At 70.8% G+C, this 56571-nt stretch carries 51 protein-coding genes and 1 tRNA gene (1 of these 52 only partly in view); 22 read left to right on the top strand and 30 right to left on the bottom strand.

What is annotated here, in order from left to right; translation table 11 throughout:
* Positions 1-88 precede the first annotated feature (88 nt).
* Both M2283_RS47960 and M2283_RS47965 read right to left on the bottom strand, forming a co-directional pair.
* On the bottom strand, positions 89-1045 hold the full coding sequence (locus tag M2283_RS47960; RefSeq protein WP_280882931.1) for an alpha/beta fold hydrolase: 957 nt from the start codon (positions 1043-1045) through the stop codon (positions 89-91).
* Positions 1042-2607, bottom strand: a complete 1566-nt coding sequence (locus tag M2283_RS47965) for a flavin-containing monooxygenase (protein WP_280882932.1) — start codon at positions 2605-2607, stop codon at positions 1042-1044. Before M2283_RS47965 ends, M2283_RS47960 begins: the two co-directional genes overlap by 4 nt.
* Positions 2608-2770: 163 nt before the next feature.
* Between M2283_RS47965 and M2283_RS47970 the strand changes: the two genes are divergently transcribed.
* Positions 2771-3391 carry a MerR family transcriptional regulator gene (locus tag M2283_RS47970; protein WP_280882933.1) on the top strand — a complete coding sequence of 207 codons (621 nt, stop codon included), beginning with the start codon at positions 2771-2773 and terminating at the stop codon, positions 3389-3391.
* Between the two features lie 10 nt (positions 3392-3401).
* On the opposite strand, the gene M2283_RS47975 is transcribed toward M2283_RS47970, so the two are convergent.
* Entirely contained in the window at positions 3402-4205 is an 804-nt protein-coding gene (locus M2283_RS47975) for an exodeoxyribonuclease III (protein ID WP_280882934.1), read from the bottom strand.
* A gap of 70 nt (positions 4206-4275) precedes the next feature.
* On the opposite strand from M2283_RS47975, the gene M2283_RS47980 reads away from it, so the two are divergent.
* A complete protein-coding gene (locus tag M2283_RS47980; protein ID WP_280882935.1) occupies positions 4276-4758 on the top strand; it encodes a GNAT family N-acetyltransferase in 483 nt (160 codons plus the stop codon).
* 12 nt (positions 4759-4770) lie between these two features.
* Here M2283_RS47980 and M2283_RS47985 read toward each other — a convergent pair whose 3' ends face one another.
* The gene (locus M2283_RS47985; RefSeq protein ID WP_280882936.1) at positions 4771-5439 is read right to left on the bottom strand and encodes a response regulator transcription factor; all 669 of its coding nucleotides are present in this window, start codon (positions 5437-5439) and stop codon (positions 4771-4773) included.
* Complete coding sequence (locus tag M2283_RS47990; protein ID WP_280882937.1) at positions 5412-6722, bottom strand: sensor histidine kinase; 1311 nt, start codon at positions 6720-6722, stop codon at positions 5412-5414. Before M2283_RS47990 ends, M2283_RS47985 begins: the two co-directional genes overlap by 28 nt.
* A gap of 220 nt (positions 6723-6942) precedes the next feature.
* On the opposite strand from M2283_RS47990, the gene M2283_RS47995 reads away from it, so the two are divergent.
* Positions 6943-7680, top strand: coding sequence for an ABC transporter ATP-binding protein (locus M2283_RS47995; protein WP_280882938.1), 738 nt, complete (start codon positions 6943-6945; stop codon positions 7678-7680).
* Positions 7674-10151, top strand: coding sequence for an ABC transporter permease (locus tag M2283_RS48000; protein ID WP_280882939.1), 2478 nt, complete (start codon positions 7674-7676; stop codon positions 10149-10151). The genes M2283_RS47995 and M2283_RS48000 overlap by 7 nt, the downstream gene beginning before the upstream one ends.
* 91 nt (positions 10152-10242) lie before the next feature.
* Here the strand turns inward: M2283_RS48000 and M2283_RS48005 are convergent.
* From M2283_RS48005 to galU, 7 genes are all read right to left on the bottom strand, one after another.
* Positions 10243-10316 (bottom strand) — tRNA-Ala (locus M2283_RS48005).
* Positions 10317-10442: 126 nt separating this feature from the next.
* Entirely contained in the window at positions 10443-11771 is a 1329-nt protein-coding gene (sepX, locus tag M2283_RS48010) for a divisome protein SepX/GlpR (protein ID WP_280882940.1), read from the bottom strand.
* A 185-nt stretch (positions 11772-11956) separates the two neighbouring features.
* A complete protein-coding gene (locus M2283_RS48015) occupies positions 11957-12613 on the bottom strand; it encodes a GNAT family N-acetyltransferase (protein WP_280882941.1) in 657 nt (218 codons plus the stop codon).
* Between the two features lie 20 nt (positions 12614-12633).
* Entirely contained in the window at positions 12634-13176 is a 543-nt protein-coding gene (locus M2283_RS48020; protein WP_280882942.1) for a MogA/MoaB family molybdenum cofactor biosynthesis protein, read from the bottom strand.
* The gene (moaC, locus tag M2283_RS48025; RefSeq protein WP_124003858.1) at positions 13173-13652 is read right to left on the bottom strand and encodes a cyclic pyranopterin monophosphate synthase MoaC; all 480 of its coding nucleotides are present in this window, start codon (positions 13650-13652) and stop codon (positions 13173-13175) included. The genes M2283_RS48020 and moaC overlap by 4 nt, the downstream gene beginning before the upstream one ends.
* A 130-nt stretch (positions 13653-13782) precedes the next feature.
* A complete protein-coding gene (gene glp / locus M2283_RS48030) occupies positions 13783-15105 on the bottom strand; it encodes a molybdotransferase-like divisome protein Glp (protein WP_280882943.1) in 1323 nt (440 codons plus the stop codon).
* Positions 15106-15110: 5 nt separating this feature from the next.
* Positions 15111-16013: a UTP--glucose-1-phosphate uridylyltransferase GalU gene (galU, locus tag M2283_RS48035; RefSeq protein ID WP_280882944.1), complete on the bottom strand. Its 903-nt coding sequence runs from the start codon at positions 16011-16013 to the stop codon at positions 15111-15113.
* Positions 16014-16107: 94 nt separating this feature from the next.
* Here galU and M2283_RS48040 point away from each other — a divergent pair, with 94 nt between their 5' ends.
* Positions 16108-16731 carry a 5-formyltetrahydrofolate cyclo-ligase gene (locus M2283_RS48040; protein WP_280882945.1) on the top strand — a complete coding sequence of 208 codons (624 nt, stop codon included), beginning with the start codon at positions 16108-16110 and terminating at the stop codon, positions 16729-16731.
* An 89-nt stretch (positions 16732-16820) separates the two neighbouring features.
* Here M2283_RS48040 and M2283_RS48045 read toward each other — a convergent pair whose 3' ends face one another.
* Positions 16821-19577, bottom strand: coding sequence for a penicillin acylase family protein (locus tag M2283_RS48045; RefSeq protein ID WP_280882946.1), 2757 nt, complete (start codon positions 19575-19577; stop codon positions 16821-16823).
* A 240-nt stretch (positions 19578-19817) separates the two neighbouring features.
* On the opposite strand from M2283_RS48045, the gene M2283_RS48050 reads away from it, so the two are divergent.
* The 6 genes from M2283_RS48050 (at position 19818) to mscL (ending at position 25748) form a co-directional block, all read left to right on the top strand.
* Positions 19818-21353: a potassium/proton antiporter gene (locus M2283_RS48050; protein ID WP_280882998.1), complete on the top strand. Its 1536-nt coding sequence runs from the start codon at positions 19818-19820 to the stop codon at positions 21351-21353.
* 309 nt (positions 21354-21662) lie between these two features.
* On the top strand, positions 21663-22955 hold the full coding sequence (locus tag M2283_RS48055) for an MFS transporter (RefSeq protein WP_280882947.1): 1293 nt from the start codon (positions 21663-21665) through the stop codon (positions 22953-22955).
* Between the two features lie 67 nt (positions 22956-23022).
* Positions 23023-23373, top strand: coding sequence for an FmdB family zinc ribbon protein (locus M2283_RS48060; protein ID WP_280882948.1), 351 nt, complete (start codon positions 23023-23025; stop codon positions 23371-23373).
* A gap of 110 nt (positions 23374-23483) precedes the next feature.
* A complete protein-coding gene (locus tag M2283_RS48065; RefSeq protein WP_280882949.1) occupies positions 23484-24317 on the top strand; it encodes an S-methyl-5'-thioadenosine phosphorylase in 834 nt (277 codons plus the stop codon).
* A gap of 165 nt (positions 24318-24482) precedes the next feature.
* On the top strand, positions 24483-25088 hold the full coding sequence (locus M2283_RS48070; protein WP_280882950.1) for a hypothetical protein: 606 nt from the start codon (positions 24483-24485) through the stop codon (positions 25086-25088).
* Between the two features lie 165 nt (positions 25089-25253).
* On the top strand, positions 25254-25748 hold the full coding sequence (mscL, locus tag M2283_RS48075) for a large conductance mechanosensitive channel protein MscL (protein WP_280882951.1): 495 nt from the start codon (positions 25254-25256) through the stop codon (positions 25746-25748).
* A gap of 118 nt (positions 25749-25866) precedes the next feature.
* On the opposite strand, the gene M2283_RS48080 is transcribed toward mscL, so the two are convergent.
* Positions 25867-26073 carry a hypothetical protein gene (locus M2283_RS48080; RefSeq protein ID WP_280882952.1) on the bottom strand — a complete coding sequence of 69 codons (207 nt, stop codon included), beginning with the start codon at positions 26071-26073 and terminating at the stop codon, positions 25867-25869.
* A gap of 77 nt (positions 26074-26150) precedes the next feature.
* Between M2283_RS48080 and M2283_RS48085 the strand changes: the two genes are divergently transcribed.
* The 4 genes from M2283_RS48085 to M2283_RS48100 all read left to right on the top strand — a co-directional run bounded on the left by M2283_RS48085 (position 26151) and on the right by M2283_RS48100 (position 30946).
* A complete protein-coding gene (locus tag M2283_RS48085; protein WP_280882953.1) occupies positions 26151-27434 on the top strand; it encodes a low temperature requirement protein A in 1284 nt (427 codons plus the stop codon).
* A 107-nt stretch (positions 27435-27541) separates the two neighbouring features.
* Positions 27542-28570 carry a P1 family peptidase gene (locus tag M2283_RS48090; protein WP_280882954.1) on the top strand — a complete coding sequence of 343 codons (1029 nt, stop codon included), beginning with the start codon at positions 27542-27544 and terminating at the stop codon, positions 28568-28570.
* Between the two features lie 233 nt (positions 28571-28803).
* On the top strand, positions 28804-30033 hold the full coding sequence (locus M2283_RS48095; protein ID WP_280882955.1) for a L,D-transpeptidase: 1230 nt from the start codon (positions 28804-28806) through the stop codon (positions 30031-30033).
* A gap of 157 nt (positions 30034-30190) precedes the next feature.
* Positions 30191-30946 (top strand): DUF6227 family protein, encoded by a 756-nt coding sequence (locus M2283_RS48100; protein ID WP_280882956.1) that lies wholly within the window; start codon positions 30191-30193, stop codon positions 30944-30946.
* A 66-nt stretch (positions 30947-31012) separates the two neighbouring features.
* On the opposite strand, the gene M2283_RS48105 is transcribed toward M2283_RS48100, so the two are convergent.
* The 7 genes from M2283_RS48105 to M2283_RS48135 all read right to left on the bottom strand — a co-directional run bounded on the left by M2283_RS48105 (position 31013) and on the right by M2283_RS48135 (position 39670).
* Entirely contained in the window at positions 31013-31270 is a 258-nt protein-coding gene (locus M2283_RS48105; protein WP_280882957.1) for a hypothetical protein, read from the bottom strand.
* Between the two features lie 78 nt (positions 31271-31348).
* The gene (locus M2283_RS48110) at positions 31349-33448 is read right to left on the bottom strand and encodes a PTS fructose transporter subunit IIABC (protein ID WP_280882958.1); all 2100 of its coding nucleotides are present in this window, start codon (positions 33446-33448) and stop codon (positions 31349-31351) included.
* Between the two features lie 238 nt (positions 33449-33686).
* Positions 33687-34634, bottom strand: coding sequence for a 1-phosphofructokinase (gene pfkB / locus M2283_RS48115; RefSeq protein WP_280882959.1), 948 nt, complete (start codon positions 34632-34634; stop codon positions 33687-33689).
* Positions 34631-35392: a DeoR/GlpR family DNA-binding transcription regulator gene (locus tag M2283_RS48120; RefSeq protein WP_280882960.1), complete on the bottom strand. Its 762-nt coding sequence runs from the start codon at positions 35390-35392 to the stop codon at positions 34631-34633. The genes pfkB and M2283_RS48120 overlap by 4 nt, the downstream gene beginning before the upstream one ends.
* A 169-nt stretch (positions 35393-35561) precedes the next feature.
* Positions 35562-36080 (bottom strand): hypothetical protein, encoded by a 519-nt coding sequence (locus M2283_RS48125; RefSeq protein WP_280882961.1) that lies wholly within the window; start codon positions 36078-36080, stop codon positions 35562-35564.
* Between the two features lie 7 nt (positions 36081-36087).
* Entirely contained in the window at positions 36088-36819 is a 732-nt protein-coding gene (locus tag M2283_RS48130) for a Crp/Fnr family transcriptional regulator (RefSeq protein ID WP_280882962.1), read from the bottom strand.
* 1327 nt (positions 36820-38146) lie between these two features.
* Positions 38147-39670 (bottom strand): MFS transporter, encoded by a 1524-nt coding sequence (locus tag M2283_RS48135; RefSeq protein ID WP_280882963.1) that lies wholly within the window; start codon positions 39668-39670, stop codon positions 38147-38149.
* Positions 39671-39732: 62 nt separating this feature from the next.
* Between M2283_RS48135 and M2283_RS48140 the strand changes: the two genes are divergently transcribed.
* Positions 39733-40698, top strand: coding sequence for a helix-turn-helix transcriptional regulator (locus M2283_RS48140; RefSeq protein WP_280882964.1), 966 nt, complete (start codon positions 39733-39735; stop codon positions 40696-40698).
* A gap of 56 nt (positions 40699-40754) precedes the next feature.
* On the opposite strand, the gene M2283_RS48145 is transcribed toward M2283_RS48140, so the two are convergent.
* On the bottom strand, positions 40755-41387 hold the full coding sequence (locus tag M2283_RS48145; RefSeq protein ID WP_280882999.1) for a TetR/AcrR family transcriptional regulator: 633 nt from the start codon (positions 41385-41387) through the stop codon (positions 40755-40757).
* A 550-nt stretch (positions 41388-41937) separates the two neighbouring features.
* A complete protein-coding gene (locus M2283_RS48150) occupies positions 41938-42936 on the bottom strand; it encodes a sigma-70 family RNA polymerase sigma factor (protein WP_280882966.1) in 999 nt (332 codons plus the stop codon).
* A gap of 193 nt (positions 42937-43129) precedes the next feature.
* Between M2283_RS48150 and M2283_RS48155 the strand changes: the two genes are divergently transcribed.
* On the top strand, positions 43130-43648 hold the full coding sequence (locus M2283_RS48155; protein WP_280882967.1) for a GNAT family N-acetyltransferase: 519 nt from the start codon (positions 43130-43132) through the stop codon (positions 43646-43648).
* Positions 43649-43674: 26 nt separating this feature from the next.
* Here the strand turns inward: M2283_RS48155 and M2283_RS48160 are convergent, their stop codons facing one another.
* Positions 43675-44466, bottom strand: coding sequence for a dioxygenase family protein (locus M2283_RS48160; protein WP_280882968.1), 792 nt, complete (start codon positions 44464-44466; stop codon positions 43675-43677).
* Between the two features lie 136 nt (positions 44467-44602).
* On the opposite strand from M2283_RS48160, the gene M2283_RS48165 reads away from it, so the two are divergent.
* The gene (locus M2283_RS48165; protein ID WP_280882969.1) at positions 44603-45097 is read left to right on the top strand and encodes a MarR family winged helix-turn-helix transcriptional regulator; all 495 of its coding nucleotides are present in this window, start codon (positions 44603-44605) and stop codon (positions 45095-45097) included.
* Positions 45098-45198: 101 nt separating this feature from the next.
* On the opposite strand, the gene M2283_RS48170 is transcribed toward M2283_RS48165, so the two are convergent.
* Together M2283_RS48170 and M2283_RS48175 are read right to left on the bottom strand one after the other, a co-directional pair.
* Positions 45199-46740 (bottom strand): MFS transporter, encoded by a 1542-nt coding sequence (locus M2283_RS48170; protein ID WP_280882970.1) that lies wholly within the window; start codon positions 46738-46740, stop codon positions 45199-45201.
* A 207-nt stretch (positions 46741-46947) separates the two neighbouring features.
* On the bottom strand, positions 46948-47592 hold the full coding sequence (locus tag M2283_RS48175) for a TetR/AcrR family transcriptional regulator (RefSeq protein WP_280883000.1): 645 nt from the start codon (positions 47590-47592) through the stop codon (positions 46948-46950).
* A gap of 291 nt (positions 47593-47883) precedes the next feature.
* Here M2283_RS48175 and M2283_RS48180 point away from each other — a divergent pair, with 291 nt between their 5' ends.
* The 3 genes from M2283_RS48180 to M2283_RS48190 all read left to right on the top strand — a co-directional run bounded on the left by M2283_RS48180 (position 47884) and on the right by M2283_RS48190 (position 51819).
* Positions 47884-49179, top strand: coding sequence for a M6 family metalloprotease domain-containing protein (locus tag M2283_RS48180; protein WP_280882971.1), 1296 nt, complete (start codon positions 47884-47886; stop codon positions 49177-49179).
* Between the two features lie 56 nt (positions 49180-49235).
* Complete coding sequence (locus M2283_RS48185; protein WP_280882972.1) at positions 49236-50897, top strand: IclR family transcriptional regulator domain-containing protein; 1662 nt, start codon at positions 49236-49238, stop codon at positions 50895-50897.
* A gap of 67 nt (positions 50898-50964) precedes the next feature.
* A complete protein-coding gene (locus M2283_RS48190; RefSeq protein ID WP_280882973.1) occupies positions 50965-51819 on the top strand; it encodes an HAD family hydrolase in 855 nt (284 codons plus the stop codon).
* Between the two features lie 276 nt (positions 51820-52095).
* Here M2283_RS48190 and M2283_RS48195 read toward each other — a convergent pair whose 3' ends face one another.
* The 4 genes from M2283_RS48195 to M2283_RS48210 all read right to left on the bottom strand — a co-directional run bounded on the left by M2283_RS48195 (position 52096) and on the right by M2283_RS48210 (position 55838).
* On the bottom strand, positions 52096-53178 hold the full coding sequence (locus M2283_RS48195; protein ID WP_280882974.1) for a 3-oxoacyl-ACP synthase III family protein: 1083 nt from the start codon (positions 53176-53178) through the stop codon (positions 52096-52098).
* 42 nt (positions 53179-53220) lie between these two features.
* Positions 53221-54144, bottom strand: coding sequence for a hypothetical protein (locus M2283_RS48200; RefSeq protein WP_280882975.1), 924 nt, complete (start codon positions 54142-54144; stop codon positions 53221-53223).
* Between the two features lie 135 nt (positions 54145-54279).
* Positions 54280-54906: a hypothetical protein gene (locus tag M2283_RS48205; RefSeq protein WP_280882976.1), complete on the bottom strand. Its 627-nt coding sequence runs from the start codon at positions 54904-54906 to the stop codon at positions 54280-54282.
* Between the two features lie 98 nt (positions 54907-55004).
* Positions 55005-55838: an AfsA-related hotdog domain-containing protein gene (locus M2283_RS48210; protein WP_280882977.1), complete on the bottom strand. Its 834-nt coding sequence runs from the start codon at positions 55836-55838 to the stop codon at positions 55005-55007.
* A gap of 253 nt (positions 55839-56091) precedes the next feature.
* On the opposite strand from M2283_RS48210, the gene M2283_RS48215 reads away from it, so the two are divergent.
* On the top strand, positions 56092-56571 hold the 5' portion of the coding sequence (locus tag M2283_RS48215; protein ID WP_280882978.1) for a TetR/AcrR family transcriptional regulator. 123 nt of this gene lie beyond the right edge of the window; only the first 480 of its 603 coding nucleotides appear in the window; the start codon lies at positions 56092-56094; its stop codon lies off the right edge, out of view.

A 56571-nucleotide genomic window follows, 5' to 3' on the forward strand; every position in this document is an offset into this window, starting at 1 on the left:
GCTACGACCCCTCCATCCACCAAGCCAACAACAAGGTCAGCACAGCCGCTGAAGAGCCCTTGGCGGCATAGAGGTTGACTCAGGAAACTCATGCGCTCTCCTTGGTGGTCGTGTCGGCCGTCACGGCCTGGTCGCCCGTCACGGCCGTCACGTACGTCGTCACGAGCTCCCGGATCCGCCCGCTGACCAACTCCGGTGCCTCGATGGGCGTCATGTGCCCGAGCCCCGCCAACTCCGTACTGCCCACGCAGTTCGGCAGCGCGGCGACCAGCGCCCGCGTGTGCACCGGTGGCGTCAGCCGGTCCGCCGTCCCGCACAGCACGGCCGTCGGTACGCCGATCTCCCGTACGCCGTGGTCGAGTTCGAGCAGATCCAGGACCCGCGACCACGCGTACCGCACCCTGGGCGGACACGCGTGCACGATCCGCGCGACCGCCTCCACCATGTGCGGCGCCGAACCCGGGCCCATCGTCCCGTACTTGACGATCCGGCGGGCCAGCGGCGTGACCGGCCCGAGCGGTCCCCGCACGCCGAGGATCTTCTTGGTCAGCCAGGTCCGCGACCGCCCCGCCCGGATCGGCAGGACGGTCGACTCGGCGACCAGCCGCGAGGAACCGGTGCTGCACAGCAGGACGGCGACGGCGTGCTCCCGGAAGGCGGCGCGCGTGGCCGCCGCCATCACCGTCATGCCGCCCATCGAGTGCCCGGCGATCACGGCCTGCTCGCCGGGCGCGAGGGCCGACTTCAGTACGGCTTCGAGGTCGTCCGCGAGGGCGTCCGTACTGCAGGCCGGGCTCGCCGGGCTGCGTCCGTGGCCGCGTTGGTCGTAGGCGATGACGCGGTGATCGGCGGCCAGGTCCCGGATCTGCGCTGCCCAGAAGGCGGTTGAGCAGCTCCAGCCGTGGGCGAGGACGACGGCCGGGGCACCCTCGGGGCCGTGGATCTCGACGTGCAGCCGGGAGCCGTCGGCGGAGACCGCGGTCAACTCCCGGGCGGGGGTGGGCGGGGCGTAGGGACCGGCGGCGACGTGCATGAGACGGCTCACGCGGAGACCTCCTTCTTGGGACCCATCTTGGCGGAGGTGGCCTTCTCGGCGGGGGCATTCTGCTCGGCGGAGCCGTCCGCGGAAGGGCTGACCGACGGCCGTACGACGTCGTACTCCGCCAGATCCACCCGCCGCGTGGCCCGCCGGAACTCGGTCGTCGTACCGGGCCAGATGGTGGTGTTGCGACCGTTCGCGTCGAGATACCAGCTGGTGCAGCCGCCGGTGTTCCACACGGTCCGCTTCATCCGCTCCTGCACGCGCCGGTTCCAGGCGTGCACCGCGCCGGGCCGGGCGTCGAGAGCCGCGCGGCCTCCGAGGACGTCCAACTGCCGCAGGAAGTCCGCCATGTAGTTCAGCTGGGACTCGATCATCAGGATCATGGACGAGTTCCCGAGCCCGGTGTTGGGCCCGATGACGGTCATCCAGTTCGGGAAGCCGGCCGCGGACGCGCCCCGCAGTGCCTCCATCCCGCCCGACCAGGCCTCGGCGAGGGTCTTGCCCTCGGCGCCCACCACCCGGTCGGCGATCGGCATGTCCGTGACGTGGAAGCCCGTACCGAAGACGATGGCGTCGACCTCGGCCTCGGTGCCGTCGGCGGCGACGACGGTGGAGCCGCGCACCTCGCTCAATCCACTGGTGACGACATCCACGTTGGGCCGGGCGAGCGCCGGATAGTAGGTGTTGCTCAGCAGGATCCGCTTGCAGCCGATGCGGTAGTCGGGGGTGAGTCTGGCGCGCAGGGCCGGGTCCTTGATCGCGCGGGCCATGTTCCGTTTCGCCAACTGCTCGACGAACCCGAGCTCGTCGGGGTGCTTGGTGAACGCCTGGACCTGCAACTCCCTTATCCCCCACAGCAGTCCGCGACGGGCCCGCGTGGTGAAGGGCAGCGCGCGGTGCAGCGCGCGTTCGGCGCCGCTGATGGCGCGGTCTGCGCGGGGCATGACCCAGGGCGGGGTGCGCTGGAAGAGGGTGAGGCGTTCGACCTGCGGCTGGATGCTCGGCACGATCTGGATGGCGGAGGCACCGGTGCCCACCATGGCGACGCGCTTGCCGCGCAGGTCGTAGTCGTGGTTCCAGCGCGCGGAGTGGAAGACCTCGCCGGGGAAGGAGTCGAGCCCGGGGATGTCGGGGGTCCTGGGATCGGACAACGGCCCGGTGGCGGACACGACGACGTCGGCGGACAACCGCCCCCCACTGGTCTCGATCTCCCAGCGCAGCTTCTCTCCGTCCCAGGTCATCTTCTTGACCTCGGAGTTGAAGCGGAGGTGGGGTCGCAGGTGGAAGACGTCGGTGACGTGCTCCAGATAGGCGCGGATGTGCTCCTGCCCGGAGAAGGTGCGCGGCCAGTCGGGATGCGGGGCGAAGGCGAAGGAGTACAGGTGGGAGGGCACGTCACAGGCGCACCCCGGATAGCTGTTGTCCCGCCAGGTGCCGCCGACGCTGTCGGCCCGCTCCAGCACGACGAAGTCGGTGATGCCCTCGCGCCGCAGCCGCACGGCGGCCCCGAGCCCTCCGAACCCGGACCCGACGACCACCACCCGCACATGTTCCTGTTCGGCCATGCCGATGCCCTTCCCTGTGCGACTCTGCCAGTGAACACTGGCGCAATCGGAGCGTAGAGCAGCTCCGTACTCATGGGTAGGGGTCGGCGGAAGGAAAGTTACCGCCAGTACGACATAGGCTCGCGACGTGACAGGGGACCACGGACGACGACACGAATACCGCATGGACGAGCTGGCCGCGAAGGCCGGCATCACGGTGCGCACCCTGCGCTTCTACCGCGAGCGCAAACTGATCCCGCCACCCCGCCGCGAGGGCCGCATCGCCTGGTACGACGACCACCACCTGTCCCGCCTGCGCACCATCTCGGCGCTGCTGGAACGCGGCCACACCCTCAACGGCATCGCGGAACTCGCCGACGCCCTCGACCACGGACGCGACGTCGCCGACCTCCTCGGCGTCGGCGCCCCCACCGAGGAGGAGCCGGTCCGCCTCACCCCCGAGGAACTCGCCGCCCGCTTCGAGGGCGAGGTCACCCCTGAGAACCTCGCCGCCGCCATGGACCTCGGCTACCTCGGCACCGACGGCGACGAGATCGTCCACATCAGCCGCCGCCTCCTGGACGTCTCCTCCGCCCTGGTCCGCGAGGGCATCCCCCTCGCCGACGTCCTCGCCGCCGGCAAACAGGTCCGCGAACACGTCGACACCCTCGCCGAAATGTTCGCCACCCTGGTCCTACGCCACGGCCCGGAGGAAAACCTCCAGCGACTACGGCCACTGGCACGGAGCGTGGTGGAGGCGGAACTGTCACTGGCGCTGGACCGACGGTTGCGGAAGCGGGACTAGAGCCGGGGATCTAGTGGTCGTACACGACCGTCACCGGCGCGTGGTCCGACCACCGCTCGGCGTGTGTGGCCGCGCGCTCGACGAACCCCTTGACCGCCTTGGCCGCGAGTCCCGGCGTAGCCACGGCGAGGTCGATGCGCCAACCTGTGTCGTTGTCAAAGGCCCGCCCCCGATAAGACCACCACGAATACGGCCCCTCCCCATCCGGATGTAGGGCGCGCACGACATCGACGTACCCCCCGTCCGTCGGGTCGAAGACCTGGGTCAGCCACGCGCGTTCCTCCGGCAGGAAGCCGGAGCTCTTCTGGTTGGCGCGCCAGTTCTTGAGGTCGGCGGGCTGGTGGGCGATGTTCCAGTCGCCGCAGACGACGACTTCGCGGCCGTCGGCGGCGGCGCGTTCGCGGAGTTCCTTGAGGTAGGCGAGGAACTCGCCCATGAAGCGGACCTTCTCGTCCTGGCGCTCGGTGCCGACCTCGCCGGAGGGGAGGTAGAGGGAGGCGACCGTGACACCGGGCAGGTCGGCCTCGACGTAGCGGCCGCTCGTGTCGAACTCGGCCGACCCGAAGCCGATCCGGACGCGGTCGGGCTCGCGCCGGGTGTAGAGGGAGACGCCGGCGCGGCCCTTGGCGGCGGCGGGCGCGTGCACGACGTGCCAGCCCTCGGGCTGCCGGACATGTTCGGGCAGCTGCGGCGGCTCGGCGCGCACCTCCTGCAGGCAGAGCACGTCGGCGGAGGTCTCGGCGAGCCACTCCACGAAGCCCTTCTTCGCGGCGGCACGCAACCCATTCACGTTGGCAGTGGTCACAGTGAGCACGCGGGAACGATACCGGCACACTGGTCGGAGTCCGATGCCCCACTCTATGCATAGGTGTACGATCTTCGACATGAATATACGCCGGGTCCCCTTCGACCACCCCGACGCCGTGAAGCTGAACGACCAGGTCCAGGCCGAATACCACGTCCGCTACGGCGACGGCGGCGACGCCACCGTCCTGGACCCGACGCACTTCGAGCCGCCGAAGGGCGTGTACCTCATCGTGTACGACGAGGACGACAGCCCCGTCGCCACCGGCGGCTGGCGTGCCAAGGACGCCAACGGCGAGGGCAACCTCGACGGCGACGCCGAGCTCAAGCGCATGTACGTGGTCGAGCGTGCGCGAGGGCTGGGGCTCGCCCGGCGCATCCTGGCCGCGCTGGAGGAGGACGCGCGGGCGGCGGGGCGCAGCCGGATGGTCCTGGAGACCGGCACCAAGCAGCCGGAGGCGATCGCCCTGTACGTGTCGAGCGGGTACGAGCCGTGCGAGAAGTTCGGCTACTACCGGTTCCACGAGGACAGCCGCTGCTTCGCGAAGCCGCTCGCCGTGTGAGATCGCCGGCGCTCAGGCCCTGAGATACGTCAGCACCGCCAGCACCCGCCGGTGCACGTCGTCCGCCGGTGGCAGGTCCAGCTTGGTCAGGATGCTGCCGATGTGCTTGCCGACGGCCGCCTCGGACACCACCAGCGCCCGCGCGATCGCCCCGTTCGACTTCCCTTCCGCGATCAGCGCCAGCACCTCCCGCTCCCTCGGGGTCAGCCGCGCCAGCGGATCACGGCGCCGGCGCAGCAACTGCCGTACCACTTCGGGGTCGACGACCGTGCCGCCGTCCGCCACGTCTCGGAGCGCGTCCACGAACTGCTCCACCTGCCCCACCCGGTCCTTGAGCAGATAGCCGACCCCGGTCCCGTCCCCGGAGTCCAACAGCTCGGCCGCGTACGCCCGTTGCACGTACTGGCTGAGCACCAGCACCGGCAGCCCCGGCCGCTCCGCGCGCAGCCGGACCGCCGCGTGCAGCCCCTCGTCCTGGAAACCGGGCGGCATCCGTACGTCCGTCACGACCACGTCCGGCCCGTCAGGACCCTGCGCGGCCACCGCCGCGAGCAGCGCGTCCGCGTCGCCGACCGCCGCGACCACCTCGTGCCCGAAGCGGGTGAGCAGCCCGGTCAGCCCGTCCCGCAGCAGCACGCTGTCCTCGGCGAGGACTACCCGGAGCGGTCGGTCGGCCGGCAAGGAATCTCCACACGAAGCAGGGTCGGTCCGCCCGGTGGGCTGGACAGGGTGAGTCTGCCATCGAGCACCGACACCCGGTCGGCGAGCCCGGTCAGCCCGGTACCGGACCCGGGCCGAGCGCCCCCGCACCCGTCGTCGCCGATCCGCAGCACCAGCCGCCCGCCGTCGCCGTTGTCACCGCCCTCGTACCCGCCGCCCACCTCGGCCCGGCTCGCCCCGCTGTGCCGGGCGACGTTGGCGAGCGCCTCGCAGACCACGAAGTACGCGGCGGACTCGACCGCCTCGGGCAACCGCCGCCCGTCCAGGCCGAGTCCGAGGTCCAGGTCGAGGTCCACGGGGACCGGGCTGCGGTCGGCGGCATCGGCGACGGCGGCCTCCAGCCCGTAGTCGGTGAGCACCTTGGGGTGGATGCCGTGGATCAACTCACGGAGTTCGGCGAGCACTTGACCGGCCTCGTCGTGCGCTTTGGCGAGCTGGTCGGCAAGCGGGCCGGGCGGGGTGTCGAGGCGGGCCAGTCCCAGGGTCATGGTGAGGGCGACGAGCCGCTGTTGGGCGCCGTCGTGCAGGTCGCGCTCGATCCGCCGGCGCTCCGCCTCGAAGGCGTCCACCAGGCGTACGCGGGAGCGCACGAGTTCGGTGACTCGCGCGCTGTCCTCGGCACGGGCCGGGGGCGCGACCATGGCACGCGCGAGCTCGGCGCGCGCTCCCACGAACACACCCAGCGCGTACGCCCCTGTCGCGAGCAGGACCACCCCGAGCGCGGCGACCCCGAACGCGCCGGGAAGCGTGTCGACGGTCCACGCCTTCAGCACCTTCGCCTCACCCTGGACGCCGACCAGAACAGGCGCTGCCACCATCTGCCCCGGCACACCCACGGCGAGCACGACGGCCAGCGCGTCGAGCGGCCACAGCACCACCCCGACCAGCACGGCGTACGCCAACTCCCGCCAGGTCGCCGCCTCCCGCAGCCGCGTCGACAGCCACGCCCACAGCCCCGCCCGCTCCGGCACCCGATGCTGCCCGGCGGGCTCCGCGCGGACCCCGACCAGCCGCAGCCGCCGCCTTTCCACTTCGGCCACGGGAATCCCGGCCAGCGCGGTCAGCCCGAGCAGCGGCAGCCCGACGAGTACGACGGCGAGTACGCCCCCGAGTACGGCTCCGCAGCCGATCGCCACGAGGACGACCATCCCGAACAGCACCCCGCTGCCCAGGTACGCCAGCGCCCGCCACGGCCACGCCGACCACAGGTATCCGCGCCCCCGGAGCGCCCGCCACACAGTCATCGCTCTCGCCACACAGTCACAGGTCTCGCCACACAGTCATGGAGATCACCGTAGGAGCGGACCTCGCCGGGGACCATCCGCTCCGGGCGAGCTTCGGGGGTATGCCTGGCCCTACCCCAAGTCTCGTCCCTGCCGCACTGATTGACCGGCCCCTGTCGCGGTTCGCTGATCCCACCCGCCGACGACGGACGTACGGACGGGCATACGGGAAGAAGGTCGGATGCGGTCCAACGCGATCGAACTACGAGGCGTGAGCAGGACGTTCGGGTCGGGCGACGGTCAAGTCACCGCTCTGGACGACGTATCGCTCGCCTTCGAGCAGGGCACCTTCACCGCCGTGATGGGCCCGTCCGGCTCGGGCAAGTCCACGCTGCTGCAGTGCGCGGCGGGCCTGGACCGCCCCGCCTCGGGCTCGGTCCGGATCGGCGGGACGGAGCTGACGACGCTGACCGAGCGCCGCCTCACCCTCCTGCGCCGCGCCCGCGTCGGCTTCGTCTTCCAGGCCTTCAACCTCCTCCCGTCCCTGACCGCGGAACAGAACGTGGCCCTCCCGCTGCGCCTGGCCGGCCGCCGCGTACCCAAGTCGGAGGTGCGGGCGGCCCTGGCCCGCGTCGGCCTCACCGCCCGCGCCCGGCACCGCCCGGGCGAACTCTCCGGCGGCCAGCAACAGCGCGTCGCCCTCGCCCGCGCCCTGGTCACCCGCCCCGAGGTCCTGTTCGCCGACGAACCGACCGGCGCCCTCGACTCACGGACCGGCAGGGACGTACTCGCCCTGCTGCGCGCCATGGTCGACACGGAGGGGCGCACGATCGCGATGGTCACCCACGACCCGGTCGCCGCGTCGTGCGCCGACCGCGTGGTGTTCCTGGTGGACGGCCGCGTGCACGGCGAACTGACCGGCGCCCCGGCGGCCGGCATCGCGGCCCGCATGACGACGCTGAAGGCCGTGCCGTGCTGACGGTCGCCGTCCAGACCCTGCGCACACGCTGGGTCACCTTCGCCGGCAGCTTCGTCGCCCTCGCGCTCGGCGTCGCGCTGATCGCCGTCATGGGCCAGGCCCTCGCCGCCTCCCTGGACGCCCCCGAGCGCCGTCCGGAACGGTTCGCGGCGGCCGAGGTGGTGGTGCAGGGCCAGGACACACTGCGCGTGCCCACCTCTAACGGCGTCCGCACCGAGAAGCTCGCCCAACCACGCCCGGTCCCCGCGCGGACGATCGCCGCCCTGCGCCACCTGGGCAAGGTCAGCGAGGACCGCTCCTTCGCCGTACGCACCGAGGGCGGCCCGCACGACCTCGTCGGCCACCCGTGGTCGACGGCGGCGTACGCCCCGTACGAACTCACCGCGGGCCGCGCGCCCCGCGCCGCCGACGAGGTGGTGACGACCGGCGACTGGACGGAGGTCGGCCGACACCTGCGCACCGACTTCGGGCCGGTCCACGTGGTCGGCACCCTCGACGGCCTCCCCTTCGAGAACGCCCTCTTCTACACCGACTCCCGGGCCGCGCGCCTCTCGCCGGTGAGTACGCAGCTCGTTGTGGACGCCGATGCGGCGGCGGTGCGGCGGGGGGTGAACGGTGTGGGCGAGGCGGGGGCCGGTGTGCGGGTTCTCACCGGCGACGCGCGGAAGCTCGCGGACGCGGACCCCGACCGGGACGCCGAGGCCCTCACCGCGCTGAACGCCCTGTTCGGCACGGCCGGCGGGGTCACGGGGTTCGTGTCGGTGTTCGTCGTGGCGTCCACCTTCGCCTTTTCGGTCGCCCAGCGCCGCCGGGAGTTCGGGCTGCTGCGCCTGGCCGGCGCGACCCCGGCCCAGCTGCGCCGGACGGTCTGCGCGGAGGCCCTGTTCGTCGGCGTCGCCGCCTCGGCCACGGGCTGCGCGCTGGGGGCGTACGCCGCCCCGCAGTTGGCGTCCCGGGTGGTCGACGGCGGTCTCGCGCCGGCGTGGTTCGCGATCGGCGACCACACCTGGCCGTACCACCTGGCCTTCTGGACCGGCCTGCTGGTGTCGCTGTGCGGAGTGCTGGCCGCGTCCCGCCGGGCGGGCCGGACCAGCCCGGCCGACGCGCTGCGGGAGGCGTCGGTGGACACCGCGGCCCTGACCGGGGGCCGCCTCCTGTCCGGTACGGCCCTGCTGATCACGGCCGTCGCCACGCAGGCGTTCGCCCTGCTGACCGACCCGGGTGACCTGCTGCACCGCAAGACGTACGTCAGCCGCCCGATGCTGCTGATCACGGCGGTGGCGTTGCTGTCACCGGCGGTGGTGCGCCCGCTGGTCCGGCTGGTCGTCCGGCTGCCCGGCGCCGTCGGCATGCTGGTGCGCGAGAACGCCGCCGCCGGTGTCCGCCGTACCGCCGCCGTCGCGGCCCCCGTCCTGGTCACGGTGGCCCTGACCGGCTCCCTGCTGGGAGCCACCGCGACGTTGGAGGGCGCGCGGGCCACGGAGGCGCGGGGGCGGACGGTCGCCGACTTCGTCCTGACCTCGACCGCCGGGACGGGCTTCTCACCGGCGACCCTGCGCCGCCTGCGCGCTGTCCCCGACGCGATCGTCTCCCCCACGGCGACGACCGCCGTCTACGTCCTGGAGGACGGGGTCGCCCTGATCAAGTCGCAGGCGCGCGCGGCCGATCCGCACGCCCTCGCCACGACCGTGCGCCTGCCGCTGACCGCCGGCCGCGTCACCGACCTCGACGACGACTCGATCGTCGTCAACGAGGAATGGGCTCGGCACACCGTGGGCCGGCACGTGACCGTCTGGCTGGGCGACGGCACCCGGAAGTCCCTGCGCGTCGCGGCCGTGATGCCGGTCGGCACCGGCGACAACGGCGCGTACGTGACCCCGGCCAACGCCCCGCGCGCCCCCGTCGACCGGGTCGACGTAAAAGTGCGGGAGGACGCGACGACCGGCGCCGTGGCGGTGGCATTGCGGAAGGCGGTGAGCGGCACGGGAGCCGAGGTCCTCACGAGGGCGGACTGGCTACGGCGCACGGCCCCCTCCACCTCGGGCGGCCTGAGCGCCGGGACGGACCGCACGACCCGCCTCGGCTTCCTCCTCGTCCTCGGCATCGCCCTCCTCTACACCGGCATCTCCCTCGCCAACACCCTGGTCATGGCCACTTCCGACCGCCTGCGCGACCTGGAGACCCTCCGCCTGACGGGCGCCACGAGGAGCCAGCTCCTACGCCTGATCACGGCGGAGTCACTGACGACGGTGGCACTCGGCGCGTTCCTGGGCCTGCTGGTCGCCGCCCTGAACCTGCTCGGCATGTGGACCGCCCTGGCCCGCCAGTCGGTATGGACCCCACTCAGGCTCCCCTGGCCGGCCCTCGCCCTGACCACGACGGCCTGCGCGGCCCTGGCGGTCACCGCGGCCCTGATCCCGACGGCCTTCGCGCTGCGCCGCCGGGCGGCGGGGACCTCCACCACCACCTGACAACACGTCAGCACAACAAAGATCCCGCCCGATCTTCCGATCGGACGGGATCTTTTCAACTGCCCCAGGTTTCCCTGACCAGTTGTTGCGGTGGACCTGTGGGGATTTGAACCCCAGACCCCCTCGATGCGAACGAGGTGCGCTACCAGACTGCGCCACAGGCCCGTGCAACGAGTGAAACTCTAGCACCCCGGTCCGCGTGCCTGGAAATCCGTTCCCGGGCCCGGGGAGACGGCAGCGGCACAGGTGGGGCGGGGAGAAGCAGGGAGAGGCGGGGCGCCCCGGGCCTGCCTATTCGTTGGCGGCCCGGGGCCGCTCCCCGTCCTCGTACTGGTCGAACAGCGGCGTGCGCCCGCGCTCCCGCGCACGCCTCGCGGACGCGGCCCGGCGGGCGTCGCTGCGGCCGTCGCCGTCCGCCTCCGCGTCCGAGTTGTCGTCGGCGGGATCCACCTGAGCGTCCTCGCACGGTTCCGCGCCGGAACGGGCCTCCGCCTCCTGGTCCCGCGCGACCGAACTCGATCGCGCCGAGCTCCACGCGTCCGGCGCCCCCAGGTCGACGTCCGCGGTGGCCCGCGGAGCGACCGGCGCGGTCACGTACGTCGGGAGCGGCACCGGTACCGGGTCCCAGCTGTCGCCGTGTCCGGGCCGCCGCTGGCGCTCGCGCTGCTGGTCGACCCACTCGGCGTGGTCGGTCTGCTCGACGAGGGCGCGACGGTCAGCGGCGAGGGCGGACAACCCGGGGTCGAGCTCCTGCTCTGGCGCACCCTCCGGCTCGTCGGCCGGGGCCTCGGCGGCGGCACGCCGGCGCGGCTGGCGCTGACGCTCCCGCAGCCGCTGCGCGGCGGCCTCGGCCAGGCGCCGGTCCATCTGGTAGGTGAATCGGCGCTGCTCCTGCGAGCGCAGGTACACGATGTAGCCGCTCAGCAGTATGGCGGGCACACCCGGCGCCCACAGGAACGCCAGTCCCCCGACCGCCGCGACGATCGTGCCGAGCGTGAAGGCGAGGAAGAGCATCACGGTGGTACGCCGACGGCGCGCGAGCACCTTCGTACGCCGGGCGCGCGCGGCGGCCGCCTCGGCCGCGGGCGAACGCCGGGCAGCCGGGACGCGTTTGCGCGCCGGCGCGGAGCCGGATTCGGGCGCCGGTGCGGAGTGGGACGCGCGCGCCGGTGCGGGCCTGGACGTGCGGGCGGGCTTGGAACTGGGTGCCTGTGCCGATCCGGTGCCGGCCGCGGGCGCTGCCGCCCCCGGCGCATCCGCCGATTCCCGCTTCTCGCGCTGTTCGCGCGCCGGTTGCGCGCGCCCTGCCGCCGGCGCCTTCACGTCCGCGCGCACCTGCGGGCGCGCCGGAGGCGTGGCGAAGGCCCGGACGTCCACCGAGTCGGTGACGACGTCCGGAGCGTCGGCGCTGGGCTCCTCCTCTTCGGTGGAGCGCGCGCGCAGGTCCTTGGCGTACCGGCGCTCCATGCCCGCCCGTCCGGACAGCAACCGGATGGCCGTGCTGAAGCGTTCCGTCGGACGGGCCTCGTTCAGCTCGTCCTGCCTACGGAGCCACATCGGCACCAAGTAGGCGGCCCAGGCCCCGACAATGACTGCGTAGATGAGGCCGCTGCTGCTCACGCCTCACACGGTAGAGGGGTTTGCGTGAGGCCATCTGCCAATTGAGCCGGTGTGTCGCACGATCTGGCTGATATTTCGAACTTTTTTTGTGACCGATGCGATCAGCAGCCCACCGAGGGCGCGAAATTAATGCCTTCAGACGGTCGCCGGACGATCAATTTCGAACACTTATTCAATTTCCGGGGCTATCCGGGATTCCCCGGTGTGTTCTGGGGGTTCCGCGGGGTGTTCGGGGAGGTGTCGTGCGACGTCCGCTGAGAGCGTGCCCGCTGCCAGCGGTTCAGCAACCCGTCGGGGACCTCTTCCGCCGTGAGCGCGAAGACGAGATGGTCGCGCCAGGCTCCGTCGATGTGGAGATAACGCGGCCTGAGCCCCTCCTCGCGGAATCCGAGTTTCTCCACGACCCGGCGGCTGGGTCCGTTCTCGGGGCGAATGCAGACCTCGATGCGGTGCAGACCGACGGTGCGGAAACAGTGGTCCACGACAAGTGCCACGGACGTCGGCATCACACCGCGCCCGGCCACCGACTCGTCCACCCAGTAGCCGACGTGGCCCGAGCACATGGAGCCCCAGGTGATTCCGGCGACCGTCAACTGCCCGACCAGGCGCCCCTGGTACTCGATGACGAACGGCAGCATCCGGCCCGAGTTCGCCTCGGACCGCAGGTGCCGGACCATCTGGCGGTAGGTCGGCCGGTGCGCGATCGGCCCGCTGGGCGTGGGCGGCGGAATGGTCGCCTCCCAGGGACGCAGCCAGTCCCGGTTGCGCCGGTTGACCTCGCGCCAGGCTCGCTGGTCGCGCAGTTTTATCGGCCTCAGGACGATGTCGCCGTCTACCAGCACGGCGGGCCAGGATGGGCTGTTCAGCTCGCACCCCCACGGGTGGCGCCGGGTCTTTGGTGGTCTCCGCCCCGGATCTGGTCGACGGCGTGCACCAGCAGGGGTTCCAGGACGGCCAGTCCGTCCTTCACCCCGCCGGTGGAGCCCGGCAGGTTGACGATCAGTGTCCGCCCCGCGACTCCGGCCAGTCCCCGGGAGAGCGCGGCGGTCGGTACCTTCTCCCGTCCGAACGCCCGGACGGCCTCGGCGATGCCCGGTACCTCGTAGTCGATCACTCGGCGGGTCGCCTCCGGCGTGCGGTCGGTGGGTGAGACGCCGGTGCCGCCGGTGGTGACGATCACGTCGAAGCCGGCCTCGGTGCCCGCCCGCAGCGCGGCTTCGACCGGGTCGCCGTCGGGCACGACCCGCGGCCCGTCCACGGCGAAGCCGAACCCCTTGAGGCTCTCGGCGATCAGCGGGCCGCCCTTGTCCTCGTAGACGCCGGCCGCGGCCCGGTTGGACGCCGTGACGACGAGCGCGCTGTAGGTCGCGGGGAGAGCACCGTCTATGGACGCCTCAAGGCTCATGACCGGCTCCAGTCGCCCGACTTGCCGCCCGTCTTCTCCTCCACGCGCACGTCCGTGATGACCGCTCCCTTGTCGACCGCCTTGACCATGTCGATCACGGTGAGCGCGGCGACGGAGACCGCGGTGAGCGCCTCCATCTCGACGCCCGTGCGGTCCGTCGTCTTCACGGTGGCCAGAATCTCCACGGCGTCGTCCGCGACCGACAGGTCCAGTTTCACACCGGACACCGACAACGGGTGGCACAGCGGGATGAGGTCGGGCGTGCGCTTGGCGCCCATGATCCCCGCGATGCGCGCGGTGGCCAGCGCGTCGCCCTTGGGGACGCCCTCACCGCGCAGCAGCTCGATCACGCGCGGCGAGACGAGGACGCGACCGCTGGCACGGGCGGTCCGGGCGGTCACGTCCTTCCCGGATACGTCGACCATGCGGGCGGCGCCCGCGTCGTCGATGTGGGTCAGACGGTCCTGCGTGCTCATGGTGTGTGGCGCTCCCGGTCCGGGCCCGTCGCGATGCGGCGCGCGGGCCTGTTGTGCGCGACACGGTACCGCCAAGTCGGCGCGGACAACGGACCAGCACGGTCTCGCGGACCGGCACGCACGCGTGGGCTCAGCCCAGCAGGACGACCTCGACCTCGGTGCCGGGCTCGACGGACTCCACGTCCTCGGGGACGACGATCAGCGCGTCGGCGTGCGCGAGGGCCGCGACCAGGTGCGATGCGGCACCGCCGACCGGGCTCACCGAGCCGTCGGCGTACGCGGCCCGCAGGAACTGCCGGCGCCCCTTCGGCGAGCTCAGCGCCTTGGCGGCGGTCAGGGTGGCCCGGGTCCTGGGCCTGTGCACGTCGTCGAGCCCCATGAGCGTGCGGATCGCGGGCCGCGCGAACAGCTCGAAGGAGACGTACGACGACACCGGGTTGCCCGGCAGGGCGAGCAGCGGTGTGTGGTCGGGGCCGATGGAGCCGAAGCCCTGGGGCTTGCCGGGCTGCATGGCGAGCTTGCGGAACTCGATGCCGCTGCCCGCCGCGTCCTCGTCACCGACGTGGGACAGCGCTTCCTTGACGACGTCGTACGCCCCGACGCTCACGCCGCCCGTGGTGACCAGGAGGTCGGCGCGGACGAGCTGGTCCTCGATGGTGGCGCGGAGGGTCTCGGCGTCGTCGGCGACGGCGCCCACCCGGTAGGCGATGGCGCCGGCGTCGATGGCGGCCGCGGTGAGGGCGAAGCTGTTGGAGTCGTAGATCTGGCCGCTGCCCAACTGCTCGTCGGGCTGGACGAGTTCGCTGCCGGTGGACATGACGACCACGCGCGGACGCGGGCGCACGCGTACCGTGCCGCGGCCGATCGCCGCGAGCAGTCCGATCTGCGGCGGGCCGAGGACGGTGCCCGCGTCGAGGGCTCGGTCGCCGGCCTTCACGTCGCTGCCCTTCGCGCGTACGTGTGCGCGTGCCTCGGCCGGCCGGTACACGTGCACGTGGCCCTCGGCGGCCTCGGGGGCCAGGCTGCGGGCGCGCATCCCGGTCACCGGTCCGTCGCCGAGTCCTCCGTCGGTCCACTCGACGGGGACGACGGTCTCGGCGCCGGGCGGCAGCGGGGCGCCGGTCATGATGCGGGCGGCCTGACCGGGGCCCACGTGCAGCAGGTCGGCCTGGCCCGCCGCGACGTCGCCGACGACCTCCAGGACGGCGGGGAACTCCTCGCTCGCGCCCGCGACATCCGCGACCCGTACCGCGTACCCGTCCATGGAGCTGTTGTCGAAGGGCGGCAGCGAGACCGGCACCGTGATGTCCTCGACGAGAACGCAGCCCTGGGCGTCCAGCAGCTGCAGCTCGATGGGTTCGAGGGGACGGACGGTGGCGAGGATGTCCTCCAGGTGTTCGTCCACCGACCACAGGTGGTCCGGGCCGGCTGTGCGGGGCGCGGCGCTGCTCAAAATCGCTACATCTCCTCGGCTACGTAACTGCGAAGCCAGGTCCGGAAGTCCGGGCCCAGATCTTCACGTTCGCACGCGAGTCTGACAATGGCACGCAGATAGTCACCGCGATCGCCGGTGTCATAACGGCGGCCCTTGAAGACGACGCCGTGCACCGGGCCACCGACCTTCTCGTCCTGGGCGAGCTGCTGGAGGGCGTCGGTGAGCTGGATCTCGCCGCCGCGGCCGGGCTCGGTCTTGCGCAGTATGTCGAAGATGTGCGGGTCCAGGACGTAGCGCCCGATGACCGCGTAGTTCGAGGGAGCGTCCGCCGGATCCGGCTTCTCGACCAGGCCGGTCACCTTGACGACGTCGCCGTCCGCGGTGGGTTCGACGGCCGCGGACCCGTAGAGGTGGATCTGCTCCGGCTCGACCTCCATCAGCGCGATGACGCTGCCGCCGTACTGCTCCTGGACCGCGACCATCCGCGCGAGCAGCGGGTCGCGCGGGTCGATCAGGTCGTCACCGAGCAGGACGGCGAAGGGCTCGTGACCGACGTGCGGGGCCGCGCAGAGCACGGCGTGACCGAGACCCTTGGGGTCGCCCTGGCGCACGTAGTGCATGGTCGCGAGGTCGCTGGACTCCTGCACCTTGGCCAGCCGGCCGGCGTCGCCCTTCTTCTGAAGAGCCGACTCGAGCTCGTAGTTGCGGTCGAAGTGGTCCTCCAGGGGGCGCTTGTTGCGCCCCGTGATCATGAGGACGTCATCGAGGCCCGCGGACGCGGCCTCCTCGACCACATACTGGATCGCCGGCTTGTCGACGACGGGCAGCATCTCCTTGGGAGTGGCTTTGGTGGCCGGCAGGAACCGGGTGCCGAGGCCGGCTGCGGGAATGACAGCCTTGCTGATCCTGGGGTGCGACTGAGTCATGTCCGCAACCTTATCCGGTGCCTTTGCAGTGAATCTGTGGGTCCGGTTAATTAGCTCTCATATGAGCGCATTAGGAAGGGTACGGGTGCGACCTGTGAGTCACATCGGACGTGCGGCCGAGCCTGACAAGCAAATGTTGCGGCGGGAGTTCATCGCGGTGAGGAACAGGTTGACGGCGGATGACGTGCGGGAAGCCGCGGGCGCGTTGGCGGAACGTGCCCTCGAACTGCCCGAGTTGGCGCACGCGCGCACGGTGGCGGCGTACGTCTCGGTGGGGAGCGAACCCGGAACGCTCGCGCTGCTGGACGCGCTGCACGCGCGGGGCGTGCGGGTCCTGCTCCCGGTGCTGTTGCCCGACAACGACCTGGACTGGGGCTCCTACGCCGGTGAGGACTCCCTCGCCCGGGTCCAACACGGCGGAAAGATGGCGCTGTTCGAGCCCACCGGCACGCGTCTGGGCCCGCACACCGTCACCGAGGCGGACGCCATGCTGCTGCCCGGGCTGGCGGTGGACACACGCGGGATGCGGCTGGGGCGCGGCGGAGGGTCCTACGACCGTGTTCTCGCCCGTCTGGAGCGCACGGACGCCCACCCCGCGCTGGTGGTGCTGCTCTACGACTCGGAGGTCGTCGAGCGCGTCCCGGTCCAGGCGCACGACCAGGCCGTGCACGCCGCGGTGACGCCTTCGGGAGTGCACCGCTTCCGTCGCGGGGCGTGACTTCCGTGGGCGGCGTGAGAAGACGTGAAAGGGCCCTCCACGCGTGCGTGGAGGGCCCTTTCACGTCCTGATGGCTTACCGCCGCAGGCTCACGGTTTCAGGACCAGCGTGTCGCTCGTGCTGTCGTCGACGGCCTTGTCCGAGAAGGACCACGGCAGCAGTTCGCCGTCGACCCACTTGCCGGTCTGGTCGGTGTAGTGAGCGCTGAAGGCGTGCCCCGAGGCGCCGGTGAGATTGATCCACTTTGACTTGTCGAGGTCGTCAAGGTTGACCACCATCCGCATCGACGGCACCCAGACGACGCCGTAACCGCCGGCCGCGTTCCAGCCGGTGGCGTTGACGGTCGCCTCGCCGCCGCCGAGCTTCCAGGGGCCGCGATTGAGGATGTACTGCACGATGCCGGGACCGTCGGTGCCGAGGGTCTGGTTCTTCAGGAACAGGCGGTGCAGCCGGCCCCAGCTCCAGGTGTCGATGTCCTTGCCGAGCTTGGAGGTCAGCTCCCAACGGGCGTCGATCATGGCGCGCTTGAACAGATCGTCACGGTTGTTGGTCGCGCCGGGCCGGGTGCCCGACTTGGGCGTGGTCCACCACTCGCTCTTCTCGTCGTTCATGAGGTTGCGCACGACCTCGAACCAGCGGTCGCCGCCGTCGGGTTGCGCCTGGTCGGCGTCGCGCTGACCGCACTCGCGGACCTTCTTGGTGTCGTCCACGGGCCCGGTGTCGTTGACGGGGTCGACCCACAGGCACTGGCTCTCGACCCGCAGCTCCTTGGGCAGCTTGTTGCCGAAGCCGAGCTTGAGGATGTTGCGCCAGACCGCGTTGAAGTAGGCGGCGGCCGCCGAGTCGGCGTCCTGGGTGTAGTCCCAGCCCTCCAGCAGCTCCTGTGCCTCGCGGACGTCCTTGTCGTCGATGTCGATCTTCAGCAGCTTGGGCACGAGCAGCTTGGCGATCTCACTGCTGTTGTCCAGCTGCATCTGCCGCATGTCGTCGGTGGAGATCTTGCCGCCGCCCTTGATCTTCGACTGGATCAGGTCGGTGATGCGCTGGCTGCGGGTGCCGTAGCCCCAGTCCGTGGTGAGGGTGTAGGGGTACTTGTCCTCGTCGACCACGGCCTGGTTGGCGGTGACGATGTACCCGCGCGTGGGGTCGAACTCGTAGGGCAGCTCGTCCTGCTTGATGAAGCCGGTCCACGCGTACTTGGAGTCCCAGCCCGGCGCGGGGATCGAACCGTCGTCGCCCTTCGCGCGCGTGGGGATCCGTCCGGGCAGCGTGTACCCGATGTGGTTGTCGGTGTCGGCGTAGACGAGGTTCTGCGAGGGCACGTCGAACAGGGCGGACGCCGAGCGGAACTCGGTCCAGTTCGACGCCTTGTCGATCGCGAAGACGGCGTCCATGGTGGTGCCCGCGTCCAGCGCGGTCCAGCGCAGGGCGATGCCGTAGCCGTCGCCGCGGTCGGGCGCGGCCGTGTCGACGGTGGCCTTCTTGCCGACCTTCACCAGCTCGTCGTCGCGGTCGGACAGCAGGGGCCCGTTGTTCGTCTCGCGGACGACGATCTTCTTGGAGGCGCCGCCGGCGACCTTGATGGTCTCCGTACGGGACTTGAAGGGCTTCACGGTGTCGTCGTACAGGTAGCCGTCGCCGCTGAGCTTCTCCAGGTAGAGGTCGGTGACGTCGACGCCCGAGTTGGTCATGCCCCAGGCGATGTCCTGGTTGTGGCCGATGACCACGCCGGGCATGCCCGAGAAGGTGTAACCGGTCACGTCGTACTGGCACTTGGCGGAGACCGTGCGGCAGTGCAGGCCCATCTGGTACCAGACGGACGGCAGCGAGGCCGAAAGGTGCGGGTCGTTGGCCAGCAGCGGCTTGCCGGTGATGGTGTACTTCCCGGCCACGACCCACGAGTTGGAGCCGATGCCCTGGCCGTTCACGCCGACGGCCGTGGGGACGTCGTCCAGGACGTTGTAGAGGCCCGAGAGCTGGCTCTCCAGGGTCGAACCCGCCGTCGACGTGGACGAGCCCGTCGTGCCGCTCGTGGACGTCCCGGAGGTCCCGCTGTCGCCCTGCTCGAAGGTCTGGGTGAGCTCGTCGTACTGGCCCTCCTGGACGATCGCCTGGTTGCGGCTGTACGGGTAGTCCGGGTACAGGTCCTTGATCTGCTTGGGGCCAAGGCGGCTGGTCATCAGGGCGCGGTCGATCTCGTCCTGCATGTTGCCGCGCAGGTCCCAGGCCATCGCCTTCAGCCACGCGACGGAGTCGACCGGGGTCCACTGCTCGGGCTTGTAGTCGTTGGTGAAGCCCAGAGCGGCGTACTCCAGGGAGATGTCCTTGCCGTCCTTGCCCTTGAGGTAGGCGTTGACTCCCTTGGCGTACGCCTGGAGGTACTTCTTCGTGGAGGCCGACAGCTTGGTGTCGTACTCCTCCTTGGCGACCCGGTCCCAGCCCAGGGTGCGCAGGAACTTGTCGTTCTTGACCTGGCCCTTGCCGAACATCTCCGACAGGCGCCCGGAGGTCATGTGCCGGCGCACGTCCATCTCGTAGAACCGATCCTGCGCCTGGACGTAGCCCTGCGCCATGAACAGGTCCGCGTCGGAGGAGGCGTAGATCTGCGGGATGCCGTAGTTGTCACGCTTGACGTCGACGGGTCCTGACAGACCGTCGAGCGTGATGGAGCCCTTCGTCTGCGGGAAGGACGCACGGACGGTACTGATGGACCAGTACGCCCCGTAGGCGACGCCTCCGATGATGGCCAGCACCAGGACGAGGACGACAAGGCGGGCTTTGCGCCCCTTCTTCCTGCCGGACTTGCGGGCCTTGCGACCCGTTGAGGCGGTGGTGTTGGGGGGCATCGCTGTCCTTGCTGTCCTTCCGCGAGCGGCAGGCGGGCTTGTCCATGTGACTGAGCGCTGGAGCAACCATAGGCGCAGGGCCCCGAGCCCCTTGACGCGGTGTCGGGAACGAGCGCGGGCGAGCGTTCGATCTTGCCTCGGCGAGCGTCAAGAAATCGTCAAGAGTTAGGTAAGGTAACGAAGTACCTGGATGCGGAGCTCCATGGGCTCGTGTCCTATGTACGTGAGCTCCCGCGCGGGATGCGCGTGAGCCAGGGAAGGGAACGGCCGCTGACTGTCCACCACCTCAACCAGCTCCTGTTCGTCTGCTCGCTCGTCCTGCTCGTAGCCGTGGCCGCGGTCCGGATCTCCTCGCGCAGCGGGCTCCCCAGCCTGCTCGTGTACCTGGGGATCGGCGTCGCCATGGGGCAGGACGGCGTCGGCGACATCCGCTTCGACAACGCCGAACTGACCCAGGTCATCGGATACGCGGCCCTGGTCGTGATCCTCGCCGAGGGCGGTCTTGGCACGAAGTGGAAGGAGATCAAGCCGGCCCTGCCGGCGGCCTCCGCGCTGGCCCTGGTCGGCGTAGCGGTGAGCGTGGGGGTAACGGCATCGGCCGCGCACTACCTGATCGGCCTCGAATGGCGCCAGGCGCTCATCGTCGGGGCGGTCGTCTCCTCGACGGACGCGGCGGCGGTCTTCTCGGTGCTGCGCAAGATCCCGCTGCCCACACGCGTGACGGGCACCCTGGAGGCCGAGTCCGGCTTCAACGACGCCCCTGTCGTCATCCTTGTCGTCGCCTTCTCGACGGCGGGCCCGGTCGACCACTGGTACGCGCTGCTCGGCGAGATAGCTCTGGAACTGGCCATCGGCGCCGCCATCGGCCTCGCGGTGGGCTGGCTGGGCTCCTGGGGCCTGCGGCACGTGGCCCTGCCCGCCTCCGGCCTCTACCCCATCGCCGTCATGGCGATCGCCGTCACGGCGTACGCGGGAGGCGCGCTGGCGCACGGCAGCGGCTTCCTGGGCGTCTACCTCGCCTCGATGGTGATGGGCAACGCCAAGCTGCCGCACTGGCCCGCCACGCGCGGGTTCGCCGACGGGCTCGGCTGGATCGCCCAGATCGGCATGTTCGTGCTGCTCGGCCTCCTGGTCACCCCGCACGAACTCGGCGACGACATCTGGCCCGCCCTCGTCATCGGCATGGTGCTCACGATGGTGGCGCGCCCCTTGAGCGTGGTGGTGTGCCTGACGCCGTTCCGTGTGCCCTGGCAGGAGCAGACCCTCATGTCCTGGGCCGGGCTGCGGGGTGCGGTGCCCATCATCCTGGCGACGATCCCCATGGTGGAGGGCGTCGACGCCAGCCGCCGCATCTTCAACATCGTCTTCGTCCTGGTCGTCGTCTACACCCTGATCCAGGGACCGACCCTGCCCTGGCTCGCCCGCAAGCTGCGCCTGGGCGAGGACGCCGAGGCCGCCGACCTCGGCATCGAGTCGGCGCCCCTGGAGCGACTGCGCGGCCATCTTCTGTCGGTCGCCATTCCCGACGGCTCCAAGATGCACGGCGTCGAGGTGGCCGAGCTGCGGCTGCCCGCCGGGGCAGCCGTCACCCTCGTCGTCCGCGAGGGAAAATCGTTTGTCCCGCTGCCGACCACGGTGCTGCGACACGGCGACGAACTCCTCGTCGTGGCCACGGACCCCGTCCGCGACGCGGCGGAACGACGCCTACGGGCCGTGGGCCACGGCGGCAAGCTGGCCGACTGGCTGGGGCCGGACGGGGCGGGCGCTGGGCGCTGACATGCCCTCCCACGTCGCGTCACGCCGTTAAGGGTGTGTTTCCTACGGTTCACACCCAAGGCAATCGCAGGTGAACGTCCGCATGGTGCTCACTTTCACAGGAGCACCAGTCCTTGATCCCTGTAGGATGAAGGCAGACTTTGATCGAACCAACTCTGCCTGACGCAGAGCTGGCGCGACCGTATGGCGGTCGGAACGCTCTCCACGGTGGAGACAGCAGGCTCCGGCATCTACCGCAGTTCCGCGCAAGAGGACAGCTCTCGGCGCCCCCGCACGGGCGCGCTACCAGGCGGCAGAAAGGCACGGGCCGTGGCATCCACGGTCACCACCGAGCCGTCGGAGAACTCGTCGGCTCCCACCCGCCCGGGGTACGGACAGCTGCTGCGCACCCGCGGCGCCTGGACCTTCCTGCTCCCCGGCTTCGCGGCACGCCAGCCGTTCGCGATGCTCACCATCTCCATCGTGCTGCTCGTGCAGCACACCACCGGCTCGTACGGCGCCGCGGGCGCGGCCGCGGCCGTCACGGGCGTCTCCATGGCCCTGTTCGCGCCCTACAACGGCCGCCTCGCGGACCGCTACGGACAGCGCACCGTGCTGCTCCCCGGCGTACTGGTGCACACGCTGTCGGGTCTGACCCTGACGGCGCTCGCCCTGGCCCACGCGCCTTTGTGGGCGCTGTTCGTGGCCGCCGTGCCCACCGGCGCCTCGGTGCCGCAGATCGGCCCCATGGTGCGCGCCCGCTGGGGCGTGAAGCTCCAGGACTCGCCCCTGCTCACCACCGCCGCGGCCTTCGAGTCCGTCACCGACGAACTGACCTTCGTCTTCGGCCCGCTGCTCGCCACCGCCCTGTGCACGGCCGTCGACCCGGCCGCCGGCCTGGTGACGGAAGCGGCGCTGACCCTCATCGGCGGCCTGCTGTTCGCGGCGCAGAAGAGCACCCAGCCCACGGTCGCGCTCACCGGGCACGCACGCGTGGAGCACGTTTCCGCGCTGAGCATCCCCGGCATACGCGTACTGATCGTGACCTTCCTGGGCATCGGCTCCGTCTTCGGCGGCATGCAGGTCTCCCTGGCCGCGTTCACCGAGTCGATCGGCGAACCCGGCCTCAACGGCGTCCTGTACGGAGTCTTCGCGGCGGGCAACATGATCTCCGGCATCGTCTGCGGCGCGATCGCGTGGAAGACGGCTCCACAGCGGCGCCTGGTCGTCGGCTACGGCGCCCTCGCGCTCGCGGCCTCCGGACTGTGGGCGGCGCACTCGGTGCTCGTCCTGGCCGGCCTCGGCCTGCTCGTCGGCATGTGCATCGCGCCCGCGCTGATCACCGGCTACACGCTCGTCGAGGGCCTGGTCCCGGCGGGCGCGCGCACGGAGGCGTTCACCTGGCTGACGGGTGCGGTCGCACTCGGTCAGGCGGCCGCCGTCACCATCGCCGGACAGTTGGAGGACCGCTTCTGGGGAGGCGCCGGGTTCCTGGTGCCGGCGGCGGGCACGATACTGGCCCTGGCGACTCTCCTGACCCTCCGCTCACGCCTCGCGGTGCGGCCCCGCAGCCGGACCGTGGCACGTGGCGTCGGTCACCGCGTGCCGGTGACGGTGGACTGATCCTCAGGAATACGTCACTATGGACCGTCGTTAGCACTCACTGAGTGAGAGTGCCAGGAGGAAGACAGTGCCCACTTACCAGTATCAGTGCACCGAGTGCGGCGAGGGCCTCGAGGCGGTGCAGAAGTTCACCGATGACGCCCTTACCGAGTGCCCCAACTGCGGTGGCCGCCTGAAGAAGGTGTTCTCCGCGGTCGGCATTGTCTTCAAGGGCTCCGGTTTCTACCGCAACGACAGCCGCGGCTCCTCTTCGAGCAGCGCGCCGGCGTCGTCGGGATCGTCGTCCAAGTCGACGTCGTCGTCCTCTTCGAGCGACTCGTCGTCTTCATCGTCCTCTTCGTCTTCTTCTTCGTCCTCCTCGGACTCGAAGTCGAAGTCGTCGAACACCGGCTCCTCCTCCAGCAGCTCCGCCGCTTAGGACTCGCTCACGGGACCCTGTCGTCGTAGGACGGCAGGGTCTTCGGTGTTCCCGGAGGTGTTCCCGGAGCGGCTCACCGCGCGCCGTCGGGGCCGGTTACTGTGCTGGTCATGGCGAACGCAGAGATCGGTGTAATCGGCGGCTCGGGCTTCTACTCGTTCCTCGAGGACGTGACCGAGATCCAGGTGGACACCCCGTACGGGCCGCCCAGCGACTCCCTCTTCCTCGGCGAGGTCGCCGGCCGACGGGTCGCCTTCCTGCCCCGGCACGGACGCGGCCACCATCTGCCCCCGCACCGCATCAACTACCGCGCCAACCTGTGGGCGTTGCGGTCGGTCGGGGTGCGCCAGGTCCTCGGTCCGTGCGCGGTGGGGGGTCTGCGCCCCGAGTACGGACCGGGCACGCTGCTCGTGCCGGACCAGCTGGTCGACCGTACGAAGTCCCGGGTCGGGACGTACTTCGACGGGTTGCCGCTGCCCGACGGCAACGTGCCGAACGTGGTACACGTGTCCCTGGCCGACCCGTACTGCCCCACCGGACGCGCCGCCGCGCTCAAGGCCTCGCGCGGACAGGGCTGGGAGGCGGTGGACGGCGGCACGCTCGTCGTGATCGAGGGGCCGCGCTTCTCGACCCGCGCCGAATCGCTCTGGCACCAGGCGCAGGGCTGGTCGGTGGTGGGCATGACCGGCCACCCGGAAGCGTCACTCGCCCGTGAACTGGAGCTCTGCTACACGTCGATGACCCTGGTCACCGACCTCGACGCGGGCGCCGAGACCGGCGAGGGCGTCTCGCACGACGAGGTGCTGCAAGTGTTCGCGGCGAACGTGGACCGACTGCGCGGCGTGCTGTTCGACGCGGTGGCAGGTCTGCCCGCCACCGAGGACCGAGACTGCCTGTGCACGACGGCACTGGGCGGCATGGATCCGGGGTTCGCGCTGCCGTAGCGGGGCGGGTGCGGAGGGCTGTGGACGGCTGGCGAGCGCGGAACGTCCCGTTCGGGTGAGGGAGTTGTCCACAACCCGTCGGTAGTCCACCTGCCTCGGCGAGCGTCGGCGAAAAGCCTCATCGTGGGCTCGCAAGCCGATTCCTCGTCGCAGGTGGTGACCCGCATGTCCTTTCCGCACCCTTCCTTTCCGCACCCTTCCCTTCCGCCCGTCTGCTCGCCCCCTTCCCTCTCCCCCATCTCCGCCCGGCCCGCCCCTCGTTGGGCCCAGCGCCCGCCCGGCACCGACGCTCCCGCCACCTGCGAGGTGCCGCACTTCGCTCCCGTGCGGGTGCGGGGCGGGCGGTATCAACTGCGGCGGCTCGTACGGCATCGACGGCGGGCCCTGGCCGCGGGCCTGGCCGTGACAGCGGCCGCGCTGGTGGCGGCGGGTCCGCAGGACACGGACCGGGCGCGTGGGCATCGGGTGGCGGAGCCGGTACGACCACACCGTGCCGTCGAGATGGTGGCCGCGCCGGTGCGGATCACCGACGGCGCCACGGTCCGGCTCCTGCGGCCCGGTGACCGGGTCGACGTCATCGCCGCGCGGGAGACGGCGACGGGCGGTGACGCGCGCGTGGTCGCACGCGGGGCGCGGGTGACCAAGGTGCCGGAGCCGTTGGACAGTTCGGTCGACAGCGGGGCGCTGGTCGTTCTCTCGGTTCCTCGCTCGCTGGCGGCGCGGCTGGCCGGCGCCGGGGCCACGGCACGGTTGGCGGTGACGCTGTGCTGAGCGGTGACCTTGCGCCGAATCGGGTCGTCCACGTCGTCCGCGTTCTGCGCGACCGCTTGTCAAGTCCCTCGTTCGAGCTACCCAATTGGACAGGGCGGCCGTGCCCTGACGTAGGTTGCGGAGCTGTTTGTTCCACAACCTGTGCGTGCGAGAAGAGGCCCCGCGGTGAGCGAGAAGAAGGATCCGAGCGTCTGGCAGGGCTTCAAGGCCTTCCTGATGCGCGGGAACGTCGTCGACCTGGCGGTGGCGGTAGTCATCGGCGCCGCGTTCACGAACATCGTGAACGCGGTGGTGAAGGGGCTCATCAACCCGCTCGTCGGGGCGATCGGCACCCAGAACCTCGACAGCTACAGCTCGTGCCTGAGCGACAGTTGCTCCGGCGACAAGGGCATCCAGCTCATGTGGGGCTCGGTCCTCGGCGCCGCGCTGAGCTTCGTGATCACCGCGGCCGTCGTCTACTTCCTGATGGTCCTGCCGATGTCGAAGTACCTGGCACGGCAGGCGGCCCGGGAGAAGGCGAAGGAGGGCGCGCACGAGGTCATCGAGTTGACCGAGTTGGAAGTGCTCAAGGAGATCCGCGACGCGCTGGTCGCGCAGCGCGGCTCCACGCAGGGCGGCTCGGGGCAGAGCGCCCCCGGGCAGGGCGAGCCGCAGCAGTAGCAGTAGCGGCGGCTGTCCGCCGGGTCCGTCCGGCCCGGCGGACAGCGTGGCGGTCGGCGGTCGGCGCGGCGATCAGTGCGGCAGGCGACGCAGCGGGCGGCGTGGCCGTCGGCATGGCTCAGATGTGGTGGGGCGGCTTCTCGTCGAGGAAGCGCTTCAGGTCCGCCGCGCTGCCGCCGTCGGCGCCGGGACGCTCACCCCAGCCGCGGTCCGTGTCGTCCGAGGACTGCTGGTCCAGCGGATCGTCGAAGATCAGCGCCGGCTTCGGCTCGCGCGGCTCGGAGGCGCCGGCAGCGGCTGTGGCGGGGTCGGGGGCGGTGGTCATGCGTCCAGAGTACGACCCCCGCGCTCTTGTGAATGCTTTCACAAGAATTTCCGCGGATTATCTGGTGTGCTGGACCCATGACGAGCAGTTCGACTCCGCCGACGGCGTCCTCCGACGAGCCCGCACGCCACAGACCCCTGCGCAGGATCACGGCCCGGGGCCGGGACGAGGCGCACCGCGTCGCCTCCCCGCTCGAGCTCTTCTTCGACCTGTGCTTCGTGGTGGCCGTCGCCCAGGCGGGCGTCCAACTGGTGCACTCCGTGGCCGAGGGACACCCGGGCGAGGGGATCCTCAACTACGCGATGGTCTTCTTCGCCATCTGGTGGGCGTGGATGAACTTCACGTGGTTCGCCTCGGCCTACGACAACGACGACGTGCTCTACCGGGTCGTCACCCTGGTCCAGATCGCCGGAGTGCTCGTCCTGGCGGCCGGGATCTCCCGGGCGTTCGAGGACCACGAGTTCCTGGCCGTCTGGCTGGGCTACCTGATCATGCGGCTCGCCATGAGCGCACAGTGGCTGCGGGTCGCGTGGTCGAGCGAGGGTGCGGAGAGAACGACGGCGTTGCGGTACGCCGGCGGTGTACTGCTGTGCCAGGTCGGCTGGTTGGGGCTGCTGGTCCTCCCCGAGGGCGGCCGCGCCTGGGTCTTCCTGGTGATGGCGATCCTCGAGATGTGCGTACCGATCTACGCGGAGAAGGACCACCCCACCTCCTGGCACCCGCACCACATCTCCGAGCGGTACGGGCTGTTCACGATCATCGTGCTCGGCGAGACCATCGCCTCGGCCACCATCGCCGTGAAGTCGGGGGTCGACGAGAACGACGCCCTGGGCGAGCTTCTGCCCATCGCCGCGGGCGGGTTGCTGATCATCTTCGCCGCCTGGTGGATCTACTTCGTGGTCCCCATCCACGGGCACCTGCGCTCCAACCGGCAGTCCTTCCTGTGGGGTTACGGCCACTACCTGATCTTCGCCTCGGCGGCCGCGATCGGCGCGGGCCTGGAGGTGGCGGTCGAGCAGGCGGTCGGCGAGGCGCACATCTCCACACTGGCCGCGTCGGCCGCGGTGACCCTGCCGACGGCGCTGTACCTGCTCACGGTCTGGGTGCTGCACGCGCGCTTCTACAAGGTGGGCACGGCCCAGCAGTTGGTCCTGCCGACCGCCGCCCTGCTGGTGATCCTCTGCACGTTCCTGGGCGACTGGGCGGTACTCGCCGCCGGCATCGTGTCCGCGCTGACGGTGGTGACCGGGGTGACGCTGACGGCACGGATGGTCGCCGGGGAGCGCCGGGCGGGCGGGACGGGCGAGGCTGGCGAGGCTGGCGAGGATCATGGGCAGCGCGCGGCGACGCCGGAGGTGTGACCGGAGTACCCGCGCCCCGAGCACCGGCGCCCGGGGCACCCGCGCCCCGAATACGCGCCCCCACGCCGCTCGCGCCACCGCGCCCCGCGTCGGGCAAGACTGGGCCCATGACAGTTGACGCATTGACGGACGTGGCCGGTGTGCGGGTGGGCCATGCGACGTGTATCGGCGACGGTTGGCTCACCGGTACCACCGTCGTCCTCGCGCCGGAGGGAGGTGCCGTGGCCGCCGTGGACGTGCGTGGTGGCGGGCCCGGCACCAAGGAGACCGACGCCCTCGACCCGCGCAACCTCGTGCAGAAGGTCGACGCGATCGTCCTGACCGGCGGCAGCGCGTACGGGCTCGACTCGGCGTCCGGGGTGATGGCGTGGCTGGAGGCACAGGGGCGTGGAGTGCGCGTTGGGCCGGATCCCACGCACGTCGTGCCGGTGGTACCCGCGGCCTGCGTCTTCGACCTGGGGCGGGGCGGCGACTTCTCCGCCCGGCCCGACGCGGCCACCGGTCGGGCCGCGGTCGAGGCGGCTGCGGCGAGTGCGGCCGGGGCGCGGGTGCGGGAGGGGTGCGTGGGTGCCGGTACGGGGGCGACGACGGGGCCGTTGAAGGGCGGGATCGGTACCGCGAGCGTCGTACTCGACTCGGGGGTCACGGTGGCGGCGCTGGTCGTGGCCAACGCGGCGGGGTCGGTGGTGGATCCCGAAACGGGCGTGCTGTACGGGGAGTTGTTCCAGGGGCGCGTGGACTATCCGGAGGTGCAGGTGCACGAAGCCGCGCGCCGGCGCCTCGCGGAGTCCCAGGCGAAGAACGCCCGCCCTCCGCTCAACACCACGCTCGCCGTCGTCGTCACCGATGCGGAGTTGTCGAAAGCGCAGGCGCAGAAGCTGGCCGGCACGGCGCACGACGGCATCGCGCGCGCTGTGCGGCCGGTGCATCTGCTGCATGACGGGGACACGGTGTTCGCGCTGGCGACCGGGGCACGCGCGCTCGACGCCGAGAACCCTCTCGCGCTGAACGACCTCCTCGCGGCGGGCGCGGACCTGGTGACGCGCGCGATCGTACGAGCCGTGCGCGCCGCGGAGTCGGTGGCGGGGGCGGGCGGGGAGTGGCCGTCGTACGAGGAGTTGTACGGGGGGCGGTGACGCCGGGGGCGGGGGCGGGGCGGGCGGGAGGGGGGAGGGGGGAGGGGGCCCCAGGGGAGAGAGGAAGGGCGTTCGGCACGGCGTTCCCGCGGGCCAGAGCGCGTCGGTGATTGTCCGGGTTTTGTCACGCGATGGCGTTCATGGGGAACGGAGGGAACCCGTGCGGGGGCGGGGTCCCTCTTTGTTCACGCATCGCAGCGGATCACGCACATCACACGAACCTGGAGCAGCCCGTGACAACGCCGGACATAGCAGCGCGGCGCGTACTGGGGGCCATCGCCGCCCTGGTGGTCGGCACCCTCACCCTCAGCGCGTGCGGTGGCAACGCCAGCGCGGACTCCAACACCAAGAGCGACGGCAAGAACGGTGACACGTCGGTCAAGACGTCCGTCGCGAAGATCGTCATCTCGGCCAAGGACGGCTCGACCAACGCGTCGATCAACTCGACCGGTGTGCAGGTCAGCGGCGGCAGGCTGGCCGGCGTGAAGATGACGGTGGCCGGGTCGGGGCAGGCTGTCGACGGCGCGATGTCGGCGAACGGCAGCAGCTGGAAGCCGAAGGAGCAGTTGGAGCGCGGGACGAAGTACGAGATATCGGCGACCGCGAAGGACGCGAGCGGCAAGACCGCCGCCGCCAACTCGATCTTCACCACGGTTTCTTCGGCCAACAGCTTCATCGGGACGTACACGCCGGACAACGGCACGACGGTCGGTGTCGGGATGCCGGTGTCGTTCAATTTCGACAAGGCGATCAGCGACACGAAGGCCGTGCAGTCGCACATCACGGTCTCGTCCAGCAGCGGGCAGAAGGTCGAAGGGCACTGGTTCGGGGCGCAGCGGCTCGACTTCAGGCCCGAGGAGTACTGGAAGGCCGGCTCCAAGGTCACGATGAAGATCGACCTGGACGGCGTGCAGGGCGCGAACGGCGTCTACGGGGTGCAGAAGAAGACCGTCACCTTCACCATCGGGCGCTCGCAGGTCTCCACGGTCGACGTCAACACGCAGACCATGACGGTCGTACGCAATGGTCAGACCCTCAAGTCGGTCCCGATCTCGTCGGGCAGCCCGGATCACACGACGTACAACGGGCAGATGGTGATCTCCGAGAAGTTCACGCAGACGCGGATGAACAGCCGGACGGTCGGGCTCGGCGGCGAGTACGACATCCCGGATGTTCCGCACGCGATGCGGCTGACCTCGTCGGGGACGTTCATCCACGGGAACTATTGGTACAACAAGGCCAACCCGCCCTTCGGTCAGACGGGCACCAGCCACGGCTGTGTCGGGCTCGCGGACGTGCAGGGCGCGCAGGGTCCGACGAACGCCAAGTGGTTCTACGACAATTCACTCATCGGGGATGTAGTGATCGTGAAGAACTCCCCCGACAAGACGGTCTCCCCGGACAACGGGCTCAACGGCTGGAACATGTCGTGGAGCGAGTGGACCGCCGGAAGTGCCGCCTGACCGGCGGTTTTTGACGGATCTTCGGGCCGTGCGGGAACTCCCCGCACGGCCCGCGCGTTTTGTGGACGTACGTTTTCTCGGTTCCCGGACATGATGTCCGACCGAGGGGCTACGGTATGCACCCACAAGGTGACATGCAGCAACGCCGGGAGAAACCTTGAGCGTTCCGTACGAGACGGCAGCGTACGAACCACCCGAGTCGCCCGAGTCTCCGGAGGAGCACCTCGAGCGGCTCCTCGGCCGTGCCCTGAACTCCTTCGAGCTGCCGGACGAGACCATACGGCGACTCGACTGCGCGCTGGCGCACGACAGTTCGCTGCACTCCGCGCACCACAGCGCGGGCCTGCACCGCGAGACATACCGGCACACCTGGTTGCTCGCCGACGGCTCGGCGCTCACCCTGTGGGAGCTGGTGCACAACACCGCGCCGGGCAGCGCCGCGCAGCACGAGGTGTACGTCGACGAGGAGGAGCTGCGGGCGGCCACCGCGCGCCTGCCGCTGCCGCCGGACGCCCCGGACTTCGAGCTGCCGGTGACGGTGCAGCTCTCGCCGGTCCCCGCGCCGCGCCACGCGTACCTGCCGGACGACTCGGCGGATCACGCGCGCCGGCTCCTGCGCCGCGCGGAGAACACCGACCGGCCGGACGCGGACACCGCCGATCTGCTGACCATGGCGTGCGCGCACCAGATCACGCAGGCCTTCGGGCGCCCGTGCCGTTCGGTGCGCGCCGGGTTGTGCTTCTCGCTCTACGAGCACGCGTTCCTGCTGTGCGACGGCGCGGAGGTCTCCCTGTGGGAGGTCGAGCACACGGCGACGCCGGACGGGCGGCACATGTGCGAGGTGTACGTGACGGAGGACGCGGCCCGCGACGCGATCGAGCGGCGGGCGGCGCAGGTCTCCCGAAGGGCGTAGGGCTCCAGAAGGGTGTAGGCCTCAACGGCCGTTGCGCTGGCGACCGTTGCTCTGGTGGCCGTTGCGCTAGCGGCCGTTGCTGAGCTGTCGTACGAGACCCGCGAACGCGTCCTTCTCCGCCGGGGTCAGTTCGACGGACTCCAGGTGAGGGGCCGTTCGGCGTTGGTGCGGGAGCGCGTGCAGGGTGGGGTCGTCGCGCCAGGGAGCGGCGCCGGAGCGCGCGCGGCGCAGCAGGCGGACCAGGCCTGTCAGCCAGACGACCGTGGCGAAGGCGAGCAGGGCCACGCCCAGTGACTGCAGGATCGAGACGTGCTCATCGGGCATGCGCCCAGTAGACATCACGGCCCGGGACTTTGGTCCCGGGCCGTGATGTATCTCGCAGACTTACGCGAAGCGTGACAGTTACGCCGCCACCGGCTCCTTCTTCTCCGCCGTCGGCGCGGCCGTGGAGTCCGGGGAATCCGTGGTCACGGCGCCCGGGGCCGGTTTGCGCATGCCCTTCAGGACGATCACCAGGGCGGCCGTGACGCACACGCCGGCCGCGATGGCGATCAGGTAGAGGAAGGGGTTGCCGATCAGCGGGACCACGAAGATGCCGCCGTGCGGGGCGCGCAGGGTGGCGTCGAAGGCCATCGACAGGGAGCCGGTGATCGCGCCGCCCACCATCGAGGTGGGGATGACGCGCAGCGGGTCGGCCGCGGCGAACGGGATCGCGCCCTCGGAGATGAAGGACGCGCCCAGGACCCAGGCGGCCTTGCCGTTCTCGCGCTCGGTCTGCGTGAAGAGCTTGCCGCGGACCGTCGTGGCCAGGGCCATCGCGAGCGGCGGGACCATGCCGGCCGCCATGACCGCGGCCATGATCTTCATCGCCGAGTCGCTGGGGTTGGAGACCGCGATGCCGGCGGTGGCGAAGGTGTACGCGACCTTGTTGACGGGACCGCCGAGGTCGAAGCACATCATCAGGCCGAGCAGGGCGCCGAGCAGGATGGCGTTGGAGCCGGTGAGGCCGTTGAGCCAGTCGGTCATGCCCTTCTGCGCGGAGGCGATGGGTTTGCCGATGACGACGAACATCAGGAATCCGACGATCGCCGAGGAGATCAGCGGGATCACCACCACCGGCATGATGCCGCGCAGCGCCGCCGGGATGTTGATCTTCTGGATCGCCATCACCACGCCGCCGGCGATCAGACCGGCCGCCAGGCCGCCCAGGAAGCCCGCGTTGATGGTGAGGGAGATCGCGCCGCCGACGAAGCCGGGGACGAGACCTGGGCGGTCCGCCATGCCGTACGCGATGTAGCCCGCGAGGACCGGGACGAGGAAGCCGAAGGCGACGCCGCCGATCTGGAAGAGCAGGGCGCCCCAGCTGTCCGCCTGGGTCCACAGGAAGTGGTCCATGACCGACGGCGCCTTGTTGATCTTGTACCCGCCGATCGCGAACCCGAGGGCGATCAGCAGACCGCCCGCCGCGACGAACGGCACCATGTAACTGACGCCGGACATCAGCCACTTGCGCAGCATGGAGCCGTAGCCCTCGCCCGTGTCACCGCCGCGCTCGACGGGGGTCGCGGCGCCCGAACCGGCCGTCACCTCGCCCCGTTCCGCCTTCTGGCGCACCTCGGAGATCAGCTCGCCGGGGCGGTTGATGCCCGCCTTCACACCGACGTCGACGGTCGGCTTGCCGGCGAAGCGGTCCTTCTCCCGTACGGGCACGTCGTGGGCGAAGATCACGCCGTCCGCCGCCGCGATCACCGCCGGGTCGAGCCGGGTGAAGCCGGCCGAGCCCTGCGGCTCGACGACGATCTCGATGCCCGCCTCGCGGCCCGCGTTCTCCAGCGACTCGGCCGCCATGTACGTGTGGGCGATGCCGGTCGGGCAGGAGGTGACGGCGACGACCCGGAAGGGGCGCTCGGCGGAGTCGGGTGCGCCCGGCGCCCGGCTCGCACTACCCGCTGCGGCATCGGCGGAGGCCGCCCCCGACGCCGCAGCGGTGTCCTGGGGGGCGCTCACGGCGCCCTCAGCGGCGCTCGACGCGGCACGCGCGCCCTCGCCCTCACTCTCGCTCTCGTCCCCGCGGATCAGCGCCGCAGCCGCCTCCGCGTCGCCCGCCGACCGCAGCGCGTCGGTGAACTCGGCGTTCATCAGATGCCGGGCCAGCGACGACAGGATCGTCAGGTGGGCGTCGTCGGCGCCGGCGGGCGCGGCGATCAGGAAGATCAGGTCGGCGGGGCCGTCCGGGGCACCGAAGTCGACCCCGGCCGCGCTGCGCCCGAAGCCGAGCGTCGGTTCGGTGACGTACTCGCTGCGGCAGTGCGGGATGCCGATGCCGCCGTCGAGGCCGGTCGGCATCTGCTGCTCACGCGCGGCGACGTCGGCGAGGAAACCCTCCAGGTCGGTCACCCGCCCCAGAGTCACCATGCGCTCGGCCAGGGCGCGTGCCGCGGCTTCCTTGGTATCGGCGGACAGGTCGAGATCGACCAGGTCCGCGGTGATGATGTCGCTCATCGCGGGCTCCTTCGCACGCGTATCGCCCGGGGAGTTGAGTGGGCGCGTATGGGGACGGGGGCGGTGTGGGGGGTTGTGGGGAGCGGGGGGTGATGGGGGTGCGGGGAGTGGGGGAAACCGGGGCCCGGAGTCACAGGACCGGGGCAGGCGACCAAGGGATCGCCCCGCCGCCCCGGGGCCGGCCGAAGAGGAGTGCCAAGAGGCATACGAGGGGGTGTACGAGGAGGCATACGAAGGTTCATGACACCGGCTCCGTCAGTGCGCGGTCCGCCGGTATCTCGGCCGTCACCGTCACCGCGGCCGGGTCCAGGTCGCCCGGCGCCGGCATCACGCTGCCCGGCAGCTGGACGGCCGCCGCGCCGTGCGCGACCGCGGAGGCGAGGGCCTCCGGTCCGCTGCCGCCGGCGATCAGGAATCCGGCGAGCGAGGAGTCGCCGGCGCCCACATTGCTGCGTACGACGTCCACGCGCGCGCTGCCGAACCAGGCGCCCGAGCCGTCCACGAGCAACTGCCCGTCGGCGCCCAGGCTCGCGAGCACGGCGCGCGCGCCCATCTCGCGCAACTCCTCGGCCGCCTTCACCGCGTCGCCCACCGTGGCCAGCGGGCGTCCGACGGCCTCGGCGAGTTCCTCCGCGTTCGGCTTCACGACGTCGGGCCGCTCGCGCAGCGCTTCGAGGAGTGCGGGCCCCGAGGTGTCCAGGGCGATCCGAGCGCCCCCGGCGTGCGCCCGCGCGACGACATCGGCGTACCAGGCGGGCGCGAGCCCTCGCGGGAGGCTGCCGCAGCAGGCGATCCAGTCCGCGTCCCGTGACTGCGCGCGCACCGTCTCCAGGAGCAACTCCTGCTCCTCCGGCGACAGTTCGGGACCCGGGGCGTTGATCTTGGTGAGTACCCCGTCCGCCTCCGCGAGCGCGATGTTCGAGCGGGTGGCGCCCGCGACCGGGACCGGCGCGACCTCGATGCCCTGGGCGTCGAGCAGGTCGGCGACGAGCGCGCCCGGCGCACCACCCAGGGGCAGGACGGCGACCGTGCGCCGTCCGGCGGCCGCGACGGCGCGCGAGACGTTGACGCCCTTGCCGCCCGGGTCCATGCGTTCGCCGGTGGCGCGTATGACCTCGCCGCGCTCCAGCGAAGGGACCTCGTACGTACGGTCCAGGGACGGGTTGGGGGTGACCGTGAGGATCATGCGCGCACTACTTCCGTACCACCGCGCTCGATGTCGGCGGCGTCTTCCGGGCTCAGCCCGCTGTCGGTGATCAGCAGGTCCACGTCGTTCAGGTCGCCGAAGCGGGCGAAGTGCTCCTGGCCGTACTTGGAGGAGTCGGCGAGCAGCACCACGCGGCGGGCGGCGGCGACCGCCGCGCGCTTCACCGCGGCCTCGGCGAGGTCGGGGGTGGTCAGGCCGTGGTCGGCGGAGAAGCCGTTGGCCGCCACGAACAGGACATCCGCCCGGATCTCGCCGTACGCCCGCAGCGCCCAGGCGTCCACGGCGGCGCGCGTACGGTGACGCACGCGCCCTCCGACGAGGTGGAGCTGGATGCCGGGGTGGTCCGCGAGGCGCGCGGCGATGGGCAGGCTGTGCGTGACGACGGTGAGGGAGGCCTCCAGCGGGATGCCGGCGGCCAGCCGCGCCACGGTCGAACCGGCGTCGAGGATCATCGTGCCCTCGCTCGGCAGTTCCGCGACGGCCGCCTTCGCGAGGCGGTCCTTCTCGTCGGCCGCGGTGCTCTCGCGCTCGGCGAGGTCCGGCTCGAAGTCGAGACGCCCGGCCGGTATGGCACCGCCGTGCACACGGCGGAGCAGGCCGGCGCGGTCGAGGGCCTTCAGGTCCCGGCGGATCGTCTCCGCCGTCACCTGGAACTCCTCGGCGAGCGACACGACGTCGACCCGGCCGCCGTCACGGGCGAGCCGGAGGATCTCCTGCTGCCGCTCCGGTGCGTACATGTCCGTTCGCCTCCGACTCGATGCCTGACCGTTCCCGACCAATGCCCGAACTTGTGGTTTCTCTCGGAGGCTACGCCCGGATTTCCGGAAAGTAAACGGGTTCGGACACGACTCAGACGTAAACGGGCAGCAGCCCCTCGTGTCGGTCAGCGGCAGGCGCTCCGGTCCGTCAGCTGTGCCGCTGCGTTTTGATCTTCTGTTGGGCGGCGATGACGGCGCGGACCAGTTCGTTGCGGGCCGCCTCCTGGCGCATGGCCCTGGCGAGCTGGGTGCGGTGCTCCAGGAGGGGCACCTTCACGGCCGGACCCGGGTCGGGCAGGGCGGTGGCGATGTACTCGTCGACGCGCTCGACGACCTTCGCCAGTTCGGGGCGGACGGCCTCCACATGGTCGGCGATCCCCTTGATCATGTTGTTGATCTGGGAGATGTCCTCGAAGTCGTCGGCGCGGCACGGCTTCTGCGCGAGGCGGCACTGGGCCTTGTAGAGGTCGGCGAGCCACTCGGCGGGCTTGTCGAGTTCGGTGTTCGCCTCGTCCTTGCTGCGGATCGTCCGCATCCAGGCGAAGACCTGCTTGTGGTGCAGCAGGGTGTACGTGGCGAGGACACCCGTGACCAGGAAGGAGACGGCGGTCAGCGCGAGGGAGCCGGCGCCGGTGCCGATCGCCAGCGTGGTGGTGCTGGTCATCATGCTGTGGTCAGCTCCCGGCGGCGAAGTGACGCAGCGCGTCGACGTCGTGAACGATGAACTGGCGGTACCGGGCTTCGATGTCGCCGTGGTAGCGCAGGGTCCGGATCGCGTTCTCCACGGTGGACATGGCGATCTGGAGGGCGGCGGCGATGTCCTTCTGGCCCGGGCCGGATATGACGGTCCAGCCCGTCCGCGGGTCGGGGACACCCACGGTGTCGGCGAGGTGCGCCAGCAGTCTGCCGATGCGCTCCAGGGGCGGCCGGGTGGCCATGGCGTACACGAGCTCGTCGCTGCGGTTTCGGTCCTCCAGGCTGCACAGGAGGGCGAGTTGGATCTCGGGTCGGCGGCGCAGCAGGACGTTGAAGTGGCGTGCGCGGCAGGGGATGGCCACGGTCCTGGCCAGGCACTTGGTGCGGACGCCGGAGCCGGGGGTGACGAGCTTGGCCTCGCCGACCAGCTGACCGCCGCCCCGGAAGCGCGTGACGGTGGGGACGTTGTCCCCCTCGCCCAGCGGGAAGCGGTCCTGCCGTACGACGCCCTCCCAGATGATGTACACGTCCCGGCCGTCCGACCCCAGCGGCAGGAGCTCGTCCCGGCCGAAGACACGGCCGCGCAGTCCGGCCTGCAGCAGGGTCTGCCAGTCCTCGGCCGGGAGGCGCTGCAGGAAGCTTCCCTCTGGTTTGTCCTCGTGGCCCAGGAGCAGGCCGGTCGGCCGGGAGGTGTCGACGGTCGCGGGCATGCTCACTCCCCCGCTCCGGCGCCCGCAGCGGCGCGTGTCCCGGCGTACGCGCCCTGCGGCGCGCTGTGGTGACGACGTGTCACGGGTGAGGTACCGCGGTGTCCGCGGCCCGACGGCGGAATGACGCCGTCGTCGTTGACGGTGCGCATCGACGTTGATCCCTGTTCTGTTGGCGCTCTGGAACCCCACTGGTCAGCGGGGTTCCGGGTGGTGGGTCCTGCTCCCTCTCCGAGAGGTACGACAGCGCCCGGGTGGTGAGGCCGGGCGGGGGTGGAGACGGTTGAGCGAGATAAAGCTACCCCTCGCCGCGAGTGCAGAGCCAGTCGTGTTTTCGAAGGCACGGCGCCAAATAGTGATCATGACGCAAACCCCTCATTCCGGGGTTTTGTTACAGAAGATCACGCGCAATCCGGACAGGAAAGCCACCGGGCTTTTGCGCAATTACGGATCCCGGTTATCGGCGCACCCCACAGGGTGCGGCAGGACCCTTCCCGGGTGAGCGACATATGACGCCCGCACAAACCCAAAGCAAAAACGAGAGGCCCCGGGGCACCACCCCCAGGACCTCCCGGAAAGGTCCGGACCCACCAGGGATCAGACCGCTGCCCAGTAAACACCACGGATGGCCTTTCGGTCACTCCCCGTCAGGCGACAGTCAGCCACCGCCAGCGCATGGCCAGCCGAAACCCCCGCCCACGGGGGTTCGTTACGGACAACACAGCACCCCGCACGTGCCGACATGGCGCCCCACCCGGCCGTACGTTTTACCCCCTTTATCCAAACAGGGGCGAGACGGCCCCGACCGCACAGGGCCGTGACAGCGTTATCAATTGAAGGCCACCGATCAAGAGTCAACAGATTCGGTCAACACGCACCCATCCGCCCGACCCCCTCACCGGCCGGAAGCACACCCACCGGACCCGGCGGAGCGAACCGCCACCACCGACCCAATTAACCCGCCACCGCTTCAGTAATTTCTTTTCTGGAGGTAATCAGGACCGACAGAAAATACGGCGTTTCCGCACGAGGAACGGAATCCCGTACGGGAATCCACAGTTCACCCTCGCACATCAACAAATGTCGACTAAGGAACAAGGTCGCCGCCCGTCGGTCCAACAACCGGTTCGCCCACGCACGGTGAACTTATGACCTGTCAGTTTTGTTGCAGAGCACGCAAGTTGAGCGCGTGGGACACCTAAAAACCGGAGTGTTCCACTCAGAAGCGATCATTCATGTACGTAGTGCCGCGTTCGGCACATCAAGGACCCCGCCCCGGTACGACCTCGGGGCGGGGTCCTGTCCACGGCGCCTGCGTCGCCGTACGGCTTCAACTCCCGCTCGGCTGCGCCTCCTTGACCGCCTTGGCCCCCCGCCCCGGCAGCGCGAACATCAACAGGAAGATCAGCCCCATCACGCCGGCCACCCACCCCAGCGCCCCCTGGAACGCGTCCACGAACGCCGCCCCCACCCGCTCCGGCGCCAGGTGGTCGTCCATCGCGCCGAAGAAGACCACCGACACCAGCCCGAGCCCGAGCGCATTGCCCATCTGCTGCACGGTGTTGATGAGTCCGGACGCGGAGCCCGCGTGCTCGCGCGGTACCTCGGACAGGATCGTGTCGGTCAGCGGGGCGAAGATCAGGCCCATGCCGGCGCCCATCACGACGAGCGGGAGCGCCATCTGCCAGGAGGCGATGCCCAGTCCGTACCGCTCGGACTCCCAGAGGTAGAGCAGCACGCCCACGGCCATCACCAGCGCACCGGCCTGGAGGACGTTGCGTCCGCCGACGCGCGGCACCAGCTTCCGTACGGACATCCCGGCCGCCACCGAGACGGCGATGGAGAACGGTACGCCGGTCAGCCCCGCCCGCAGCGGGCTCCAGCCCAGTCCGATCTGCATGTACAGCGTCCAGACGAGGAAGAAGATGCCGAGTGCGACACCGAAGACGGTCTGCACGGCGATGCCGGCCGCGAAGCTCTTCACCTTGAACAGGGAGAGTTCGACGAGCGGGGAACCGTCCCGTGCCGCCTTCTTCTTCTCGTACGCCACCAGCCCGGAGAAGACGCCGATCGAGCCGGACATCGACACGAACCCCCAGGCGGGCCAGCCCAGTTCCTCGCCGCGGGTGAGCGGGTAGAGCAGCATCAGCAGGCCGAGGGTGACCAGGGCGACGCCCACCAGGTCCAGCTTCAGCGCGCGCGGTGCCTTCGACTCGGTGATGAAGCGGCTGCCGAGGATCAGGCCCGCGATGCCGACGGGCAGGTTGATGAGGAAGATCGGGCGCCATTCGAGGCCGAAGAGGTTCCACTCGGTGAGCAGGGCGCCGAGCAACGGTCCCATGACCGCGCCCAGGCCCACGACGGCACCGAACAACCCGAACACCTTGCCCCGCTCATGGGCGGGGAAGGTGGCGTGCACGATCGACAGCACCTGCGGCACCATCATCGCCGCCATCCCGCCCTGCAGGATCCGCGAGGCGACCAGCATCTCCGGGTTCGCGGCGAAGCCGCACAGCGCGGAGGCGAGCGTGAAGCCGCCGATGCCGATGAGGAACAGCCGCTTGCGGCCGTGGATGTCACCGAGCCGACCGCCCGTGATCAGGCCGGCGGCGAAGGCGAGCGCGTAACCGGCGGTGATCCACTGGATCTGGCTGAAGGAGGCGCCCGCGTCCCGCTGGATCGACGGGATCGCGACATTGACGATCGTGACGTCGACGAGGTCCATGAAGGCCGCGGTCATCACGATGGCGAGGGCGAACCAGCGACGCCGGTCGCCGGCGGCGGCCCGAGCACCGTCATCCGGTGCCGGCGTCGCCGGCCGGGCGCTGAGAGGGGTGGTCTCCGTTGAGGTCATGGAACGAACCTAGAAGGCCATTAGGTCAGATCGTGTCCTAGTTCTGCGGCATCCTCGAACTCATGACGACGGACACCCCGGCACGGCTCCTGCAGCTCCTCTCCCTCCTCCAGACGCCCCGCGAATGGCCCGGCGGCGAGCTCGCCGACCGGCTCGGCGTCTCGCGCCGCACGGTCCGCCGCGACATCGACCGGCTGCGCGAACTCGGCTACCCCGTCGAGGCCTCCCTGGGCTCCGACGGCGGCTACCGGCTCGTCGCGGGCAAGGCGATGCCCCCGCTGGTCCTCGACGACGAGGAGGCGGTGGCCATCGCGGTCGGCCTGCGCGCGGGCGCCGGACACGCGCTGGAGGGCGTCGACGAGGCCTCCGTACGCGCCCTCGCCAAGCTGGAACAGGTGCTGCCCTCCCGGCTGCGCCACCGCGTCTCCACCCTCCAGTCCGCGACCACCCCGCTGACCAGCGGCGACGGCGCGAGCATCGCACCCGAGACGCTGACCGTGATGGCCTCGACGGTGGCCGGGCGCGAGCGGCTGCGGTTCGCCTACCGCGCGGCCGACGGCACCGAGTCGCGCCGCCTCACCGAGCCCTACCGCCTGGTCTCGACCGGCCGCCGCTGGTACCTCGTCGCCTACGACCTCGACCGCGCCGACTGGCGCACCTTCCGCGTCGACCGGGTCGCCGACCCCTTCGCGACGGGCGCGCGGTTCGCTCCGCGGGAGCTGCCGACGGGGAGCGCGGCGGAGTACCTGCGACGCTCGATGCAGCGCCGGCACGAGTCGTACGACTTCGAGGTCACCTTCGCCGCCCCCGCCGAGTCGGTCGCGGCCCGCCTCCCGACCTGGCTGGGAACACCCGAACCCCTCGACGCCGACACCTGCCGACTGCGCGCCACGGTCGCCGACGCGAAGGAGTGGCTGGCGGTCCGGCTGGCCATGCCGGGCTTCGAGTTCACGGTCCAGGAGCCCGCTGAACTGATGGAGTGCGTACGGGAGTTGGGTGGCCGGCTGACACGGGCCGCGGGCGGCTGAGGCGGGACAGGCATCGGCATCGGCATCATCCGAGCCACGTGCCCTCCCCCTCCGCCCTACCCCCGCGCCACTTCCCCCCACGGGAAGTCCCGCAGCGCCTCCAGGTTCCGTAGCGCCATCGCCGCCGGTCCCTTCGGACCCGATGCCGGTGCTTCACCGGCTGCCCAGCCCTCCACGGCGACCCGTACGGCGGCGCTGGCGGTGGCGGCCGCGAAGCGCAGGCCGGGAGACCGGGCGAGACCGCTGCCAACGTTGTCGGCATCCCCGTCGGAACCCTGCACCGCAGACTCCCCCAGCCGTACGGCCAGCACCTCCCCCAGCCGTCCCTCCGCCTCGTGCGACACCTCCGCCCACACCTTCCGCAGTGCGGGGCTCGTGTCGGTGAGGCGGATGAGGGTGCGGACCAGTTCCCAGGAGGCGGCGGAGACGCCGACGCCCGGGGTCAGGGTGTGGCGTACGGCGTGTTCCAGTGCCTCGGGTACGGAGAGGTCGGCGGGGGCCGCGCGCAGCGCCTCGCCCCAGCGCTCGGCGCCCGCCGCGTAGAGCGGGGCGACGGCTTCTTCCTTGGAGGCGAAGTAGCGGTAGAACGTGCGCGGGGCGATGCCGGCGGCCTGGGCGATGTCCTCGGCCCGGGTGGCGCGCAGTCCGCGTCTGACGAACAGCCCGGCCGCCGCGCGGGCGATCTCCATCCGGGTCGCGGCCTTCCGCCGTTCGGTCAGCGAGGCGGGAGGGGGTGTCGGACCCGGCGACACAGAAGTGGCGGCGCGGGAAGGCTGTGCGGGGGTGGAGCTGCTCACATCGGCAGGCTATGCCCATGTGGCACAATCTGCCATTCGGCGGGCCACCCCGGGGTTCAGGTTCGGGGTGCCCCGCCACCCACTCTGCCCTGCCCGGCCGCGGACGACAAAAGCGGCGGCAGCAGCGGGCGACAAAGAGAGCCGGGCCCCGGCGCCCGGGGGGAGGGCGCCGAAGCCCGGCTCAGGGAAGGTCCCGGCACCGGGGGGGAGTGCGTCGGGACGTGGTCCAAGGGGGTCTCGGGGGCGGTGCCCCCTGACCCGAACTCATGGGCCCTGAAGTCTTGTTCCCGGGGCCCGGAGATTTGAAGCGGCGGAACACAGCCATGTTTGCGCCGGTGTTCCGCCACCCGGCGTACGCGGCGAAGGACGGTCGTACGCTGCCCGGCACCTGCCGGGAGTCGCGCGCCCCCCTCGCCACGAGACGTCGGGGTCGGTGTCGGTTTTACGCCGCCGCTTCGAAGCCGGTGTCGCGGGCCAGCTTCTTCAGTTCCAGCAGCGCGTGCTTCTCGATCTGACGGATGCGCTCGCGCGTCAGGCCGTGCTCCTTGCCGACCTCGGTCAGCGTCCGCTCACGGCCGTCGTCGATGCCGTAGCGCATCTTGATGATGGAGGCCGTGCGCGGGTCCAGGCGGCCGATCAGGTCGTCCAGTTCCTCGCTGCGCAGCAGGGTCAGGACGGACTGCTCGGGGGAGACCGCCGAGGTGTCCTCCAGCAGGTCGCCGAACTGGGTCTCGCCCTGGTCGTCCACCGCCATGTTCAGCGAGACCGGGTCGCGGGCCCAGTCGAGGACGTCGATGACGCGCTCCGGTGTGGAGGCGAGCTCGGCGGCGATCTCGGCGGGCTCCGGGTCGCGGCCGTGCTCGCGGTTGAACTCGCGCTGGACGCGGCGGATCCGGCCGAGCTCCTCCACCAGGTGGACGGGGAGCCGGATGGTGCGGGACTGGTCGGCGATCGAGCGGGTGATCGCCTGGCGGATCCACCAGGTCGCGTACGTCGAGAACTTGAAGCCCTTGCGGTAGTCGAACTTCTCCACCGCGCGCACCAGGCCCGCATTGCCCTCCTGGACCAGGTCCAGCAGGGGCAGGCCGCTGCGCGGGTAGCGACGGGCCACGGCCACGACCAGACGGAGGTTGGAGCGGATGAAGACGTCCTTGGCGCGCTCTCCCTCGTCGACCAGGGCCTGCAGCTCCTCGCGGCTGGCCTCGGCCTGTGAATCCTCGTAGCCCTCGAGAACCTGTCGCGCGAACACACCCGCCTCGATGATCTGAGACAGCTCGACCTCCTTGGCGGCGTCGAGCAGCGGTGTGCGCGCGATCTCGTCGAGGTACATGCCGACCAGGTCACGGTCGGCGATCTCGCCGGCGCGGGCGCGAACACTGCTTGCCCTGTCGGCCGTCTCGCCAGAGGCGGACTTACGACGGGCGACGGCACGGGTTGCCATGCGAGCTCCCTTGCGATGGTGGCTGGCGGGTGGTCTGTCGGACACCGGGCACTCACCGTCGAGTACCCCTCAGCACCCTTCTCGGGTGCCCTGCATCCGAAGGAAACAACGACTGGAATCCGGACAGAATTCCCAACCTGCCCCCCGATTTTTCTGATCATGCAGTACCCTGTGCCGCCACGGAGGTGGTCCGGTGTCGTCGGAACGTACAGAGGTGCAGGTCAGGGCGGGAGTCGAGGGAGACCTCGAAGCCCTCACCGACATCTACAACCACTACGTTCGTGAGACGCCCATCACATTCGATACCGCTGTCTTCACTCCGGAAGAGCGCCGCCCTTGGTTGCTCTCCCACCCTGAAGACGGCCCGCACCGGCTGAAGGTTGCCGTAGATGCGGACACACAGGAGATTCTGGGCTACGCCACATCCAGCCCTTACCGCCCGAAGCCCGCCTACTCGACCTCGGTGGAGGTCACGGTCTACGTCGCCCCGCGCGCGGGCCGGCGCGGCATCGGCACGCTGCTCTACAAGGCCCTCTTCGAGGCGCTGGCGGACGAGGACCTGCACCGCGCCTACGCCGGCATCGCACAGCCCAACGAAGCGTCCACGCGGCTGCATGAACGCTTCGGGTTCCGGTACGTCGGCACCTACCGGGAGGTGGGCCGCAAGTTCGGCCGCTACTGGGACGTCGCCTGGTACGAGAAGGAGCTGTAGCTCCAGGCGCCGCAAGCGGACAGGGCTCAGCCGAACTGCACCGACCGCTTCGCCATCCCCATCCAGAACCCGTCGATCACCGACTTCTGCGCGTCCAGCTCGCCGGTGACCTCGGCCGCGCCCATGGTCACGAAGAGCGGGGCGAAGTGCTCGGTGCGCGGGTGGGCGTAGCGGCCGGCCGGGGCCTTGTGGAGGAAGTCGAGCAGTCCGTCCCAGTCCCGTGCCTCCAGCGCCCGCCGGCCCCAGTCGTCGAACTCGGAGGACCAGGTGGGCACTCCCCCGCCGGTGTGCCGCAGGGCGGCGAGGTTGTGGGTGAAGAAGCCGGAGCCGACGATCAGGACGCCCTCGTCGCGCAGCGGGGCGAGCCGGCGGCCGATCTCCATCAGCTTGACCGGGTCGAGGGTCGGCATGGAGATCTGCAGGACCGGGATGTCGGCGGCGGGGAACATCTCGACGAGCGGGACGTAGGCGCCGTGGTCGAGGCCGCGGTCCGGGACGTCCTGCACGGGGATACCGGGGACGCGCAGCAACTTCCGTACGGAATCGGCGAGTTCGGGGGCGCCCGGGGCGTCGTAGCGGACCTGGTAGTAGTGCTCGGGGAAGCCCCAGAAGTCGTAGACCAGCGGGACCGGGTCGACCGCGCCGAGGGCGAGCGGGGCCTCCTCCCAGTGGGCGGAGACCATCAGGATCGCCTTGGGGCGGGGCAGGTCGGCGGACCAGGCGGCGAGTTCGCCGGGCCAGATCGGGTCGTCCGCGAGCGGCGGGGCGCCGTGACTGAGGTAGAGGGCGGGCATGCGCTCCTGCGTGGCGGCGGACATGGCGGCGGCTTCCTCCGGGGGCAGTTGCCTGAGTCGTCTGCTCGGACCCAGTTACTTGAACTCTAAAACTTCCTGTGTGCAACAGCGTACGCGCCACTTGTTTAATCTTCAAGAAGAGTTTCGTACAGTGGAGTCCATGAACTCGGAAGAACCCCGCTGGCTCACCGCCGACGAGCAGCGTGTCTGGCGTGCCTACATGCAGGCGTCCACGCTTCTCGAAGACCATCTCGACCGTCAGCTCCAGCGGGACGCGGGCATGCCGCACATCTACTACGGGCTGCTCGTGGTGCTCGCGGAGGCGCCGGGGCGGCGGCTGCGGATGACCGAGCTGGCCAGGATGGCGAAGATCACCCGCTCCCGGCTCTCGCACGCGATCGCGCGGCTGGAGAAGAGCGACTGGGTGCGGCGCGAGGACTGCCCTTCGGACAAGCGGGGCCAGTTCGCGGTGCTGACGGACCAGGGTTTCGAGGTGCTCGGGCGCAATGCGCCGGGCCATGTGGCGGCCGTACGGCAGGCGGTGTTCGAGCGGCTCAGCCCGGAGCAGCAGAAGGCCCTGGGCGACATCATGGAGATCGTCGCCGAGGGCCTTCAGCCGAAAGAAGCGGGTGCGGACCTGCCCTGGCTGCGCTGAGCCGCTCGCTCAACGTGCCGGACAGGTCCGCCGGGTTGTACGTACGGGGCGTCCCCTTCCCCGTACGTACGAGTTTTTCCGAAGGGGTACCTAGGCGGCCGTCAGTGGGCGATCACCGGTACCGCCAGCTCGTCCTCGACGGCGTCACCGGTGGCGACCGGGCCGCCGCCCTGCTTGCCGGCGGTGACCAGCACCGAGACGATCACCGCGGCCAGCACCAGCATGCCGACGGCGAACCAGATGGCGTTGGTGTAGCCGTGCACCTGGCCCTGCAGCGCGACGAGCTGCTGCTGGGTCTTGGACGAACCGGCACCGGCGATGTGGTCCTTGATGTACGCGGTCGTCGCGGACGCGGCGATCGTGTTCAGCAGGGCCGTGCCGATCGCGCCGCCCACCTGCTGCGAGGTGTTCACCATCGCGGAGGCGACACCGGCGTCCCGGGGCTCGACGCCCAGGGTGGCCAGGGACATGGCGGGCATGAACGCCGTACCCATGCCGAGACCGAGCAGCAGCATGCCGGGCAGGATGATCGAGGCGTACGACGAGCCGATCTCCAGCTGGGTCATCAGCAGCATGCCGACCGCGGCGACCAGGAAGCCGGGGCCCATCAGCAGACGGGCCGGCAGGCGGGTCATCAGGCGGGTGCCGATCTGGGTGGATCCGATCATCATGCCGACGATCATCGGCAGGAAGGCGAAGCCGGTCTCGATCGGCGAGAAGCCCTTCACGACCTGCAGGTAGTAGGTCAGGAACAGGAAGGTGCCGAACATCGCGATGATGGCGATGCCGAGCGAGAGGTAGATACCGCCGCGGTTGCGGTCGGTGATCACGCGCAGCGGCAGCAGCGGGGCCTTGACCTTGGACTCGACGATCACGAACGAGATCAGCAGGACCGCGGACGCGATGAACAGGCCGATGGTCGAGGAGTCGCCCCAGCCGTCGGACTCGGCGCGGGTGAAGCCGTAGACCAGCGAGACCAGACCGAGGGTGGACAGGAGCACGCCCGGGATGTCGAGCGGGTTGCGGTTGCGGCCGCCCTCGGGCTCACGGATGACGAAGTACGCGCCGAGCGCGGCGACGATCGCGAACGGGATGTTCACGAAGAACGTCCAGCGCCAGTCCAGGTACTCGGTCAGCACACCGCCGAGGATGAAGCCGACGGCGCCACCGCCACCGGCGATCGCACCGTAGATGCCGAAGGCCTTGGCGCGCTCCTTGGCGTCCGTGAACATCACGGCGAGCAGGGAGAGCGCGGCCGGGGCGAGCAGGGCGCCGAAGGCACCCTGGAGGGCACGGGCGCCGAACATCATGGCGCCGCTGGTGGCGGCGCCGCCGAGCGCGGAGGCCAGGGCGAAACCGGTCAGACCGACGACGAAGGCGCGCTTGCGGCCCCAGAGGTCGGCGATCCGGCCGCCGAAGAGGAGGAGCCCGCCGAAGGCGAGGGCGTAGGCCGTGACGACCCACTGCCGGTTGCCGTCGGATATGCCCAGGTCCTGCTGGGCGGAGGGCAGGGCGATGTTCACGATGGTCGCGTCGAGCACGACCATCAGCTGGGCGAGCGCGATGAAGACGAGCGCTTTCCAGCGGTTGGCGTCGCCGGACGTGGCCGGCACACCGTTAGCCTTTGTGGCTGTTTCAGACATGGGGGTACCCACTTCGGTACTTCGGGACGGAAAAAGACGGAAAAGAAGAATGTGATCCTGAACGGCCCGTCGTCATTGACGGCCGGTGGAGTGTCGGACGCGCTGTGGAACGTGCGGCGCGGCACTGAGTCGGTTCTGAAGGTGTTGAGAACGTTCTGAGGCTGTTGAGACTCCCCCGTAGCTCCTGACTAATCGGTTCTCTCGTCGTCAGACCTTGCGCAGGTCCTCCATGGTCATCGCCGCGCCCGGCAGCACGGAGGGGGCCGGGGCCCGCAGTCCGTCCAGGAACAGCTGGAGATGGCGGTGGACGAAGCGGTCCACGCTGAAGCACGCCGTACCGGCCAGGGGCCGGCTGAGCTGGGCGACGGCCATCATGATGTCGCCGACGTCCACATCGGTACGGAGCTGACCGGCCGCCTTTGCGCGGCCCATGATCTCCCCGATCAGCTCCTCGCACCGATCGCGTGCGTCCACCAGGTCCGGGTGGTGCTGGTCGAAGGTGCTGGAGATCATCGGGCACAGCGCGGTGACCCGCTCGTCGGCGGCCGTGTGCACGAAGCGCTCCAGCGCCTCGAAGGCGTCCCCGTTCTCCGCGAGCGCCACCTCGGCCGCCTCGTTCGTCCGGTCCATGACGGAACAGACGACCTCGCGTACCAGCGCGTCGCGGTCGGGGAAGTTGCGGTACACCGTGGCGTTGCCCACGCCTGCCCTGCGGGCGATCTCGTCGAGCGGCACATCGGGGCCGAACTCCGTGAACATCTCGCGGGCGGCGCTGACGATCCGCTCCCGGTTGCGCAGGGCGTCGGCACGCGGCCGGGGCACCTTGCGCTGCACGGGGCTCGCGGTCGTCATGGCGGTCACGGCGTACTCCTTGAGTCGATGGGTTCTGCGATCAGGTCCTGAGGCCGGATCCCGGGATCCGGGGAAGCAGTCCCCGTTTCGCTCGGACGCCTGATTAAACGGGGAAACGATCCCCGGTTATTTCCCGACCTGACGAAGACTTCCTGTGACCTGAGTCACAGCCTCGCCCGCCGGAACCCACCGTTCGGGCTCCTCCAGCGCGCGCCCTCGCAGCCCGCGACCCAGGGTGATCGAAAGGGCGCAGCCAGAGACCGGCGGCTGCCATGGACGAAGGGCCCGTGCATGCCGCCTGAGCGACCCCAGCCGCTCCGCCGTCGGATATCCGCGCGCCGCGTGGCCGCCCTCGCGTCGGTGACCGCGCTGACCCTCGCCCTCAGCACCTCGGCCGGCACCGGGCACCTCACGGCCGGCTCCACGACGGCCGGCGCCGGCCCGATCGCCCTGGCCCGCTCCGCCGCGTTCGGCCCCTGCATGATCAGCGGCGGCCACGCCGTCCAGATGTCGGAGGGGGTGCCGACCCCCGGCGGCTACTCCCGCTCCACCGGCACGGTCCGCGCCCTGACCCTGATGGTCGACTTCTCCGACGCGCCCGGCAAAGGCAGCGCGCTCGACCGCTTCCACGAGTTCTTCCCGCAGACCCAGGAGTGGTTCCGTACCGCCTCCTACGGCCGCCTCGACTACCGCCCCGAGACCCCGATCACGCACTGGCTGCGCATGCCCAAGTCCTTCAAGGCGTACGGCATAGAGCGCGGCGCGCCCTTCGACCCCGGCTACCGCGACCTGGTCCAGGACATCGTGTCCGCCGCCGATCCCGACGTCGACTTCCGCTCGTACGACTTCCTGAACGTGCTGGTCACCCCGACCGCGGGCCCTTCCGCGCTGGACACGGTCCTGTCGGTGACGTTCGCGGGCAACATGGACGCCCCCGTCGCCGACGGCGTCCCCGTGGCGAACGCCTCCTTCGTCTACTCCCGCCAGGACGACGGCTCCGGCTCCTACGCGCAGACCGGCTACCGGGTGCTCCCGCACGAGAACGGCCATGTCTTCGGCCTGCCCGACCTCTACACCCAGGAGGGCGGCGGCTCGGTCGGGCACTGGGACATCATGAGCGAGGACTGGGGCGCCAACAACGACTTCCTGGGCTGGCACAAGTGGAAGCTGGGCTGGCTGGACGCCTCGCAGGTCGGCTGCGCGGCGAGCCGCGGCACGGCCGAGTACACCCTGACCCCGCTGGCCCGCCCTGGCGGCGCGAAGCTGATCTTCGTCCCGACCGGCACCCGCACCGGCTACGCCCTGGAGCTGCGCACCCGCGAGGGCAACGACGAGGCCGTCTGCCGGCCGGGCGTCCTCGTCTACAAGGTCGACGCCGACGTCGACACCGGCATGGGCCCGGTCACGGTCTACGACTCCCGGCGCGACAGCGGCGGTTGCACCCGCGGCCCCAACGTGAACGCCGAACTCTCCGACGCCCCCTTCACCCCGGGCGAGACCTTCAAGGACCCGCGGCACGGAATCCGGATCACGGTGGCGGGGGCGGATCTCGCCGGGGACTACCGGGTACGGGTCACCCGCCGGTGAGCGGACGGGTGGGCGCATTACGGTAGGCCTGCCCTGATTGCCGTACCGGAGATGTGATGGCCGCGAACCGCACGTTGGACGCCCTTGCCGATGCTTCCGCCGTGCCGGCAGAGGCGGTCACGCCCCTGATCAGGGGGATCGCCGTGCTGCGGGAGCTGACCGAGGCCGGCGGGACGGTCAGCCCGAGCGGTCTTGAGCGGGCCACCGGGCTCGCCCGGTCCACGGTCGACCGGATCACCGCCACCCTCGCGCGCATGGGATACGTCCGCCTCGACGGCCGCGACGCGATCCTCACCCCCCGCCTGATGGAACTGGGCAACGCCTATCTCTCCGCCCTGCGCCTGCCCGCGCTGCTCGACGCGCGCGCCGACGCCCTCGCCGACGAGCTGGACGAGTCGGTGTCCCTGGCGGTCGCCGACCGCGACGGCATCCGCTTCATCCACCAGGCCACCCGCCGCCGCGCGATGTCCCTCAGCTTCCGCATCGGCGACCTGCTGCCGGCCGAACGCACCGCGCCGGGCCCGCTGTTCGCGACGGAGTGGACGGCACGGGAGTGGCGGGCCTGGCGCGCGCGCCGGTCGACGGACCCGCGGGACCGCGGCTTCCCGGCCGTACCGCCCCACGAACACACCGACAGAGAGGCCGACTTCGAGCGGCGTGCGGCCCAAGCGGCCACGGACGGCTGGGCGTTGGACGACGAGCTGATCGAGCCGGGCCTGGTCGCGGTCTCGATGCCGGTACGGGACCCGCGCACCGGCAGGATCGCCTGCGCGGTCAGCGTGGTCAGCCACACCAGCCGGCACACCGCCGCCGCCCTGCGCGACACCCTGCTGCCACGGCTGCGGGCGGCGGTCGCGGACATGCAGGAGGAACTGCGCACGGCACCGGCGCCGGCCCCCGGGGCGGCTCCCTCCGGACTGGCCACCTGGACCGGCGCCTCCAAGCAGGAACTGGGGCGGGAGTTCATCGAGTCGCTCGCCCGTGGACTGACCGTCCTGACGGCCTTCGGCGAGGGCCGCGCCGCCCTCACCCTCACCGAGGTCGCCCAGACCACCGGCCTCGCCCGCGCCACCGCCCGCCGCGCCCTCATCACCTACGAGCACCTGGGCTACATCACCGCCGAGGACCGCGTCTTCCGCCTCACCCCGCGCGTCCTGAACCTCGGCTATCCCCCGCTGTCCCGCGTCGCCCTGCCCGGGATCGCCACCCCGCACCTGGCCGAACTCTCCGCGCACGTGCACGAGTCGGCGTCCCTCGCGATCCTCACCGGCGACGAGATCCAGTACACCGCCCGTGTCGCCACCAGCCGCATCATGAGCGTCAACATCACCATCGGCACCCGCCTGCCCGCGTACGCCACCTCGATGGGCCGGGTCATCCTGGCCGGCCGACCCGCCCCGCACTTCCCCGAGTTGCGCCCCCTGACCCGGCACACCCGCACCGACCCCGACGCGCTGCGGGCCGAGCTGGACCGCATCCGGACGGACGGATACGCCCTGGTCGACGGGGAGCTGGAGGAAGGCCTGCGGTCGATCGCGGTCCCGGTGCGCGAGCGCGGCGGGCAGATCGTGGCCGCCGTGAACGTCGCCCTGCACAGCAGCCGCCGCACCGCCGAGGAGTGCGTCCACGACATCCTCCCCGCCCTGCGCACCGCCGCCGACCGCATCGAGGCGGACGTGCGGATCGCGGGGCGCTTCCGGCCGGTACCGCTCACCTGATACCTTCGCGAAGGAATTTTATAGAGCCCGCGGTCAAGGGCTCATGGTCGAGGGGGAGGTCCGAGCGATGGCGGTAGTGGCAGGTACCGAGACGGGCATACGGGCGGGGACGGGGGCCGGAGCCGGCGGTGACGCCGGTGCGGGTGGCGTCCACCGGCCCGCGTATCTCGTCTTCTGCGATGTCGACGAGACGCTGATCAGCTGCAAGAGCATGTTCGAGTTCGCCCGCTTCCAGCGCGTGCGCCGGTACGGGGGCGCCGGGGCGCGGTGGTACGAGGAGCTCGCCGGGGAGCTGCGGCGGCAGTCCGCCGCCGGGGCGCCGCGGGAGGCCGTCAACCGGTCCTACTACCGCGCCTACGCCGGGGAGAGCGCGGCCACGATGACCGCCCTCGGCCGCGAGTGGTTCGACCTCGCCTCGCGGGCGCCCGGGTTCTTCATCGCGTCCACCGTGGCGGAGCTGGACCGGCACCGGGCCGCCGGCGCCGAGGTCGTCCTCGTCTCCGGGTCCTTCGCACCCTGCCTCGACCCGGTCGCCGAACGCGTCGGCGCCCGGCACGTGCTGTGCACCTCGCCCGTCGTCCACGAGGGCCACTACACCGGTGAGGTCCCCGAGCCCGTGATCGGCGAGGGCAAGCGGGCGGCGGTCCTGCGACTGCTCGCCGAACACCCCGGCGTCGACCCGCGCGACTGCTTCGCCTACGGCGACCATCCCTCCGACTTCCCGATGCTCGACTGCGTGGGGCATCCGCGGGGGGTCGGCGACGATCCGGCGGTACGGAAACATCTTGCGCGGCGGCTCGCACAGCCGGTCGGCGAGGTCGTGAAGGTCGCGAACTCCGGCTGTGCGCTGGCCTGTTGGTCGATGGGGCGGGACGAGCACTCCGAGGGGTGCTCGGGAGGGTGTGCGCTGCCGCTGGGCTGACGGCTGACTGGGTACGGCGACATGCGTCGAGGGACGGGGAGTGTTCTCCTCCGTCCCTCGACGTGTGTGCCGGCTTCAGTCGATGCTCCGGCAGATGTGCGGTTCCAACCAGGCGTCCTCGCTGTCGCCCGCGAGACGGAGAAGGGGTGCCTTCGCCCGTGGAGCTGTGGCGGGTGTCCTTCTGGCCATGGCCGGGACGGTCTTGTCTTTTCTCACCCTGCGCTGTCTCATTTCGCTCACCTCTAGGATGTTCGTCTGTGTCGGGGTCGGCTGCCGCTAGCGCGCCCCCACCAGCACCGGGGCGGACACGCGTTCCCGGGCCGGGCGGGCGTGCCGGGTCGGTGCCCAGCGCAGCAGGGCCGAGCCGACCGACATCCCGCCGCCGAAGGCCGACAGGACGGTGAGGTCGCCCTCCGTGAACAGGCCGCGCCGGTGGGCCAGATCGAGGGTGATCGGGACGGACGCGGCACCCGTGTTGCCGTGCAGGGCGAGGGCCAGGTGCATGCGGGCCGCGTCCAGGCCGAGGGCGGGCCAGACCTCGGCGAGCATCACGCCGTTGGCCTGGTGCGGGACGAAGTGCCGGACCGCGCGGCCGGGTACGCCCGCCTTCGCCAGCAACTCGTGGATCGCGCCGGGCAGGTTGTCGTGCACGAAGCCGCGGACGCCGCGTCCGTCCATCGTGAACCAGTGCGCGCCCTCCGCCAGCGTGTCCGCCGACGCCGGCCGCCTGCTGCCGCCCGCCGGCACGCTGATCAGCCGGTGCTGGTCGCCCCGGGTGGTCAGGCTGGTGACGAGGGAGCCGGTCCCGGCGGGCACCGGACCGAGGACCACCGCGCCGGCGCCGTCACCGAACAGGATGGCCGTCTTGCGGTCGGCCGTGTCGAGGATGCGGGAGTAGACGTCCGCACCGATGACCAGGGCATACGGGCCTTGCACGGCCGGGCGGTCCGCGTCGGCCGCGTCCGCTCGCAGCATGCGGTCCGCCGCTGTGAGCGCGAACATGAAGCCGCTGCATACCGAGTTGACGTCGAAGGCGGCGGCCCGGCGGGCGCCGATGAGGTCGGTGACGATGGCCGCGGTGGCGGGTTGGGGGTGGTCGGGGGTGGAGGTGGCGACGACGACGTACGACACCTGATCCGGCGTCAGTCCGGCCTGCTCAAGCGCCCGTTGGGCGGCCCGGGCGGCGAGGTCCGAGGTGGCCTCGTGCGGGGCGGCGCGGTGTCGTCGTCGTATGCCGGTCTTGTGCTCGATCCACTCGGCGGTCACCCCCGCCGCCGCGCCGACCTCTTCGTTGCCGACGACCGTGGCGGGCAGGTAGGAGCCGGTGGCGATGATGCCGATCGAGGTGCTGGTGTTCATGCGTCTCTCCTGAGTTGGCGATGAACTACTGGACTGGAAAGGTCAGTTCGCCGGACCCGTCGTGAACTCGCCGAAGCTCGGGCCTCGCATCTTCAGTTGGGCGTGGATGTCGCCGCCGAGGCCGAAGTGGCCGATGGCGCCGCCGTAGTTCTGCTGGTAGCTCATCCACAGCACGACCACGTTGATCACGCGGTTGGCTCCCGGAGTGCCGGGCGCCGGGAAGGGGTTGGGCAGGGTGGCGCGGTAGTGGGCCATGCCGTTGCTGTCGCTGATGAACGCGTTGGGCACGCCGAGCGGGCCGGGGCGGGTCGGGCCCGCCGGGTCGAGGTCGTGCTCGCGCAGCGACATCACGGTGTAGAGGCTGTCGGGGATCAGGCCGGTGAAGGCGAACGAGAAGTCGGCGCCACGCCGGTGCGCCGGCACATGCACCTCCAACTGGCCCCGGGCCTTGACCCATTGGCCCAGCGTGATGGGCTCGCGCACCTTGGGCCCGTCCTCCTCCCGCAGATCCGGGATGGGGGCGCCGTGCAGCGGATAGCTCGGTCGCCGCACGTCGTGCGCGTCCGGCCGCTGCTCCGGCGCGAACAGCATCGGGTAGTTGTTGCAGGGCAGCGGCAACGGCAGTGTGTACAGCTGGACTTGGGCGTCCGGCCCGGTCGGGTCGGCGAAGTCCAGCTCGCGGACGACGTCGTAGGGCAGGTTGGTGCCGAGCGGGGGCAGCGGACTGTCCGGGGAGACCACCGCACTCCCCCACTCGGAGACGGTGGCGCCGTCCGGGCCGGGGCGGTTGACGCGTCCGACGACGACGAAGTCACCGTTCGCGTCGACGATTTCGCTGGGCGGGTAGAGGGGGCCCTGGGTGGTGACGCTCAGGTCGTAGGTGCGGGTCATGGGGGTCGCGGGGGCCGGCGTCTCAGGGACGACGGCCCGCTCGGACGCGGTGGTCAGGTCGGGTGCGATGGTCATGTCGGGTGCTCCTTCGCCGGTGCGAAGCCGATACGAACGGCCGGCCGCGGGACGCCTTGCTCGATGCACCTCGGTGCACAGGGGGGTTCCGCGACCGGCCGTGGGAGGAGGGGAGCCGGTTGAGCCGGGCCGGGATCAGGCGGTGAAGCGCTCGTAGATGCGGGTGTACAGGCCGTTGTCGCCTCCGGTGATGTAGGTGTCGCCGGCCTCGCGGACGATCTGCTGGTAGCGCGGGGAGGTGAAGGCCTCCAGGTACTTCGCCGGGTCCGCGTCGAAGCCGGACACGAACATCACGCCGGGCTCGGTGCTGGCCAGCGAGTGGAACGCCTGGAAGCTGACGACCTCTTCGGAGGTGCGGACGACGTCGAAGATGGTCTCCTCGCGCCAGGCGCGGTACTGCCGGTAGACCCGCGGCACGACCTCGACGTGCCGCATCTGCACGTACCGGGTGTCGGGCAGCGCGCCCGCGGCCGGCTTGGGCGCCTCGACGAACTGCAGGAACTGGCGGCGGAAGTCGCCCTCGCCCAGCGGGCCGACGGCCTCCCACAGCTTCCACCAGTCGGCGCGCAGCTCCTCCATCCGCTCGAAGCCCTCCAGCGGGGCGAGTTCGAGGACGGAGTTGCTCTCCAGACCGCGGTAGAGGATGCGGCCCGCGAACCCGGCGGCGTCGTTGTGCGCCTGCCAGGCCTCGGCGACGGCGTCGATCTGCTCGGGCTTGGCGAAGAGCTCGGTGGCGGTGATGAGGGCGGCGGAAGCGGACATGGTTGTTCTCCTTGGGTGAGGGGTGATGCCGGTCGTGGGGGTGGTGCGTGGTGAAGTGACGTGTCTGCGAAGGGAGTTGCGCGGTCGGCTCGACCCGCTCAGGCGCCGACCAGCACCGGCTGTCCGGCCTTGGTGCCCGCGCCCGCCGCCGTGGCCCCCGCCGCCACGGCCGCCTGCGTCGCCGTACGTACCGTGTGTTCGACCGCGAGGCGTGCCCGGCGGTGCTCCTTGGCCTCGATGACCGGGCTGTCGAAGGCCGTGTAGGTCACCGTGGTGATCGAGGCGCGGCGGCCGGCCTGGTGGAGGGAGATCTCCGCGGCGAAGGAGAGCCGGTCCGGGTCGTCGGTCTCGGCGCGGAGCGAGTGGTAGACGACGGTGGCGTCGACCGGGAAGAGGAAGTTCTCGAAGTCGGTGTTCAGCGACTCGATGACGTAGTAGTACGAGCGGTCCAGGTACCGGGAGGCGTGGTAGCGCTCGCTGACCGCGAGGAACATCTGGCGGGCGGCCTCGACGGCGACCATGCCCTGGACGTGCTCCCCGGTCTGGTGGTCGATGAGCAGCTCGTTGTCGTTGTGCACCCGCAGGGTCGCGGAGAACAGGTCCTCGCCGTCCCGCCGCAGGTCGGCTATGAGGGTGTTGCAGCTTCGGTGTTTGTGGGCCTCGCCGCTCCCGGCGAGCGCCGGCGCCCGGTAGTCGAGGTCCAACCGGTCGGCTAGGCCGAGGAGTTGGGCCTGGCCGCGGACGAGCTCCCATTCCTCGACGGTGACGCCCTGTCCGGCGCGGACCAGGATCGGCCGGGTGTCCCAGGAGTACACGCCGAGGCGCATCTCCTCGACGAACTGCGTGACGGTGAGGACGTCGTCCTGTGCGGCGAACCCGACGAAACGGTCGCCGACGATCAGCAGGGTGCGGGGGGTCGCTGTGGCTGACATGCGTTTCTCCTTGGTGGGGATACAGCTGTCGCTGGTCGCTTCTCGCTTGCAGAGGCCTGCCGCCTTCGCCGATGCCGGTACCTGCCGACTTCCAACGGGCTTGCTCCTACCGGCTCATGACGGTTTCCTGCCGGTTTCTGCCGGTGTGGCGGGGCCGATGTGAAGAACGTAGAGGAGTCCGGGCGAGAACGCAACCATCTAGTTGGTTTTTCAGAACTATCCAGTTGGTTTCACGGTGGACTACGCTCGCCCCATGGCTGAGACACCCAAGGGACAGCAGACCCGCGCCAAGCTTCTGGAGGCCGCCCAGGCGGAGTTCTCCGAGCACGGTCTCGCCGGTGCGCGCGTGGACCGCATCGCCGAGCGCTCCGGCGTCAACAAGCAGCGGATCTATGCCTACTTCGGCAACAAGGAAGCCCTGTTCGCGGCCGTGATGAGCAAGGTGTACGCCCACATGTCCGAGGTCGTGCCGATCCCGACCACGGAGGAGGGCCTGCGCTCCTACGTCGGCGAGGTCTTCGACTACCACCGCCGGTCCGACCTGGTGCGCCTGCTGGCCTGGGAGGGACTGCACTACGGGGCCGGCCCGATCCCGGACGAGAAGGAACGCGAGGCGTACTACGTCCACAAGACGGCCGCCCTCAGCCTCGCCCTGGGCATCGACGACCCGTCGGCGGCGGCCCGCGTCCTCATCATCCTGGTCGGCATCGCCTCCTGGCCGTTCATCGTGCCC

It is taken from the genome of Streptomyces pseudovenezuelae (assembly GCF_029892565.1).
Taxonomy (GTDB): Bacteria; Actinomycetota; Actinomycetes; order Streptomycetales; family Streptomycetaceae; genus Streptomyces; species Streptomyces pseudovenezuelae_A.

What these genes read in the sequence shown, in the direction of transcription:
- M2283_RS48020 (WP_280882942.1), bottom strand. Translation starts at nt 13,176, where the DNA reads ATGAGCCTTGAGGCGTCCATAGACGGTGCTCTCCCCGCGACCTACAGC.
- M2283_RS47990 (WP_280882937.1), bottom strand. Translation starts at nt 6,722, where the DNA reads ATGACTGTGTGGCGGGCGCTCCGGGGGCGCGGATACCTGTGGTCGGCG.
- M2283_RS48045 (WP_280882946.1), bottom strand. Translation starts at nt 19,577, where the DNA reads ATGCCCCCCAACACCACCGCCTCAACGGGTCGCAAGGCCCGCAAGTCC.
- M2283_RS48050 (WP_280882998.1), top strand. Translation starts at nt 19,818, where the DNA reads ATGCGCGTGAGCCAGGGAAGGGAACGGCCGCTGACTGTCCACCACCTC.
- M2283_RS48205 (WP_280882976.1), bottom strand. Translation starts at nt 54,906, where the DNA reads ATGTCCGCTTCCGCCGCCCTCATCACCGCCACCGAGCTCTTCGCCAAG.
- M2283_RS48130 (WP_280882962.1), bottom strand. Translation starts at nt 36,819, where the DNA reads ATGCCCGCGACCGTCGACACCTCCCGGCCGACCGGCCTGCTCCTGGGC.
- M2283_RS48065 (WP_280882949.1), top strand. Translation starts at nt 23,484, where the DNA reads ATGGCGAACGCAGAGATCGGTGTAATCGGCGGCTCGGGCTTCTACTCG.
- M2283_RS48175 (WP_280883000.1), bottom strand. Translation starts at nt 47,592, where the DNA reads ATGACGACCGCGAGCCCCGTGCAGCGCAAGGTGCCCCGGCCGCGTGCC.
- M2283_RS48080 (WP_280882952.1), bottom strand. Translation starts at nt 26,073, where the DNA reads ATGACCACCGCCCCCGACCCCGCCACAGCCGCTGCCGGCGCCTCCGAG.
- M2283_RS48200 (WP_280882975.1), bottom strand. Translation starts at nt 54,144, where the DNA reads ATGACCATCGCACCCGACCTGACCACCGCGTCCGAGCGGGCCGTCGTC.
- M2283_RS48090 (WP_280882954.1), top strand. Translation starts at nt 27,542, where the DNA reads ATGACAGTTGACGCATTGACGGACGTGGCCGGTGTGCGGGTGGGCCAT.
- moaC (WP_124003858.1), bottom strand. Translation starts at nt 13,652, where the DNA reads ATGAGCACGCAGGACCGTCTGACCCACATCGACGACGCGGGCGCCGCC.
- M2283_RS47965 (WP_280882932.1), bottom strand. Translation starts at nt 2,607, where the DNA reads ATGGCCGAACAGGAACATGTGCGGGTGGTGGTCGTCGGGTCCGGGTTC.
- M2283_RS48170 (WP_280882970.1), bottom strand. Translation starts at nt 46,740, where the DNA reads ATGTCTGAAACAGCCACAAAGGCTAACGGTGTGCCGGCCACGTCCGGC.
- M2283_RS48135 (WP_280882963.1), bottom strand. Translation starts at nt 39,670, where the DNA reads ATGACCTCAACGGAGACCACCCCTCTCAGCGCCCGGCCGGCGACGCCG.
- M2283_RS48120 (WP_280882960.1), bottom strand. Translation starts at nt 35,392, where the DNA reads ATGTACGCACCGGAGCGGCAGCAGGAGATCCTCCGGCTCGCCCGTGAC.
- galU (WP_280882944.1), bottom strand. Translation starts at nt 16,013, where the DNA reads ATGACTCAGTCGCACCCCAGGATCAGCAAGGCTGTCATTCCCGCAGCC.
- M2283_RS48145 (WP_280882999.1), bottom strand. Translation starts at nt 41,387, where the DNA reads ATGGAGATCGCCCGCGCGGCGGCCGGGCTGTTCGTCAGACGCGGACTG.
- M2283_RS47995 (WP_280882938.1), top strand. Translation starts at nt 6,943, where the DNA reads ATGCGGTCCAACGCGATCGAACTACGAGGCGTGAGCAGGACGTTCGGG.
- M2283_RS48110 (WP_280882958.1), bottom strand. Translation starts at nt 33,448, where the DNA reads ATGAGCGACATCATCACCGCGGACCTGGTCGATCTCGACCTGTCCGCC.
- M2283_RS48140 (WP_280882964.1), top strand. Translation starts at nt 39,733, where the DNA reads ATGACGACGGACACCCCGGCACGGCTCCTGCAGCTCCTCTCCCTCCTC.
- M2283_RS48180 (WP_280882971.1), top strand. Translation starts at nt 47,884, where the DNA reads ATGCCGCCTGAGCGACCCCAGCCGCTCCGCCGTCGGATATCCGCGCGC.
- M2283_RS48165 (WP_280882969.1), top strand. Translation starts at nt 44,603, where the DNA reads ATGAACTCGGAAGAACCCCGCTGGCTCACCGCCGACGAGCAGCGTGTC.
- M2283_RS48150 (WP_280882966.1), bottom strand. Translation starts at nt 42,936, where the DNA reads ATGGCAACCCGTGCCGTCGCCCGTCGTAAGTCCGCCTCTGGCGAGACG.
- M2283_RS48085 (WP_280882953.1), top strand. Translation starts at nt 26,151, where the DNA reads ATGACGAGCAGTTCGACTCCGCCGACGGCGTCCTCCGACGAGCCCGCA.
- M2283_RS48210 (WP_280882977.1), bottom strand. Translation starts at nt 55,838, where the DNA reads ATGTCAGCCACAGCGACCCCCCGCACCCTGCTGATCGTCGGCGACCGT.
- M2283_RS48185 (WP_280882972.1), top strand. Translation starts at nt 49,236, where the DNA reads ATGGCCGCGAACCGCACGTTGGACGCCCTTGCCGATGCTTCCGCCGTG.
- M2283_RS48105 (WP_280882957.1), bottom strand. Translation starts at nt 31,270, where the DNA reads ATGCCCGATGAGCACGTCTCGATCCTGCAGTCACTGGGCGTGGCCCTG.
- pfkB (WP_280882959.1), bottom strand. Translation starts at nt 34,634, where the DNA reads ATGATCCTCACGGTCACCCCCAACCCGTCCCTGGACCGTACGTACGAG.
- M2283_RS48125 (WP_280882961.1), bottom strand. Translation starts at nt 36,080, where the DNA reads ATGATGACCAGCACCACCACGCTGGCGATCGGCACCGGCGCCGGCTCC.
- M2283_RS48070 (WP_280882950.1), top strand. Translation starts at nt 24,483, where the DNA reads ATGTCCTTTCCGCACCCTTCCTTTCCGCACCCTTCCCTTCCGCCCGTC.
- M2283_RS48195 (WP_280882974.1), bottom strand. Translation starts at nt 53,178, where the DNA reads ATGAACACCAGCACCTCGATCGGCATCATCGCCACCGGCTCCTACCTG.
- M2283_RS48160 (WP_280882968.1), bottom strand. Translation starts at nt 44,466, where the DNA reads ATGTCCGCCGCCACGCAGGAGCGCATGCCCGCCCTCTACCTCAGTCAC.
- M2283_RS48190 (WP_280882973.1), top strand. Translation starts at nt 50,965, where the DNA reads ATGGCGGTAGTGGCAGGTACCGAGACGGGCATACGGGCGGGGACGGGG.
- M2283_RS47980 (WP_280882935.1), top strand. Translation starts at nt 4,276, where the DNA reads ATGAATATACGCCGGGTCCCCTTCGACCACCCCGACGCCGTGAAGCTG.
- M2283_RS47970 (WP_280882933.1), top strand. Translation starts at nt 2,771, where the DNA reads ATGGACGAGCTGGCCGCGAAGGCCGGCATCACGGTGCGCACCCTGCGC.